We start from the raw sequence: 57671 nt of genomic DNA, 5'->3' as shown, positions 1-57671 counted from the left end.
ATCTCGCCCTTGGTCGGCCGGTGCACGCCCGACAGAACCTTGATCAGCGTCGACTTGCCGGCGCCGTTGTCGCCCAGCAAACAGTGCACCTCGCCGGGATAGACCTTGATGTCGATATCTTGGAGCGCGCGTACCGAGCCGAAATTGACCGACACACCACGCAATTCCATGGCTGGCTGGATGGCCGGGGACGGGTTTGGGTAGGTCATTTGCCGCCTCCGCGTCCGAGCGCCTTGAGGCGGATGTAGTTGTTGACCAGCACGGCCATCAAAATGACGATGCCGAGGAAGACCTTGAACCAGTCGGTGTCGATGCCGGTGTAGAAGATGCCCATCTGCACCAGGCCGAAGATCAGCGCGCCGAACAGCACGCCATAGACGGTGCCGTAGCCGCCGGTGAGCAGCACGCCGCCGATGACCGCGGCGATGATCGCCTCGAATTCCTTGAGCAGGCCGCGCGTGGTGTCGGCGGAGCCGGCCTCCATCACCTGGATGGTGGCAAGCAAGGTCGCGGCACAGGCGGTGTAGATGAACAGCGCGATCTTAACCCGGTCGACCGGCACGCCGACATTGCGGGCGGCATTGAGGTCGCCGCCGGTGGCGAAGATCCAGTTGCCGTATTTGGTCTGGGTCAAGACATAGCCGGCAAGCGCTGTCAGTCCGAGCCACCAGACGATCGACATCGGAATGCCGACGACGAAGGGAATGCCGTCGGTGCGGGTGGCGATCCAACCTTGCGTGCCCATCCATTGGAAGAAGCCGGTCAGGAGATGGCCGTTGAACAGGCCCGCGGTTGCCGGGTCCGGCGCGCCGTCGAGGATGTAGGGGATCTGCGTGCGGCCGGTGACGGCGCGGGTGATGCCGATCGACAGGCCGCGCAGGATGTAGAGCGACGCCAGCGTCACGATGAAGGAGGGCAGGCGGGTCTTCACCACGATCAGGCCGTTGACGTAGCCGGTGAGGATGGCGACAGCGAAGGCGCAGGCGATGCCGCCCCACAGCGGCAGGCCCCAATATTTCACCGTCAGTCCGATGACGACGCCGGCGAAGCCGACCATCGAGCCGACCGAGAGATCGAACTCGCCGGCGATGATGAGAAGGGCTGCGGCCGTGGCGATGATGCCGAGTTCGGCCGCCAGCGTCAGGAAGGTCATCGACCCCTGCAGCGAATAGAGGTTCGACGCACCCGGCAGCAGGGCGAAGATGATGATGGTGGCGATGAGGCCGCCGGCGGCACCGGCTTCGGGCCGGCGCAGCCATTGCGTCAGCCGGCCGGTGCTGGCCAGCCGCTCGTCAGCACCGGCCGCCCGTTTCGACATCATGCCGAAACGGTCCTTGCCCAGTACCCCGGGGGCCGGCGCTTCTGGAGGTATCGCCTTGTGTTCCACAACAGCCATTAGGCTCCCCAATCGCTCACTTCGCAATCTCGACCAGAGACGGGGAGCGCATGGCGGCTCCCCGATCCGTTTTGGTCTTGCCTTAGCGGATGCCGTCCTTGGCGAGCGCCAGGATCGCCTTGGCCTTGTCGGGCGAGTCGATGAACAGCGGCCCGGTGTAGGCGTTGTTCTGCGGCCAGAAGCCATGTGTGGCATGCTCGACCAGATAGATCACCGGCAGGTATCCCATCAGATATTGCTGGGCGTCCATGCCGAAGCCCATTTCGCCGGCGACGACGGAATCCAGGACTTCGGGGCTGATGTCGAAGGTGTAGAGCTTGATCTTGCCGAACAGTTCCTTCTGCCGGAAGAACGGGATCAGCGGATTGGCGGCGGTGGCGCCGAGCGCAAACACCGCCTGGGTGTCGGGATGCGCCGACAGATAGGCTTCGGTGCGGCGCTGGATGTCGGCCGGATCGGGCGACACGGTAAGCACCTCGGTGCCGCCGCCTGACGGCTTCAGCCCGTCATTCAACCCCTGGCAGCGCTGGTCGAGACTGACATTGCCGACCTCGTGGTTGATGCAGACGACCTTGAGCGTGCCTTCCTTGGCCAGCCGCTCGCCGGCCTTCTTGCCGGAATCATATTCGGAGACGGTGCCGACATAGAGAGAGGTACCGAGTTCGGCGCCTTCCTTCTCGCCGGAATCCAGGACGACCATCGGAATGTTGGCGGCAAGTCCGGCCTTGACCGATTTACCAAGTGCATTGGCGTCGGCAATGGAGACGGCGATGCCGTCTGGATTGGTGGCGATGGCCGCGTCGAGCAGGCGGGCCTGTTCGACCACGTCGAACACTTGCGGCGCATAATATTCGACCTTGGCGCCGGTGAGCGCCGCCGCATCGTCGACGCCGCGCTTGACCACCGACCAGTAGGGATCGGAGGCCGAGCCATGCACCACGAAGGTGATGCGGACATCCTTGGGATCCTTCAGGCCGGCCGCTTGCACGACGCCCGCCAGCATACTCATCGAGACAAGCGCGCCGAGCGCCAGTTTCAGAACAGTCTTCATGTCATTCTCCCATTGTCGTTGCAGTTCCAATTCCCTCTTTGCGCCTCGGCCGACGGATCGGCTTACGGCGCTGACCGGGTGGCCGCTTTGCGGGCCTTTGCCGGTGTCGATGCCCCGAGCCGTGCACGAAGCTCCTCGCGCAGCGGCTTCATGCCGATGATGTCGATGTCCTGCGCGCCGAGCCAGTCGCGGAAAGCCTGGTGGCGGAAGAGTTCGTATTCCTCGGTGCGGATATAGGCGGAGCGCGGCTCGATGAGTTCCAACTCGCCCGGCGCGTTGAAGTGCAGGCAAAAGAAGGTCAGGCCTTCGCGCACCCCTTCGACCAATGCCCTGTAGGCGGGCTCTATCGGCTTGGAGCGTGGACGGCCCCAGGTCGTCTGAATGGCGGCGTCGAAGATGACAAAGCCTTTGGCGCGGGCTTCAGTGACGCCGCGCTGGAAGGCCGCTTCGGTGACGCCGACCAGATTGTCGTTGGGCGAATAGGCCGACAGCGTTTTGGTCAACAGCACCGGCAAGCGATATTCCAGGCCGAGCCTGATGTAGACGTCGCAAAACTCGGGCGACAGCGCTGCCCCCATATGTGCGTCAAGATGAGTGACGTCGATGCCGGCGCGGTAGGCGGTGTCGATCTGCGCGCGAAGCTCGGTTTCCACCGCTTGCGGTGCTGCCTTGCGGCGGGTGGTCGCTACATCGGGCCAGAAATAGCCGAACTCGTCCGTCAGGCCGGCCGCGCGCGACGGCGACGTCAGCGGCCGCCATTTGTAGTGCTGCTTTTCGCTGTTCAGCGTCAGGTGGACGCCGAGATCGAGCCGGGGATCGGCGGCTGCCGCTTCGGCCATCTCGAGGAACCATGGGCACGGCACCATCACGGCGCCGGAGCTGCAGGCGCCCAGTGCGGTCAGTTCGAGGAAGGCGCTGTTGGCGCCATGGCACATGCCGACATCGTCTTCATGCAGGACGAGCTGTCGCGTCATGGACGGCCACCGTTTTGCCGGCCACCATCTTGCCGGCCACCATCTTGCCGGCCACCATCTTGCCGGCATGCCGGTTTCGAGGGTCTTCCAAAGTGTGTCCCGTGCTGCATGGAACCGACCGTTTGCCCAACTGGACGCGATGGAACGCCCAATGCCGGCTTTCCGACAGGGCCACTTCGACGAATTCGGATGGGTACGATTTTTCCGCGGGCCTGCATTCTGGAATGTCGATTTCATTCGATATGCCCACATTCGGCGTCAAACCCGGCCATCAAGCAACCGGGATGGCTTGGTCAGATCGCAGCGGAGTGGTTCTTTCAAACAGCGGCCGCAGGCGTACTGCTTTCATACCATCAGCGATGTGGAGACTTGCCATGTACACTGCCGGCGAAGAAGAGATCGAAGCCATTGCCAGGGTGATCCGCTCGGGTGCGCTGTTTCGCTATGGCGAGAACAGCGAGTGCAACCGCTTCGAGGCCCGCTATGCCAGGCATCTCGGCGTCGAGCATTTTGCGCTGGCCGCCAGCGGCACCTATGGGCTCGCCGCCGGCCTGATCGGCCTCGGCATCGGCCCGGGCGATGAGGTGCTGGTGCCGGCGCACACCTATATGGCGACCGCAACGGCAGTGCTGTCGGTCGGCGCCATTCCGGTCATTGTCGACATCGACGAGAGCCTGACCATTGACCCGGCCGCTCTGCGCGACGCCGTCGGCCCGCGCACCAAGGCGGTCATCCCGGTACATATGTGGGGTGCGGCCTGCAACATGAACGCCATCATGAACATCGCTAAAAAACGCGGTCTGCTCGTGCTGGAAGATGTCTGCCAGGGCATTGGCGGCGGCTATGAGGGCAAGAAGCTCGGCTCCATCGGCCATGCCGGCGCCTACTCCTTCAACTACTTCAAGAACATGACGTCGGGCGAGGGCGGCGGCATCGCCACCAGCGATCCGAAAGTGGCCGAGCGCGCACGCTGCGCCATCGACCCCTGCCATTTCTACTGGCAGGGCCGCAGCGACAGCATCAAGCCGTTCGCCGGCATCGGCGCGCGCGCCTCGGAACTGATGGGTGCAATGCTCAATGTCCAGCTCGACCGTCTCGACGGCATCATCGAGGCGATGCGGGCGGAGAAGAAGAAGGTGCTGGCCGGCACGCGCCATCTCGGCAATCTCGGCCTGACGCCGTCGCCGATGAACAGCCCCGACGACGATTGCGCGGCGCAGGTGATGTATCTGCTGCCCAGCGAACAGGCGGCGCAGACTTTTTCGAAGACCATTCCGAGTGTCATCGCCGGCAAGACCGGCCGCCACAATTTCACCCAGTGGGACCAGGTGCTGATGCATGAGGGCGCGCATCATCCGGCGCTCAATCCGTACACGCTGTCGGAAAACAAGGGCTTGCGGCTGACCTATGCCGACGATCTGGGCAGGGGTTCTCTCGACATCCTCAACCGCACGGTGATGATCGCGATGAATCCGGCGCATGGCGACGACGACATCGACGACATGATCCATAACATCGATGCGGCGGCCCGTGTGGCGCTGGAGAATGCCTCGCTGGACGATGTCGAGGTGCGCAAGGCAGCGCCCGTCGATCTGCAGAAATTCGATAGTGTGAATTGAAGCGCTCAGCGCTGGATCGGCCTATTGCCAGTCCAGCCGCATGAAGGCAGCGCGCAACGCCAGCACCGCGCGCAGGACCTGGCGTTCGTCCATCGCGGCATAGCCGAGCAGCAGGCCGTGTTCCGGCTCGCTCGAATGGTAGTTGATCGAGATGCCCTGCACGTCGAGGCCCTCCTTGACGGCGGCGGCGACGACGTCACTGTCCTTGTAGGGTCGGACAAAACTGGCCAGCAGCTGCATGCCGGAATCGTTCTCGGTCACCGTCAGCCATTCGGCCAGATGCTCCTGGCACAGCTTGACGAAATTGGCTTGCCGGCGCGCATAGAGGCGGCGCATGCGTTTCAGATGCGTGGCGAAATAGCCTTGCGTGATGAAGTCGTTGACCGTCGCCTGCAGGATCAGCGGCGCGAACTGGCCGGTGATCGAGACGGCACGGTCGAAGGGCACGGACAGTTCGCGCGGTACGATGAGATAGCCTATGCGCAGCGCCGGGATCAGCGTCTTGCCGAAGGAACCGATATAGACGACGCGGTCGGCATGATCGAGGCCGCGCAGCGCCGGCACCGGCCGGCCGCGATAACGGTATTCGCCGTCATAATCGTCCTCGACGATCCAGGCGCCGTGGCGTTCCGCGATGTCAAGCAGTTGCAGCCGTTCTTCGATGCGCATGATGGTGCCGAACGGCCATTGGCAGGATGGCGTCACATAGATCAGGCGTGGCGGAGGCAGGTTGGGGTCGGACAGGTGCCAGCCGTGGCGATCGACCTTCAAGGGCGCGAGCTTTGCGCCGCTGGCGAGGAAGGCGCTCTTGGCGCCGAGATAGCCGGGCTCCTCCATCCAGACATGGTCGCCTTCGTCCATCAGCACGCGCGAGGCGAGGTCGAGTGCCGCCTGCGCGCCGGTGACGATGATGACCTGGTCGGCGGTGCAGTTGATGCCGCGCGACAGGCTGATGGTCGAGGCGATGGCCTGGCGCAGGCCGGGATGGCCGGCAAAGGAGATATAGCCGAGCAAGTTCTCGTCGCGGCTGCGGGCATTGCGCACCAGAAGGCTCGACCAGATGGTGAAGGGGAAGGACGCGGTTTCCGGCACGCCGGGATGGAAGTTGATGACGCCGGCATTGCGCGGCGGCTGCGGGCCGTTGACGATGGTCTGACCGCGCCGCGACAGCTTTTGCGGGGCGGCGAGGCCGGCGCGCAGCGCGGCCGGCGGGCGTTTCTGCTGGATCGGCGCCACCCAGGTGCCGGACCCGGCGCGCGCCTCGATAAAACCTTCGGCGAGCAGCTGGTCGTAGGCGGCGATCACCGTGTTTCGGCCGACCTTGAGATCCTCGGCCAGCGAGCGGGTCGATGGCAGCAGCGTGTTCTGCTGGATCTGGCCGTCGAGGATGAAGCGCCGCAGGGCGCCATAGATCTGTCGGTGCATCGGTTCGTCCGAGCCGCGGTCGACCGACATGATGTCGAGGGAAAGGCGCATGTGGTCGGCCAAGCTAGTCTCCGACGAGCCTGGCTGCGCGCGCGATCTTTTCTTCGTTAAGCAGGCAAACGGTCTCGAGCACCAGCCGTCTGGTTGCGGGACGGACCTCACGGCTGTTCTTCAGCGCGCGGTGAACGGTTGCCGCGCCGAGTTCCGCCTTCTCGGCGATCTCACGGATGGTGCAAAGCCGTTCCATGCCGAGTGCCGCCTCGAATGCCATGTCGCTCCTCCATCCGCATCAAGGCATGCCTCGTCGCCAGCCTCAAGGCGGAAACGCCGGAGCTCGAAATCCTTTGCCGAGAACTGTGCGATCCGCGCCGCCAAGGAGGGCGGCGGCGCGGATCGCCGGGCGCATTCGCGTCGCTACCCCTACCGAGGCGCGCGCCCAACCGGCCAACCACCAGCCCCCCGGCGGTGGTCAGGCCATGTCTCGTGTAGCCACCTCGAACCCGGCCTTGCGGGCCGTGGCGAGAAGCGAGGCGTAGCCCTTCGTGGCATAGGTCAAGGGATGTGCCTTGGCCGGGTCCTGCTCGGCCTCGACGACGATCCAGCCTTCGAAGCCGCGCTTGGCCAGCGGCTTCAACAGCGACAGGAAATCGACGGAGCCATCGCCGGGCACAGTGAAGATTCCTTCCATCACTGCCGCCATGAAACTCATGTCCTCGCGCCGTGCCTTCTCCAGCACGGCCGCGCGGACGTCCTTGCAATGGAAATGCACGATGCGGTCGAGATGCCGGTTCAGGAGGGAGGCCGGGTCGCCGCCTGAGAACAGACAATGGCCGGTATCGAACAGCAGGCCGACGCTCTTGCCGGTTGCGGCCATCAGCCTGTCGACCTCGTCATCGCTCTCGACGATGGTGCCCATATGGTGATGGAAAGCCATGCCGACGCCGAAGGCAGCCATGCGGTCGGCGAGTTCGGTCAGCTTCTCGCCATAGGCGGTCCATTCGCCGTCAGCGAGGCGCGGACGCTGTGAGATCGGCGCGAAAATGCCGTCATGACGGCCGCGCGAGGTGTCGGCATATACGACGACCTTGGCGCCGAGGTCGCGTAGCAGGGTCAGATGCGAGGTGATGGCGGCGAATTCCTCGTCGACCGTCCGGTCCAGAATGCGGCCGTCATACCAGCCGGAGACGAGCTCCAGTCCGTAAGAAGACAGGATCGGTCCAAGCTCGTCGCTTTGCCTGGGGAATTTGCCGCCGAGTTCGGTGCCGCGATAGCCGGCCTGCCTGGTTTCCGACAGACATGTCGCGAGCGGCGTATCGCCGCCGAGTGCGGGAACATCGTCATTGCTCCAGGTGATGGGATTGATGCCGATCTTGACCGTCATGCCGCTACTTCAAAGGCTCGGGGAACCACAAAGCCGAGGCCGGCAAACTGAGGGGAAAGAGGACCTGTCACTAGGTCCAGTTGAGGTGAATTTGGCAGAACCAATCGGGAGCGCTAAAAGCGCTTCCCGTTTGAACGGACTAAGTCGACGCGCTTTATGTCTTCGTTTTATGCATGTCGTTGTCTCAAAACCGGCGCCACTTTTGAGCGACATGCATTAATCCTGCTGCGGCCTTCCGAAGGCCGCGCGCAGTTCGTCCTTGGCGTCCTCGAGCACTTTCCGGCGCGCCTGCGGCAGGTTCTTGCCGGCGCGGTTGATGTAGAAATTCAGCATCGACATGGCCGACTGAAACGGCTCGGCCTTGCGGCGGTCGCTGTGCTCGGCCGAGCGCTTGAGCGAGGCCGCGATCTTCCTGGCGTCGTCGGCTTCGAAGATGTGGTCCTCAAGGTCCATCGCATCGCTGTGCTCGGTCACCTCGGCCGACCATTTCTTTTTCGCGGTCATGACAAACTCCTTCCTGTCGCAAAACTCGGGCAGGCCGCCGCGGTTCCCGAGAAATCGCCGGGCCGCTGGAGCCAAGGATCATGGCCCTGTGGCGCTGCCCGTCGCGGTGAATGCGCCGATAGTGGTGACACAACGGTCGACTTCCCAGGACCGTAGACAGGAAACGCCTTGACCCCGATCGTCGCCAATCAGGCGGATAGCCCCGGCATCGACAGCAGCTACGCTTGGATGCGGCTTGCCATCTCCATGCTGCTGGCGACGATCGGTGCGGTCGGCATGTGGGCCGTCGTCGTCGTGCTGCCGGCCGTGCAGGCCGAGTTCGGCGTTGACCGCGCCGCGGCATCGATGCCCTACACCGCAACCATGGTCGGCTTCGCCGCCGGCAATGTGCTGGTTGGCCGCGCGGTCGATCGCATGGGGTATTGGATCCCGGCACTGCTATCCTCGGTGGCTCTCGCCGCCGGTCTGCTGCTCGCCGCGCTGTCGACCTCTATCCTGCAATTCACCCTTGCCCAGGGCGTGCTGATTGGTGTCGGCACATCGGTGATCTTCGGGCCGCTGATCGCCGACATCTCGCACTGGTTCAACCGTCGGCGCGGCGTCGCCGTCACGGCGGCGGCTGCTGGCAACTATCTCGCCGGAGCGCTCTGGCCAACCATCATGCCGACGCTGATCAAGGCGGAGGGCTGGCGCTTCACCTATGCCGGCATCGGTGTCTTCTGCCTGGTCACCATGGTGCCACTGGTGCTGTTGCTGCGGCGCGCTGCTCCGGCGGCGGCTGCCGCCGGTTCACCCGGAAGCCGGACAGTGCAGTCGATTTCGCTGTCTCCGGCGGCGTTGCAGGTGCTGCTGATCGTTGCCGGTCTCGGCTGCTGCGTGGCGATGTCGATGCCGCAGGTGCACATCGTCGCCTATTGCATGGATCTTGGCTACGGCATTGCGCATGGCGCCGACATGCTGTCGATCATGATGGCGGCGGGCGTCGTCAGCCGGCTCGCCTCCGGCTTTGTCGCCGACCGCATCGGCGGCGTGAAAACCCTGCTTATCGGTTCCGTGCTGCAATGCCTGTCGCTTTTGTTTTACATCCCGTTCGACGGGCTTGCCTCGCTCTATGTCGTGTCGCTGGTGTTCGGCCTGTCGCAAGGCGGCATCGTGCCTTGCTATGCCATCATCGTGCGCGAATACCTGCCCGCCAGGGAGGCCGGCCAGCGTATCGGCATCGTCATGATGGCGACCATCTTCGGCATGGCGATCGGTGGCTGGATGTCGGGCTGGATCTACGACCTGACCGGCTCCTACGCCGCCGCGTTCCTCAACGGGATCGCGTGGAACTTGCTGAACATAGTGGCCATCGGGCTGCTGCTGTGGAAAGCAAAACGCAGTGCTGCCCTGATGGCTTAGGAAGGCAGGATTGCCCTGTTGCTTGACAAGGGCGATTGGCTGCGCGACGCCAGCAGGCGAGTGGGTGCGGCAGCAGCCGGTTGGCATGGTGGCGGTGGAAAAGCTGAACATGGTTTCGCAAGGGCGCAGCGGCCGGGGCCCGGCACGTGGAGGATGTCCATGACCAAGCCGCGCTCGCGTCGTGGGGGCGGCCGCCCGACCCTATCAGATGTGGCGCGCAAGGCCGGCGTCGGCGCCATCACCGTGTCGCGGGCGCTGCGCGAACCGGAACGCGTCAGCCAAGATCTGCGGCGCCAGATCCAGGCCGCCGTCGACGAACTCGGTTATGTCCCGGATCCCAATGCACGGGCGCTGGCCTCGGCGCGCGCCGATGTGTTCGGCGTGCTGGTGCCGTCGCTGACCAACAACGTCTTCGCAGAAGTGGTGCGCGGCATCTATGACAGCCTGTCGGACGGCCCGTTCCGCGTCCAGCTCGGCAACACCCATTATTCCGGCCTCGAGGAGGAGCGCCTGCTGCAGGTGTTCGCACCGCAGCGCCCGGCGGCGCTGATCGTGGCCGGCATCGACCAGACGCCGACCTCGCGAAAGCTGCTGGAGAGCGCGGGCTGCCCGGTGGTGCAGGTGATGGAGACCGGGCCCGATCCGGTCGACATGCTGGTCGGCTTCTCGCATTTCGACGGCGGCCGCACCGCGACCGAGCATCTGATCGAGGCGGGCTACCGGCGGATCGGCTTCATCGGCGCACGCATGGACCCGCGCTCGCAGCGGCGGCTTGCCGGCTATCGCGCGGCAATGGAGAAGGCCGGCCTGTTCGACCCGCGGCTGGTCACCACCACGCCGCTACTGTCCAGCGTGACGCTCGGCCGCGAGCTGCTTCGCGATGCGCTGGCCAAGATGCCGGCGCTCGACGGCGTCTTCTGCAACAATGACGACATCGCGCTCGGCGTTTTGTTCGAATGCCATAGCGCCGCGCTCAACGTGCCGAAAACAATCGGCATTGTCGGCTTCAACGACCTCGAAATGATGCAGGCGGCGTTCCCGCCGCTCACCAGTATCCGCACCCCTCGCTATGAAATCGGCCGTCGGTCTGTCGCCATGGCGCTGGCGGCGATCGCAGGACGAAGGCCTGAGCAGCGGGTCGTCGATCTTGGTTTCGAACTCAAGCCCCGCGAGAGCACCGCACGCTGAACACGCTTTGGCCGGCCTCAGCAAATGGTGCTTTACACAACGTCATGGTAGCGCTACCATTTTCGTCGGGCAGACGTTTTGATGAGAGGCCGTGCCTGTTTATTATACATAAGCAACAGCTCATGCTTGTTTATTATGTATAATATGCTAGTTTCGTTTCTCGCCTGTGAAGCGGCGAGGGGGAGGGGATCGGGCCGGCTTCGGGCCCTTGAGACGTGGCGCCGGCCAGGCTGGAGGGCCTTCGGCAGGCGTGGAAACCACACCACGACAAACAGCATCAAATAAACAAGCAGCAGCAAACAAAACTACAACTGGGAGGAATATCGATGATCAAGTCACTTGTTGGTGGCATCGTTGCCGCCACTGCATTCGTCATGCTGAGTTCGTCGGCCATGGCCGACCCGGAAGTCGTCAAGGGCCCGTCGGCTGAGCCGGATTGCTTTGCGCCCTGGGCGGCCGATACGCAGTTCTTCAAGTTCCCCAAGAAAGACGGCCCATACCGCATCGCGCTCGCCAATGGCTATATCGCCAACACCTGGCGCATCCAGATGGTGCAGACCGCCAAGGCCTATGCGGCCCAGCCGGAGGTCGCCGCGAAACTGAAGGAATTCAAGGTCGTCTCGACCGGCGAGGACGTGCCGGCCCAGATTTCGGCGATCAACAACTTCATCGATTCCGGCTATGACGCGATCGTCGTCAACGCCCAGAACCCGACCGCTTTCGGGCCGGTCATCAAGCGCGCCAAGGAAGCTGGCGTCATCCTCGTCGCCTTCGACAATATTCTCGACACCAAGGACGCCATCAACGTCAATGTCGACCAGAAGGGCCTTGGCGAATTGTGGGGCAAATGGCTGGTCGGCCATGTGCCGAATGGCGGCAAGGTGCTCGAAGTGCGCGGCGTTGCCGGAACTTCCGTCGACACCGACCGTCACAACGGCATCCATGAAGCGCTCGATGCCTCGGGCAAGAAATGGGACGTCACCGAGGTGGTCGGCAAATGGGACGACGGCGTGGCGCAGAAAGCCACGGCCGACGCCATTGCCACCAACGGTCCGTTCGACGGTATCACCGGGCAAGGCGGCGACACCGGCATCGTGCAGGCGATGATCGATGCCAAGCATGCTTTCGTGCCGTTCGGCGGGGAGACCGAGAACGGTTTCCGCAAGTTCTGCGCGGCACATGCCGGCGACGGGCTGAAATGCTCATCGGCCGGCACCGGTCCGGCGCAGGTCGCGGTTGCCATCAAGACGGCGATTGCCGCGCTCGAAGGCAATGTCGTTCCGCAAGCAGTGAAACTGCCACTGGCGATCGTCGAGGATCCGAACTTCAAGGCCGGTCAGGATTTCTTCCCCGACCAGTCCGACAATTTCTTCGTCGGCAATTCCTTCCCGACCTGCGGCATCAATTTCACCGCGCAGGAAATTATGGGTCAGACCAAAGCTGACCAATAGGGGCTGACCAATAGGCGGCATATCCGGCGCCGCGGGATCTCCGCGGCGCCGGCCACTCGATATCCCTTGAAGTCAAACTGCCTCGGGAGGGCCGATGGACGGTGCGGTTCCGCTCTTCCGGATGGAAGGCATATCCAAGCGCTATGGTGGTGTGCGGGCGCTGGAAAAGGCCGAGCTTTCGGTCTCGTCCGGTAGCATCCACGCCATTCTCGGCGAAAACGGCGCCGGCAAATCGACGCTGATCAAGGTCATGGCGGGCGTCGTCGCGCCCGACGAAGGCCGCATGATGCTGAACGGCAGCGAGGTGACGTTCGCTTCGCCTGCTGCTGCAAACAAGTCCGGCATCGTCTGCATCTTCCAGGAGCTGTCGCTGGTTCCCGAACTCAGCGTTGCCGACAACATCGTCATCTCCGATCCGCCGAAGCGTTTCGGCATGATCGACCGCAAGGCGCAGCGCCGCATTGCCGAGGATGCGCTGGCACGCGCAGGTGCGGCCGACATCCATCCATTGGCGCTGGTCAAGGATCTTCCGCTTTCAAGAAGACAGATGGTCGAGATCGCCAAGGCATTGGCCAGGAAGCCGCGCATCCTGATCCTCGACGAGGCGACCTCGGCCCTGACCGCGACGGACGTCGCCAGGATATTCAGCGTGCTCAAGCGATTGCGCTCGGAAGGGCTGGCGCTGCTTTACATTTCGCACCGCATGAACGAGATCGCCGAGCTTGCCGACCACTGCACGGTGTTTCGCAACGGCCGCAATGTCGCCAGCTACAAGGCAGGCACAAAGAGCGACAACGAAGTCGTCGAACTGATGATCGGGCGCGAATACAGCCATATTTTCCCGCCGAAACCCGCGCGCACCGCAGCCGCCGCCGTTCCCGTGCTGGAGGCGCGCAAGCTGTCCTGGACGGACCGGCTGGACAATGTCTCGCTGACGGTCGGGGCAGGCGAGGTCGTCGGCCTTGGCGGCCTGGACGGCCAGGGCCAGCGCGAATTGCTGCTTGCCTTTTTCGGTGTGCTGCGCGGCCTCGGCGGCCAGATCCTTATCGACGGCAAGCCTGTTTCGATCGCCAGCCCCCAAGCGGCGCGCGACGACCGCATCGGCATGGCGCTGATCCCGGAGGACCGCAAGACCGAAGGCCTGATGCTGCCGATGACGGTGCGCGAGAACCTGTCCTTTGCCGCCCTAGACCGGCTGTCCAAGGCCGGCATCATCGACCGCGCCGCCGAACAGCGGCTGATCGACGACATGGTCGGGCTGCTGGCGATCAAGACGGCCGGCCTCGACATTCCGGTCGGTGCGCTGTCGGGGGGCAACCAGCAGAAGGTGGTCATCGCCAAATGGCTGATGCGCCAGCCGCGTATCATCCTGCTCAACGATCCGACGCGCGGCATCGACGTCGGCACCAAGCAGGAACTCTATCAACTGATGCGCAAGCTGGCGGATGCGGGGGCGGCGATCCTGTTCTATTCGACCGACTATGACGAACTGATCGGCTGCTGCGACCGCGTGCTGGTGCTCTATGACGGCGCGGTCAAGCGCGAGCTGGTCGGGGCCGAGATCACCGAGCGGGCGCTCATTGCAAGCGCGCTCAACATTCGCGGCGATGACGGCGGCGCGAGAGACGATGCCGGCGCAAGACAGGGAGCGGACGCGTGAAAGAGTGGCGCTACTGGCTGGCCGAGCAGCGCGGAACACTGATGGCACTCGGCATATTCATTGTCATGTTCGTCATCTACACCTCGAACCATCCAGCGGGCTTCACCGCCAATGTCGTGCAGACGGCGTCCAACAAGGGCGTGCTGCTCGCCTTCGTCGCCATGGCGCAGACACTGGTCGTGATCACCGCCGGCATCGACCTCTCCGTCGGCATGATCTTCACGCTGACCAATTGCCTCGCCTCCTGGCTGGTCATCGGCACCGGCCTCGAGACCGCTTTCGGCGTCATCGCCGTGCTCGGCACCGGGTTCCTGTGCGGAGCGATCAACGGCGCCATCGTCATCTACGGCCGCCTGCAGCCGATCGTCGCCACGATCGCCACGGGTGCGGTCTATTTCGGCATCGCGCTGCTGCTGAGGCCGTTTCCCGGCGGTTCGGTCAACGAAGGTCTCGCCGACGCGCTGACCGGACGCCTGTTCGGCGTGGTGCCGGCGAGCCTGGTCGTGCTGCTCGCCGTCGTGCTCGTGGTCTGGGTACCGTTCAGCCGCTCGGTGCTCGGGCGCGCGGCCTATGCGGCCGGGTCCTCGGAGACGGCGGCCTACATGTCCGGTGTGCCGATAAGGCGCGGCAAGTTCGCTGCCTACGCGCTCGCAGGCCTGTTGGCCGCGATCGGCGGACTGTTCCTGACCTTCTTCACCTATACGGGCGATGCAGCCTATGCCAGCGGCAACGCCTATACGCTGTTTTCGATCGCCGCGGTGGTGCTGGGCGGCGTCTCGCTGTTCGGCGGCAAGGGCAGCGCCATCGGCGCCATCTTCGGCGCGCTGGCCTTCCGCACCATCGGCGACCTGTTGTTCGTTTTCGATTTCGATCCGCTATGGCAGCCGCTGTTCCAGGGCGTTATCCTGCTGGTCGCGGTCAGCCTTGGCGCCTTTGCACTGTTTCGGGTCCGCAACCGGCTGGAGTGGTTCCTGTGAGCGAAACGACATTGGGCGGTATCGCCGGCCGCATGCCGAAATTCATCCGCCGCGCCGATCCGGCGGTGCTGACGGCCTTCGCCTGCATCGTGCTGTTGCTGTTCCTAGGCAGCCTCTATTCCAGGAGCTTTCTGTCGCCTGAATATCTCCTGCAGCAGCTCAAGGTGGCCTCGTTCCTCGGCGTCATCGCCACAGGCATGATGCTGGTCATCCTGCTAGGCCAGATCGACCTGTCGGTGCCGTGGGCGGTGGCGGCGGGCGCGATGATGGCGTGTGCGGCTGCGGCCTATGGCCCGATCGGTGTGGCGCTGGCCATCCCGTTCGGCATCTTCTGCGGGGTGCTGATCGGCATCGTCAACGGCTTTGGCGTCGCCTATCTGCGCATACCCTCCATGATCATCACGCTCGCAACCAACGCTGTCGCTCAGGGGCTCATGGTCGTTTACACCGGCGGCTACTCGCCACAGGATTCGGCCACCGGCGCCATGCGCTATCTTGCGACAGGTTTTACCATTCCTGGCGCGCCTAACGCCGTCATCATCTGGGCCCTGATTGGTGCCGCGATGGTGTTCGTGCTGTCCCGCACCAGCTTCGGCCGCACCGTCTACGGCATCGGCAACCGCGAGCGTGCCGCCTATCTCTCCGGCATCGATACAAGGCGCGTGGTGATGATCGCCTTCGCTATCTCAGGCGGGCTGTCCGCCTTTGGCGGGGTGCTTCTCGCCGGCTATGCCTCCAAGGCGGCGCAATCGATGGGCGATGCCTATCTCCTGCCGTCGATCGCCGCCGTGGTTCTGGGCGGCACCTCGATCCTGGGTGGCCGCGGCTCCTATCTCGGCACCGTCGCCGGTGTCATCCTGATCACGCTCCTGCAGTCCATCCTTTCGGTCATGCAGATGCCGGAGGCGGGGCGGCAGATCGTCTATGGCCTGGTCATCGTTGCCATGCTCCTGCTCTACGGCCGCGCGCCGGCAAGCCGCTGACCGTGGACGAAAAGACCGCAAAGGCGCCAATGGGCGCTACCGGCTCAGTGCCTCGGGCCATTGTGGTGATGGGCGTCGCCGGCTGCGGAAAATCGGCTGTCGGCAAAGCATTGGCAGCAGAGGAAGGGGCCGTCTTTGTCGAAGGCGACAGGCTGCACCCACCCGAAAACGTCGCCCGCATGGCGAGCGGCGAGCCGCTCACAGATCAACTGCGTGAGGGCTGGCTCGATGCCATTGGCGAGCGGATCGCCGACCTGACCGGCAGCGGCCAAAGCGTGGTTGCCGCCTGCTCGGCGCTGAAGCGCAGCTACCGCGATCGTCTGCGTGGCTTCCGCCGGGATATCGATTTCATCTATCTGAAGATCGATCCCGCAACCGCCAAGCAGCGTGTCGCCAACCGCAAGGGCCATTTCATGCCGGCAAGCCTGGTCGAAAGCCAGTTCGCCATCCTTGAGCCGCCTGGCGCCGACGAGCGGGCGCTGACGGCCGACGCCACACTTCCAGTGGCTGAGATCGTCACCGCCGTTGCCAGCCTGCTGGCCGGCGCAAAATCATGAACCACCCTCGTCGGGCAAGGCGGTTTCCGGCCGTTCGGTGAACCGGTCGGCGCCGGACCAGACCATCATTTGCTCGGGATAGAGTTTCAGCGCCTCCAGCAAGCGGTCGCGCTTGAGCAATATGTACTCGGCCTGCAGCGCCATGTTCTTGGCGCCGGCTCTGGCCGCGCGCTCGCCGGCCTCTGCCGGGGCCGGCACCAGTTCGGGACTTAGGACGGCGCGGTATTGGCGGAACGGATCGGTCTCGAAGGTCGACATGGAAAACAGCGCCGCCTTGCCTCTGGCAGCGAAATTCGTCGGCGCCGAAGCCAGGTGGGTCCAGCCGCTCTCGCCAAGGCCGACTTCGGTGAATGTCGAGCCGGCATGCACCGTGTTGGTCACCAACACCACGCCGTTGCTGCCAAGGATCTTCTGGATCCGGCCGGTGACCTGGTAGGCGTCGTTGCGGTCGAACACGATCCGGCTTTTCAGGAAACGGTTCTCGACCCGAACCATCGGCGGGTTCAGGAAGCGCAAGCCGAAGGTCGAATCGGATATGCCGTGAGCCCTGACGCTGAGCTGGTGTGTCTCGATGCCGGCTTCATGGAGAGCGCGTTTGCCGATGATGGTCTGGGTCGTGAACTGATCGCACCAGATGATAGCGCCGTGGCCGCGCTTCAGCGCCGCTTGCAGGCCTTCCCGGCCCTCCAGCCGGATATTAGGTGACCAGCGGCGGCCGATGAGATGCGCGGCAAGCAGCAGACGCCGGCGGTGGTTGGCGCAGAGCAAGGCCCTGAACTGCCTTTGCGCATCGATGCCATTGCCGAGCACGGCGCGCGTCGCGGCGGCGTAGCGCACGAAATCCTTGCGGATATGGCGCTTGAGGCGCAGCCCCGATACGCGGCTGCAGATCGCGGCCCACCAATTGACCGGCAGCAATGCCGCGACCCCGAGATAGAAGGCGGCCAGCAGCAGCTCGCGGAAATCCCTGTTGTTGAAGGTGCGCAACTTGCCGGCGCGGACCTGCTTGCGGCTGAAGAAGCGGACATGCTCGGCGCGTTCGGGCACCAGGATGTCGGCGATGATTTCCGTATGATAAATGACGGCGGAAGATGGTGTCCGGTCGGCTTTCCGGGATTTTCCCAACCACGGCAGCCTCATCCGATCGGTGTCCACCTGTTCTTGCGTGCGTCCGGAAATCGCTTTACTGCGTCTGCCACGGGCGCGCAATCGGCGCCGGCAAGGCCATGGTGAACGCCATTCAGGGTTCGAACTTGAAACAGGCCCTATCGGTAGCACTTCCCCAACTGGCGCCCTGGCGGCCGGCTGCGGTGGCGCTGATGGCGCCGGACCGGCCGTCCCTGAGCTTTGCCGGCCTCGCCAATCTTGTCGACAAGCTCTGCGGCGATCTCGCCAGGCGTGGCGTTGCCCGCGGCACGGCCGTCGGCATCGTCTTGCCCAACGGCCCGGAAATGGCGGCCTGTTTCCTGGCGGTCTCGGCGTTGGCGACGGCGGCGCCGCTCAATCCGGCTTACGGCGAAGACGAATTCCGCTTCTATCTCGGCGATCTCGATGTGAAGCTGCTGCTGTGCGGACAAGGCATGGGCGATGCCGCGCGCAACGCCGCAAAGGGGCTCGGCATTGCGGTGCTCGACGTCGTTGTGACTGACGGCGCCAAGGCCGGCGAGTTTCTGCTGGCGGGCGACGCCGAGGTGGAGGCTGCCAGCGAGGCTCGCCTCGACGATATGCAGTTCAACGGACCCGACGATTTCGCGCTTGTCCTGCACACATCGGGAACCACGGCGCGACCGAAGATCGTCGGCTTGCGGCAGCGCAATCTGCAGGCATCGATGGCCAACATCGCCAGCACCCTGGCGCTGTCGGCAAACGATATGTGTCTCAACGTGATGCCGCTGTTCCACATTCACGGGCTGATGGCGGCGCTCAGCGCACAGCTGGCAGTCGGCGGCGCTGTTGTCTGCACGCCGGGCTTCAACCCGCTCAAATTCTACGGCTGGCTGGGCGATTTCCGGCCGAGCTGGTACAGCGCGGTGCCGACCATGCATCAGGCGATCCTGGCGCGCGCCGCCCGCAATGGCGAAACCATCGCGGCTGCGCGGCTGCGCTTCATCCGCTCGTCTTCGGCAGCGCTTCCCGACACCGTGTTCCGCGACCTCGAGCGCGTCTTCGGCTGTCCGGTGGTCGAGGCCTATGGCATGACCGAGGCGGCGCACCAGATGACATCCAACGGCCTGCCGCCGGCACGCCGCAAGCCAGGCTCGGTCGGCCTGCCTGCGGGTCCGCAGGTGACGATCCTGGACGACAAGGGGACGATCCTGCCGGCGGGTGAAAAGGGCGAGATCGCGGTGCGCGGCGCCAACATCCATGATGGCTATCTCGACAATCCGGTGGCCAATGAAGCTGCCTTCAGCGATGGCTGGTTCCGCACCGGCGACCAGGGCCTCATCGACGAGGATGGCGATCTGAGGATCACCGGGCGGCTGAAGGAGATCATCAACCGCGGCGGCGAAAAGATCTCGCCGCTCGAGGTCGACAATGTGCTGCTCGATCATCCGCTGGTGGCGCAGGCGGTGACCTTCGCCGTGCCGCATGCCATGCTCGGCGAGGAGGTGGGTGCGGCTATCGTGCTGGCCGAGGGCGCCATCGCCGACGCCGATGAGATACGCGATTTCGCGCGCAGCCGCATTGTCGAGTTCAAGGTGCCGCGCCACATCTTGTTTCTTCAGGAGATACCCAAGGGTCCCACAGGCAAGATCCAGCGCGTCGGCCTGGCCGGCAAGCTCGGCCTGGTCTGAGGACTCTCATTTGAGCATGATCTTGTCCGAAAACCGGTTCCCACTTTTCGGGACCATGCTCTAATTTAGATCTGCGATGTCAGCTCGACCGGAAAATCATCATTGTCGGCGTCGCGCATGGCGGCGAGGCTGCGATTGTCCAGCACTTCGGCGATCGCCTGGCGCACTTCCAGCATCATGTGCCGGACTTGGCAGGTCGCCTCGTCGCAATCCTCGCAGCGCTGGTATTGCGTGCGGCTGGCGCAGGGTATGGGAGCGAGCGGGCCGTCCAGCACGCGCACGACGTGGCCGATCTTGATTTCGGAAGCCGGCCGGGCGAGGCGATAACCGCCTTCCTTGCCCTTGCGACTGAGGACGAAACCGGCATTGCGCAGCTCGCCCAGAATGGCATCCAGGAATTTCTTCGGGATGTTGTTGGCGATCGCGATGTCGTTGACGAATGCAAGCTGGCCGACCGGCAGGCCGGAAAGATGCACGAGGGCCTTGAGGCCGTATTTGCCTTTTTTGGTAAGCATGCCCGCTTCAGTTCATGAAAACCCCAACCACCCGCATCTGGCGGTTGTTTGTGTGCAAATCATGACGTTTCGCCTGAACAACCCGGTTTCGCGTAGAACAAGCCGCCCGGTTGAGACGTTAGGCACAAAGGCGTTCATTCTTTGTAACGTTTTTCGCCGATCGCGACAGACTCCGCATGAAAGCCGTTTGTCGGCGCGCGAAAACGAAAAAGCCGGCAAAGCGCCGGCTTTCTTGTGAGGTGAGGTCGAACGCTGCTGATATCAGCGGCTGCCATAGGTCTGGTCGAGCAGACCGCCGGCGGCGAAGTGCTCCTTCTGTACCTTGTCCCAGCCGCCAAAGACGTCTTCCACCGTCAGCAGGCGGACATCGGGGAAGTCGGCCTTGTATTTTGCCGAGACTTCAGCGTTGCGGGCGCGCAGGCCATTTTCAGCCGCGATGGTCTGGCCCTCGGGCGTGTAGAGGAAGTCGAGATAGGTCTTGGCGAGGTCACGGCTGCCGTGCTCGTCGGCGACCTTGTCGACGATCGCCACCGGGAATTCGGCGAGCAGGCTGACCGTTGGCGTGACCTGTTCGAACTTGTCGTTGCCATACTCCTTGCGGATGCCGCGCGTTTCCGACTCGAAGGTGATCAGCACGTCGCCGATCTCGCGCTGCACGAAGGTGGTGGTGGCGGCGCGCCCGCCGGTGTCGAAGATCGGCACGTTGTTGAACAGCTTGGTGACGAACTCCTTCACCTTGGCGTCGTCGCCCTTGAAGGCTTCCTTGGCGTAGGCGGTTGCGGCCAGATAGGTGTAGCGCGCATTGCCCGAGGTCTTGGGGTTGGGGAAGATCACCTGCACGTCGTCGCGCACGAGGTCGTTCCAGTCCTTGATGCGCTTGGGGTTGCCCGCGCGGACGAGAAAGGATGGGAGCGAATAGAAGGGCGAGGCGTTGTCGGGGAAATCCTTCTGCCAGTCGGCGGAGACGAGGCCTTTCTTGACCAGAAAGTCGATGTCGGTGACCGGGTTGAAGGTGACGACATCGGCGCCGAGGCCTTCGGCAATGGCGCGCGCCTGCGCCGAGGTGCCGGCATGCGACTGGTCGACGGTGACGCCCGGATGGCCGGCGACGAAAGCCTTGTTCACCTGGGCGAACAATTCGCGGCCGACATCATAGGAAGCGTTGAGCAATTTGTCGGCCGACCAGGCCGGCGAAGAGGCGAGGACCAGGCCGGTGGCGACGCTTAGCAAAAAACGCTTCATGAAAACAGGCTCCGATGTGCAATGCGTTGCCAGAACATAGCCGGGCCGGAGGGTGTACTGCGAGGCACACGGGGCAGACGTATGGCGTTGCAGCGAAAAAGAAATCGCTGAAGCAGGTTATCGGCGAAAATTCATTCCAGGCGAAATGCCGGTGCGTTGGGGTTTTCTGTGGTTTGCAATTCGAAGCCGAATGGCATATACAAATGGCATATACAAGTGGAACAGACAGGGGAGGCTGCCATGCCGCAGCACCGTCACTCGATACCACCGCCCAGGGAGGCGAAGTTGTTTCGCAACAACCGCAGTCAGGCGGTTCGCATCCCTGTCGAATTCGAGCTGCCTGGCGAGAAGGTCCTGATCAGCCGCGATGGCGACCGGCTGATCATCGAGCCGGTCCGCAAACCCGGCCTCGTCGCGCTCCTTGCCCAATGGGCGAAAGAGCCGCCGCTTGGTCCTGAAGACGACTTTCCCGAGATTCATGATGCGCCCGTGGGGCCCGAGGACATCTTCTGATGCGGTTCATGCTGGACACGAACATCATCAGCGACATGATCCGAAATCCGGCCGGCAAAGCCGCCAGTACGGCGGTTCGCGCGGGAGACGGTGCCCTGTGCACCAGCATCGTTGTCGCCTCGGAGCTGCGTTATGGCTGCGCCCGCAAGGGATCGGCCAAGCTGCTCGCCAAGGTCGAGCAATTGCTCGCCGAGTTACCTGTGCTGCCGCTCGATGTGCCGATGGATAACGAATACGGAGCACTTCGTGCCGAGCTGGAGGCCAGAGGCCAGCCAATCGGCCACAATGATCTTTTCATTGCTGCCCATGCCTGTGTGTTGGGGACGACACTGGTGACGGCCAACACCGCTGAGTTCCGTCGGATCAAGGGCCTGACGCTCGAGAACTGGCTGGAGTAGCGCCGGATCGATGTCTATGCCGCCGGGAAAAGCTTCCAGCGCCTTGGCCTGAACGCCACCCGGCTCTTCTGCGTCGCAGGATGGTCCACAGGCAGTTCGATCTCGACGCGCTGGCGCTCGCCGCCGATTTCCAGTTCGACGCGTCTTGTGCCGGCGACGCGGCGGCTGGCGGCGACCGTGCCGGCGATGCAGCCGCTGCAGCCGTCGAGCAGTTCGATATCGTGCGGGCGGAAATACAGCGTCGCATCGCCCTCGGGTGCGTGCGGCGCCGACACGCCGATCGGACGGTCGGCGAGCCAGATTTCGCCATTCTCAACCTTGACCGGCAGCATGCTCGATTCGCCGATGAAGGAGTAGACGAAGGGCGAGTTCGGCGTGTCGTAGATCTCGTCGGCGGAGCCGACCTGCTCGATGCGGCCCTGGCTCATCACCACGACGCGGTCGGCAAGCTCGAGCGCCTCTTCCTGGTCGTGGGTGACGAAGACGGTGGTGTGGCCGGTACGGTCATGGATCTCGCGCAGCCAGCGGCGGAGTTCCCGGCGCACCTGCGCATCGAGCGCGCCGAACGGCTCGTCGAGCAACAGCACCTTGGGCTCGATGGCCATGGCCCGGGCGAGCGCCACGCGCTGGCGCTGGCCACCGGAAAGTTGCGCCGGATAGCGCTTTTCCAGGCCGGAAAGCTGAACGAGATCGAGCAGTTCGGAGGCGCGTCGGCGGATTTCGGCCGCCGGTGGTCGCGACGGTCCATGCCGCACCTTGAGGCCGAAGCCGATATTGTCGGCGACCGTCATGTGCCGGAAGAGCGCATAGTGCTGGAAGACGAAGCCGACATTGCGCTCCTGGATCGAGCGGTGCGAGGCGTCCTCGTCGCCGAAGAAGATCTTTCCGCGCGTCGGCCGCTCCAGGCCGGCGATAAGCCTCAGCAGCGTCGTCTTGCCGGAGCCGGATGGCCCAAGCAGCGCGATCAGCTCACCCGACTTGATGTCAAGCGATACGTCATGGAGGGCCGGAAACCGGTCAAACTCCTTGCGTACGTTGGCAACGCGAACTTCCATGTAGATCCCTCAGTAATTTGGTGCATGTCGTTGTCCCAAAACCGGTTCCCAGTCTTGGGCGATATGCATTTAGTCAGTGCCCGCGCGTCGCGGCGATCTCGGCGCCGTAGCGCATCTCGAGAAGTGTTTTCAAGACCAGCGTGACCAGCGCCAGGCCGGCAAGCAGCGAAGCGACGGCAAAAGCGCCGACGGCGTTGTACTCGTTGTAGAGGATTTCGACATGCAACGGCATGGTGTTGGTCAGCCCGCGTATGTGGCCCGACACGACCGAGACCGCGCCGAATTCGCCCATCGAGCGGGCGTTGCACAGAAGCACGCCGTAGAGCAATCCCCATTTGACGTTGGGCAGCGTCACGTACCAGAAGGTCTGCCAGCCATTGGCGCCCAGAGAGAGCGCGGCTTCCTCGTCGCCGTTGCCCTGTTCCTGCATCAGCGGGATCAGTTCGCGGGCAACGAAGGGGAAGGTGACGAAGATGGTCGCGAGCACGATGCCGGGCACGGCGAACAAGATCTGGATGCCGTGCGCCTTCAGCCATTCACCGAACAGTCCCTGAGCGCCAAACAAAAGCACATAGACCAGGCCGGAAATGACCGGCGAGACCGAGAAGGGCAGGTCGATCAGCGTGGTTAGAAAAGCCTTGCCCTTGAACTCGAACTTGGCGATCGCCCAGGCAGCCGAAATGCCGAAGACGACGTTGAGCGGAACGGCGATCACCGCCACCAGCAGCGTCAGCCGGATCGCCGAGCGCGTATCGGGATTGGAGAGCGATTCCGTGTAGGCGCCAATGCCTTTCGCCAGCGCCTCGTGGAAGACGATGATCAGCGGCAGCAGCAGGAAGATGGCGAGGAAGGCGAAGGCCACCGCCATCAGCAGCAGCCGCACCGGCCGGCTTTCGGTCACCGCCGCCGACCGGCTCTCGTGATGCGGTTCGTAGGATTTGATCTCGGGGTCAGCCATAGCGCTTGCGACTCCATGACTGCGCCAGGTTGATGACCAGCAGCATCACGAACGACAGCAAAAGCATGATCGCCGCGATCGCGGTGGCCGCCGGATAATTATACTCCTCGAGCCGGATGACGATCAGAAGCGGTGCGATCTCCGACTTGTAGGGAAGGTTGCCGGCGATGAAGATGACCGAGCCGTATTCGCCGACGCCGCGCGCGAAAGCGAGTGAGAAGCCGGTGATGATGGCCGGCGCCAGGCCGGGAAACAGGATGCGGGTGATGATCTGGAAGCGGTTGGCGCCGAGCGTCGCAGCGGCCTCCTCCACTTCCTTGTCGATCTCCTCCATGATCGGCTGCACCGTGCGCACGACAAACGGCAGGCCGATGAAGACAAGCGCCACGACAATGCCGAGCGGCGTGTACGCGACCTTGATGCCGAGCGGCGCCAGGAGATGGCCGATCCAGCCATTGGGCGCATAAAGAGTGGTCAGCGCAATGCCCGCGACCGCGGTCGGCAGCGCGAAGGGCAGGTCGACCATGGCGTCGACGACGCGGCGGCCGGGGAAGCGGTAGCGCACCAGCACCCAGGCGACGAGCGTGCCGAAGACGACGTTGACGGCGGCTGCGATGAAGGCTGTGCCGAAGCTGATTTCGAGTGCGTTGATGGTCCGGCGGTCGGTGGCGATCGCCCAGAAATCGGTCCAGCCGAGGGCTGCCGAGCGCCAGATCAGGCCCGACAGGGGATGAGGATGATGAGCGTGAGGTAGGCAAGCGAGAAGCCGAGCGTCAATCCGAAACCCGGAATGACACTCGGCTGTCTGAATCGCCACCCCGCCTTGGCGGGTGCTATGGTCATGTCGTCCTGATCTAAATCCTACTGGGCCGGCTTGTAGATCTGGTCGAATATACCACCATCGCCGAAATGATAAGGCTGTGCCTTCTTCCAGCCGCCAAAAAGCGGATCGTCGATGGAGATCAGCTTGATTTCGGGCGTCTTCGGAATGTCAGCCGCATCCACCAGCTCGGGCTTGGCCGGACGATAGTGGTTCTTGGCGATGATCGTCTGGGCTTCCTTGGAATAGAGCCAGCCGAGATAGGCTTCGGCGACCTTGCGGGTGCCCTTGGCATCGACATTGGCGTCGACGATCGCCACCGGCGGCTCGGCCAGGATCGAGGTCGGGGGATAGACGATCTCGAAATTGTCGGCTCCGAATTCATTGAGCGCCAGATAGGCGTCGTTTTCCCAGCCGATCAGCACGTCGCCGATGCCCTTTTGCGCGAAGGTGACCGTCGAGCCGCGCGCACCGGTGTCGAGCACCGGAGCATTGGCGTAGAGCTTGCCGACGAATTCCTTGTTCTTGGCCTCGTCGCCGCCATCATTGGCGTTGGCATAGGCCCAGGCGGCAAGGTAGTTCCAGCGGGCGCCACCCGACGTCTTCGGGTTCGGCGTGATCACCTGGACACCGTCCTTGACCAGATCGCTCCAGTCGTGGATGCCCTTCGGGTTGCCCTTGCGGACCAGGAAGATGATGGTCGAGGTGTAAGGCGCCGAATTGTTCTCGAACTTCTTGCGCCAGTCCGGGTTGATCTTCTTCGACTTGGTGACGATGGCGTTGATGTCGCCTTCGAGCGCCAGCGTCACCACATCGGCATCGAGGCCGTCGATCACGGCGCGGGCCTGGGCGCCGGAGCCGCCATGCGATTGCTGGATGGTGACCGTCTCGCCGGTCTCGGCCTTCCAGTGTGCGACGAAGGCTTCGTCATAGGCCTTGTAGAGTTCGCGTGTCGGGTCGTAGGACACGTTCAGAATGGTCGTATCGGCAAACGCGAAACCGAGCGTGCCGAACTGGATCGATGTGGCGACCAGTGCGCCGAGCAGTTTCTTGAAATGAGGTTTGGTCATTTCCGCCTCCGTTGATGACGGCTGAACTCTATCGAATTGATAGAAATTAGATGCATTCAACGTTGCATTTTTTGTCCCCCCGAAGGAAATTTTCGCCGATATTGGGTTTCGGAAGGAAATATTTTCCTCATATTGGTCTAACCCGAATCCGGCCGGTTTGACGCTATCTAGGAGCTGACAGCGCAGAAGCAAGGCCGAGCGAGGGAAGGCTCGGTGTAGCACCGGGCGGTTCAGCCCGCAGTGATGGGAAAATCGAAGCGCAGCTTTGGATACGGCTCATCCCGAAGCGTGTAGTGCCACCACTCGCGCGCATAATTCTTGAAGCCGCCGGCGCGCATGGCGTCGAGCAGCCTTTTGCGGTTTGCCGCCGCTTCTGCCGCCAATGGGCGATGGGCGGTTTCGCTTGCCGGGTCGAAACAGTCGAAGCTGGTGCCGAAACCGAGCGTGCCGGCGCCGGCCGCGCCGCAAGCGGCGGATGACTTGTTCTTGCCGTCGCTGCGGGCGATGGCGACATCGACGGTCGAGCCGCGCGAATGGGTGGACAATTCGCCGATATAGCCCTTGGCGATGAGGTCGCCGCGCGGCACCAGAGGGTACCATTGCGGATCGGGCGGGCCGCCCTCTCTGGTCCATTTGCCCATGTCGGCAACGGCGCGGGCCGGGCGGTAGCAGTCGAAGACGACCAGCGTCAGGCCGTCGGCGGCGAGCGCTTTCTGCACGCCGGACAGCGCTTGCGCAGCTTGCTTCGTGAGTATGCAGACCGGCGCGTCATAGCCGTCGGCCTTGCGATGCAGGAAGTTTTCCAGGCCGGCATAGCGGATGTCCTGGCGGATGGAGGGATCGACATCGGCCAGGCGGACGAAGCCGGCGGGCAGGGGATCGGCGGCGGCGGGGGAGCAAGTCGAAACGAACATGGATACGGCTAAGGCCAATCCTCGATGCAAGCGCTTCGGCACACCCCCCTCTGGCCTGCCGGCCATCTCCCCCGCAAGGGGGAGATCAGATGTTGCTGCGGCTTTCGCCAATTTTCAACGTTGCTGAATGAGCGCGGCGCCGAAGCTGCCAATCTCCCTTGCGGGGGAGATGGCCGGCAGGCCAGAGGGGGGTGCCTCGCGCCGGGTTTCAGGCGAAGAAGCCCAATCCCCTGAATCGCTTGGCGCCATCTATTCAACGAACACCTTCACGCTTGCCGCGCGTCCCACGGCGTCGATGACGGTGAGCGTTGAATAGCCGGCGCCGTCGGGCAGCCAGGTCGCGGTGCGGCGGCGGTCGATGCCGACGAGCGGCTTGCCATTGGCCAGCCAGCGGAACGGCGCGCGGCCGCCTTGCAGTTTCAGCACCAGCGGCGAGGCCTCGGCGGAATTGGTGGCGAGATCGACGCGGGCGCCGTTGGGCGGGAAAATGATCGTTGGCGCCGGTTCCGTCGGGCCTGCCTGCACCAGTCCGTCGGCGCCGGCGCCGAAGCGCGCCAATGTCACCGGCAGGTCTTCGCGCCTGGCCTTGACGACGCCGGCCGGCTGGCTGGGCAACGGGACGGCGGTGAGGCCTGAACGGACGAAGCCCTCGAACAGGATGGGTGCGGCCGAGACATAGCCGGACAGGCCGGGCACCGCACCGGCATCGGCGCGGCCGACCCACACACCCAGCACGTAGCGGCCGTCGAAGCCGACCGACCAGGCGTCGCGATAGCCGTAGGACGTGCCGGTCTTGTAGGCGATGCCGCGCTGCAAGGCGCCCTGGGGCGGCTTCACGCCCGACAATATGTCGGTGATCTGCCAGTTCGCCTGGGCGTCGAGGATGGTGGCGGTGGTGCGCTCGTCGTTGGCCGGCTCGGTGCCGTCATGCAGCGTGTTTGCCTTCCCGCCATTGGCGAGGCCGGTATAGAGCTGGACGAGATCGCGCAGCGTCACGCCGACGCCTCCGAGGCCGATGGCGAGGCCCGGCGCCTCGTTGACCGGCAGCACCGGGCTGACGCCGGCCTGGCGGAAGCGCGCCATCAGCCGTGCCGGGCCGACAGAGTCGAGCACGCGGATTGCCGGCACGTTGAGCGACAGCTGCAGCGCCTGGCGGATCGAGACATCCCCCTGATAGCCCATGTCGAAATTCTTCGGCCGGTAGCCGCCGAAATCGACCGGGCTGTCCTCGATCAGCATTTCCTGGGCCACCAGCCCCTGCTCGAAGGCGAGGCCATAGATGAACGGCTTCAGCGTCGAACCGGGCGAACGCACGATCTTGGTCATGTCGATCCAGCCGGAGCGGCTGGCGTCGAAGAAATCGGCCGAACCGACTTCGCCGAGGATGTCCCCGGTGCGGGCATCGGCCATCACCATCGCGACGGAGAGGCGCGGCCCAAGTTTGATCGCGGCATCGCGCGCCACCTGCTCCAGTCCTTGCTGGACGCTTTTGCGGATCGTCAGCTGCAGCGGCTTGCCGGGGACGGCCTTGGGCAGCATGGCGTAGGCGGCGTGTGGCGCCAGCGCCGGCAATTTGCGGCGCAGGCCCGAGACATCGTCCAGTGCGGCGCGCGCGGCTTCGCGCTCGCCGAGCAGGCCAGCTGATACCATGCGGGTCAGCACGCGGTCGCGGGCGGCATGAGCGATGGTGAGATTGCGGTCGGGACGGCGCTTTTCCGGCAATTGCGGCAAGGCGACGAGCAGGGCTGCTTCCGAGACGGTCAGCCGCTTCGGCTCTTTGCCGAAATAGGCGAGCGAGGCGGCACGCACGCCTTCGAGATTGCCGCCATAGGGCGCCAAGGTCAGGTAGCGTTCGAGGATCTCCTGCTTGGACAGGCGCCGCTCGATCTGGATGGAGCGCAGCATCTGCTTGATCTTCGAGCCGAGGCTGCGGTTTTCGCGTGGCTCGATCAGCCGGGCAAGCTGCATCGACAGGGTCGAGCCGCCGGAGACGATATGGCCGCTGGTGGCGAACTGGCCGGCGGCGCGCGCCAGCGCCAGCACATCGACGCCATCATGGTCCCAGAAGCGCTTGTCTTCATAGGTGACCAGCATGTCGACGAACTGCTTGTCGACCTGGTCGAGATGAGTGTCGAGCCGCCAGTAACCGTCCGGCGTGGCGAAGGCGCGCAACAGCTGGCCGTCGCGGTCCTGGACCTCGGTGGAGACGGTGAGCCTTCCGGGCAGCGGCGGCGGAAAAGCGCGGTCGAGTTCCCAGAGAGAAGCGGCAGCGATCGCCGCAAAGCCGACGAGGGAGGCGGCGGCGATGCCTGTTCGACGGAGAAATTTTCTGGAGAGCATGGTGGTGCCCTTCATCCGCCTGCCGGCTCCTTCTCTCCGCATAGCGGGAAGAAGGAGATGGTCGCGGACATCGGCGTGTTCATCTTCGTCAAGGCGCCTTACGGCGCCTTGATCTCCATCATACCGGTGGCGGTGCGGGCCGAATATTGCGGCCGGTACATGTCCTCCACCGTGGCCGCCGGATGGCGTAGGTGCCCGGCGTCACCGCACGCACGACATAGGCCAGCATGATGTTGCGGTCGCCATCGCCGTCATTGGGATTGAATGCCGCGACGAAACGGTCGTCGCGGAATTCGAGATGGGCGGCGTCGGTTTGCGCCAGCCAGGTGAAGTTCGACAGCTGGGCGCTGGAAACAAGGCCCGGATTGTCGATCTCGAAGCCGGCCGGCAACAGGTCGGTGATCAGCAGGCGCGAAGGCCAGCGGTTCTGCTCGTAAACCTTGAGCACGACCACGTAGCGTTCGTTCTGCGTCGCCTCGGTGACGTTGGCTTCGGTGCCATCGAGCTTGTAGTAGGTGCGGTCGATGGTGAAGCCGTCGCCGCCGGCCGGCAAGGGCTCTACCGGCGAGGCGACCGTGGTGACGACCGCCTGCAGCGGCGTGGCGCCGGTGTTGGCGATGGTCAGCGGGCTGTCGGCAATGTCGGTGCCGCTGAGGTGGTTGGAATATCCACCTGCATGCGGCGCGCCGTTGACCGACAGCGTGATCGAGTCGTTGCCCGACTTCAGCGCGCGGGCCGCCAGAAGCATCCAGGACTCGTCCTGCGTGCTGGTCCAGCGGGCATCGGCGCGTTCCCTTGCCACCAGCCGGATCAGCTCCGGCACGATGGTCGGCACCGGCTTCGATTCGGCGGCGAGCGCCAGGATCGCGGCGCCATCACGCAGCCGCGAGCCATAGTCGGACCGGTAGTAGTCGTATTCGGTGGTCGACTTGGCCAGCTGCAGCGCCGTCTGGAAGGTTGCTTCCGAACGCTGCGCGTCGCCGTAGAGCGCCAGGCTCGCCGCCAACTGGGCGACGGCCATCGGGCTCGAGAAGGCTTCGAGCTTGGTGTCGGCGTAGTAGCGCAGATCGCCGACCGAGGCCTTCTTGTTGCGGGCCAGAACATAGAGCGCGTAGGCGATTTCGCTGCCGCGATCCTGGACGTCCTGGTCGTAACCGACCGAGTTTTGCAGATTGCTCAGCGCCTGGCTCATCGCCAGCGCCGGCACGTCGTAGTTCTGCTCGCGCGCCCGGGTCAGGAAGTCGGTGACGTAAGAGTCAAGCCACAGATCGCCGGAGCCCGGACCCCACAGGCCGAAGCTGCCGGCCGAAGCCTGGTAGCTCAGCACCTTGTAGATGGCCGCCTGGACGCGGTCGTGCAGTTCGGGATCGCTTTGCATGCCGACGCCGGACGCCAGATCGTTGACGTAGAGAAGCGGCATGGCGCGGCTGGTGGTCTGCTCGGCGCAACCATAGGGGTAGCGGTCGAGCGTCATCAGCAGCGACGGCACGTCGAAGGCGGCAGCCTGCGAAACGCCGACGCTGATCGAGGCGCCGTCGAGCAGGCTTGCCGCGAGCAGCTCCTTGTCGACGCGCAGCGAGCCGCCATTGCCCTTGAGGTCGACGACCAGACGGGTGGTGACCGGCAATTGCGCCGGACGCACCGGAACATACAGCGTCTGCTCGACGGCGGTGCCGTCGCCATGGGCGAGCTTGATGGTGATCGAGGCATTGCCCGCCGTCTGTGCAATCAGCGGCACGGTCAGCGTCTGGCGCTTGCCCTTGGCCAGCGTCAGCTTTTCGGGCAAGGGCTTGTCGCCGGTCGAGAGGTCGCCGGTCGTGGCGATCGACAGGGCATAGTCGCCCTCCGGACCGTCGGTGTCGGCGACGTCGAGCCGCATGATAGCTGCATCTCCAGGCGCCAGGAAGCGGGGCAGGCCGGCGGTGATCACCACCGGATCGCGCACGATGACATCGGTCGTGGCATGGCCGACGGCCTCCTTGGTCCAGGCGACGGCCATGACGCGTACGGTGCCGTTGAACTGCGGGATGTCGAAGTCGATCCTCGCCTTGCCGTCGGCGTCGAGCTGGACCGGGCCGGAGAAGAAGGCGACCAGCTTTTCGGTCGGCGGACTGCCTTGCGGCTGCATTGAGGCGCCGTCGCCGCCGGTCCTGAGCTTGCCGGTGGTGCCGAGGGAGCCGTCGATGAGACGGCCATAGATGTCGCGGACTTCGAGCCCGAGCATGCGCTGGCCGAAATACCAGCCCTCCGGATCCGGCGCCTTGTAGTTGGTGAGGTTCAAAATGCCGACATCGACGGCAGCGACCGTGACATAGGCATTGCTGCCCGGCGCTACGCCGGCGACCGAAACCGGGATCGACAGCTGCTGGCGCGGCATCGTCTTGTCCGGCGGCGTCAGGGTGACGGCGAGCTTTTTCGAGCCTGGGTCGACCGTCAGCCATTTTACGCCGATGGCGCGCGCCGGCATGCGGGTTTCCTGCGCATCGCCGGGCCGGAACAGGGTTGCGGTGATGTAGGCGCCGGCGCCCCAGTCGTCACCGACCGGGATGTCGACCGTGCTGCCGCCGGCCGGCATGGTTGCCGTGACGGTCTTGAGCAGCTTGTCGGCGCCAATGGTGACCAGCAGTTCGCCGGCAAAATGCGGCGACACTTTCAGCTTGGCCACGTCGCCGACGGCATAGCTGTCCTTGTCGAGAGCGATCTCGAGCCCATCAGGCGTTTCGGTGGAGGTCGAGGAGACATACCAGCCGGCGTCGAACTCATAGCTGGTCGCCGGGCCCTCGGGATCGGCAGTCTCGATCTCGAGCCGGTACTGGCCCCAGTCGACCGGCATCGTCACGGTCGCCTCGGCATCGGCGCTGAGATCGACCTGGCCGTTGGCGATCGACTTGGTGAAGGTGACCGGTTCGTAGTTCCACGAGTTGTTGTTGCGGTACCACTGGTAATTGCGTTCGACCTTGACCAGCGACCACTGCGCGCCCTTCAGCGTCTCGCGCTTGCCGTCGGGGTCGACCGCGATGAGGCTGAACTTGGCGGTGCCGCCCTGCGGCACCTCATTGTCGGCGAAATCCGGACGAATGCCGATCATGTGGCCTTGCGGGCGGATGCCGATGTTGAGCGAGCGTTCGATGGCGCGGCCGCCGGTTTCACGCATGCGAACCGTGACCTTGGCGTCGACCAGCTTGGTGGTCGCGGGCAACTGGTCGACCGTGACCGGGAAGGTCGCCTTGCCGTCGTCGCCGACCACCGGCAGACCGGTGAACGGGGTGACCGAAGGCTCGGCCGACTGCTCGTCGGCAAGGCCGAACGAATAGCCGGCGAAACGGTCCCAGTCGCGCGCCGTCGACAGCGTCAGCTCGCCTTCGAGCGCGAGGCCGGCGGCCGGCGCGCCATAGAGGAAGCGGCCGTCAATGTCGATGTTGGCGGTTTCGCCCTGGGCGATCTCCTGCTTGTCGGACTTCATGTCGAACTCGATGCGATCCGGCACGAAGTCTTCGACCAGGAACATCTGGCTGGAAACGGCCGCCTGCTTGGGATCGGTATAGATCGACACCGTCCAGGTGCCGCGCATGGCGTTGGCTTCCAGCGGCAGGTCGACGGCATAGCCGCCGGCCGAGACGCCATCGGCAACGATGCGGCGGTTCTCGACGCCGTCGGGACGGGTGAAGATGAAGGTCAGCGGCAGGTTTTCCACCGCTTTGGAGGCGCCGTCGCGGGCAAGGGCTGCGACATGCACATCCTCGCCGGCGCGGTAGATGCCGCGTTCGGTCCAGGCATAGACATCGAGCGCGCCCGGTGCGGCGCGTCCGGCGACGCCGCGATCGGACAGATCGAAGCCGGCGCGGCCCATGTCGAGGAAGACGAAATCGTTGTCGCCCTGCTTGGCCATCAGAACGGCCGGCACCATGCCGCCGTCGCCGCGCGTCAGGCCGGGGTTGAAGACAGCATGGCCTTCGGCGTCCGACGTGGCTGTGCCGAGGATTTCATTGTTCCTGGCCAGCAGCGTCAGTTCGGCGTCGGCGATCGGCTTGGCGGTTCCGAGCGAGCGGGCAAAGACATTGAGGCCATCCTGGCCGGTATAGGTCGACAGGCCGATGTCCGAGACGACGAACCACTGCGTGGCAAGCGAATTGTAATTGTCCTCGTCATTTTCATTTACCGCTTGCGCGGTCAGCACGTAGACGCCGGGCTTGCGCTGCGGCAAGGCTTCGTCGACCGGGAACGAAGTCGTGACGTCCTTGTTGAGGTCGTTGGCGATATCGAGCTGCCCCTGCCAGACCGGCTCACCCATCTGGTCGGAAATGCTGGAGATATCATAGCCGTCGAGCTGCTTCAGGAACTGATAGCCGGACAGAAGCTGCGCGAGCGAACGATCGCCGATGCGGTAGAGCTTCATCTGCGCGGCGTTCATGTTGACGGTGACGACCGGGATGCCGCGGCGGGCGCCGGCGGGCAGCACGAAGCTGTCGCCGGTGAAACGGGCGGACGGCGCGCGGTCCTGCACATAGATCGACAGCACGACCGGAGCGGCGGTGACCTCGCCAATTGCGGCCGGCAGGCCGGCGCGGAAGGTCACTTCGTAATGCTGGCCGTGTTCCAGGCCTTCGACGCAGATCTGCTTGTCCTTGGCCTCGACGCCCTTGGGCGGCTGGTTGTCGACGGTGACGAACTGGGCGTAGTCGACGCCGGTCTTCACCAGCTCCTCGGAAAACTGCGCGCAAATGCGCGGCGCGCTGGTGTCGGCGTCGATCGAGTGATCGATGACGCGGAAGCCCTTGCGGGCCTTGAGATCCTCATATTCGGCCTTGACCGCCGGCGAACTGACCAGCGCGAGGCTGGCTTCATAAGCCTGCAGGGCTGGACGGTAGAGATCGCGGCGGTCGAGGCCGTTGCCGAGCAGCGCCAGCACTTCGGCGCGGGTCTTGGTGGTGCGCAGCAATTTGTAGGCGTTGATGGCGGCGGAGGTGCCTTTGACCGGCAGATTGTAGGATTCGGAGGTGCCGCTGGCCGGCTGTATGGCAAGCGTTTCACGCGCCAGACCGAGCCAAAGCTGGCCGTCGTCAGGCAGGACCGAGACCGCGGCCTCGTATTTGTTCATGGCCTGGCCATGGTCGCCGGTCAGTGCAGCCTGTTCGGCGGCGGCGCGGAGTGATTCCAGCCCGTCGGTCGGCTTGTCATAGGCCGGATCGGTCAGCTTGTTGCGGTATTGCTGGGCCTGGTCGGCCATCCAGTTGGGGAAGAAGGCGAGTTCCGGCGGGGCGCCGATATCGGGGTCGCCATCGACATTGACGACCTTGCCCGCGACCGCGCCGCTGAAGGGTTTCAACTGGTTATAGTCGGACTTTAGGAAGCACCATTTGGCCTTGTTGTTGTAAGTAAAGGCGCGGCAGGCGGGGTCGCCGAGGCATGTCGTCTTGCACTGATCGAGGCTGACATTCTGGTCCGATCTGAGATCGAAGCCGAAATAGTCGGAATTATTTGAGGTCACCACCCGGCGGGCTTCGGCCGCTTGCGCTACAGACCCCCAGGCGAAAATGAGAAGAATCAAGATCGACAGACCACGAGCCGCCGCGCGCATCGCCATAACACCCTCCAGACACTGCTACGTCCGCGGCATGTTCAAGCTTCAGTCAAGCTTGTCAACACGAGGACGGGCAGGTTTCCGCCCGCCAACGGTTCCCAAACCGGCCAATGACCGGTATGCCGATAGTTCATCCACGGGAAAGGGATCACGCTTTCTTGCGAAAACGCAGAAGGTGTGAATTCCAAGCCCTGCCTATTTCAGACAATTGGATTGTGGCCCCTTTACGAGCGCTTCAAAACTTCATTCCAATTTTAGTTTTGTAACCTAGGTTGTCCTGATGCCGGCGTATGAAGCGCAGATGTCGAAGGTAAGTGCGCCACGGCGCACGCTTTCGCGTGCGCTGATTGTGGCGTTGGCGTGCTCGACCGTGCTCGTTGCCGAATCGGGGTCGGCGGCCGCCTTCGAGCTCTTCGGCATCAAATTGTGGGGCTCTTCGAATGACGAGGACGCCGATATCGTCGACCCGCTGCGCTATGCGGTGACCATCGAAGCGCCCGATGCCGACAAGGACCTGGTCAAGAAGCTCGAAAACGCCTCGTCGCTGAAATCCGACGAAGACCGCCCGGTTTCCGGCTCGCTCGGCCTTTTGGCGAAGGCGCGTAGCGACCGCGAACAGCTGGTCGCCGCGCTTTATGCCGACGCCCGTTATGAAGGCGTCGTCACTATCACCATCCAGGGCAAGGCGCTCGACGATTTGCCGCCCGATGCCGAATTTACGGGTCCGCAGCCGATCCCGGTGGTGATCAGCATCTCGAGCGGGCCCAAATTCACGCTCGGCAATATTCGGCTGGAGGGCGATGCCGCCGGGCTGGCGAGCGCCGATTTCGGCCTGATAGCCGGCGGCGATGCCGGCTCGGGCGCCGTGCTCAAGGCCGAGGCGCTGATCGTGCGGGCGCTGAAGCAGGAGGGCCGGCCGCTGGCCCGGATCACCGACAGGCAGGTCGTGGCCGAGCACACCACCTCGACGCTCGACGTGACGCTGACGGTGGCCGCCGGGCCGGTTGCCGGTTATGGCGACACCACCGTCGATGGCACCGAGAAGGTCAATCGCGAGTTCACCGAATATATGACCGGGCTGAAACGCGGCCGGCAATATTCGCCCGACGAGATCGACGATGCCCGCGACCGGCTGCTGAGGCTCGAAGTGTTCAACAGCGTGACGCTGAAGGAAGCCGACAGTCTCGACGCCGACGGCAACATTCCGATCGGCGTTCAGGTCAGCGAGCGCAAACCACGCTATTTCGGCGTTGGCGGCACTTTCTCCAACACCGAAGGGCTAGGCCTGGAAGGCTATTGGGGCCACCGAAATCTGTTCGGCCGGGCCGAAAAGCTGCGCATCGAGGGCAAGATCAGCGGCATCGGCAGCAACGATCTCAGCGAGCTCAACTACAATGCCGGCATCATGTTCGAGAAGCCGGGCGTGGTCGGGCCGGCCTCGAAATTCATCGCCAGCGTCAAGACCGTCCTCGAACATCCCGATGCCTACGACCATTTCTCGGTCAAGGGCAGCACCGGCCTGTCCTATGAGATCGACAAGAAGCAGACGGTTTCGGCTGAAATCGCGCTGGACTATTCCAGGATCACCGACGCCTTCGGCAAGCACAAATACCTGATCGCCAGCATTCCGCTGCAATATGTCTATGACAACAGGGACAACCGGCTCAATCCGACCAGCGGCTTCAGGGTTCTGGCCTATGCCGAACCGAGCTACGACATTCTGAGCGGCGCCGCCTTCCTCAAGCTCAGGGGCGAGGGGTCGGCCTATCAGTCGCTCGACACGGCCTCGAAATTCGTGCTTGCCGAACGCGTCGCGCTGGGTTCGATCGTCGGCACCGGCCTTCAGAACGTTCCAGCCGACAGGCGCTTCTATTCCGGCGGTGGCGGCTCGGTGCGGGGCTATGCCTATCAGGGCATCGGACCGAAGGACATCGACAATCAGCCGATCGGCGGGCTTTCCTTCTTCGAAACATCGGTCGAAATGCGCATTGCGCTGACCGACACGATCGGCATCGTGCCGTTCGTCGACGCCGGCACTGTCTCGACCACAGCGACGCCGGACTTTTCCGACGTGAAGGTCGGCGCGGGCGTTGGCCTGCGCTACATCACGCCGTTCGGGCCGCTGCGCATCGACGCCGCCGTGCCGCTCAACCGCGACCGTGGCGACCCGCGTTTCGGCATCTATGCCGGGATCGGACAGGCGTTCTGACGATGAAGATTTTGAAACGCATCCTTCGCCTGTTTTTCTACACGCTGCTGATCGTGGCGGCGGCGGGCATCGGCGCGCTGGTCGTGCTGACCAAGACCGAGCGCGGCCGCGAAAATCTCGCCGGCATCATCTCTGACATGGCCTCGTCAAGGGACAGCAAAGTCACGGTCAGCGGCATTAACGGTATCTGGTCCGGCGCGCTGACGGTCGACCATGTCGTGCTGGAAGACCGTGAGGGCGCCTGGCTGGTGGCCCGCAAGGTGGCCATCGACTGGTCGCCGCTGGCGCTGCTGTCGAAGAATTTCAGCGCCGACCGCATAGCGGCCGAACGGATAGAATTGGCACGGCTGCCTGTGGCGAGCACCGAGCCGAGCAAGAGCGGGTCGGGCGGCCTGCCGGTTTCGCTTGATATCAGAGCGATCGATTTGCCGGAGATCGCGCTCGGCCAGCAACTTGCCGGCAGCGGCATTGCCGAACTTGCGGCCAAGGGATCGGCCAAGGTCGATGCGTCGCCACTGGCGATCCAGACGGTGCTCAACGTTACCCGCCATGACGGCAAGCAAGGCAATGTCGACGCCAACATCCACTTCGCGCCGGATGAAAACAAGCTCGACCTCGATCTCAAGGCTTCCGAGCCGGCCGGCGGCATCATCGCCAACCTGCTCAAGCTACCCGGCGCGCCGCCGGTCAACATCGTCGTCTCGGGCACCGGGCCGCTGGCCAACTGGAGCGGCATCGGCACCTTCATGGTCGACGGTCAGATCGTTACCCAGCTCACCGGCCGGCACCAGCTCACCGACAAGGGCAACCGGATCGAGGCCAAGGGCGACGGTTCGTTCGAAGGCTTCCTGCCGGAACGGTTCAAGTCGCTGTTTGCCGGCAAGACCAGCTTCGACCTAGCCGGCACCGCGACCGCGGCCGGCGGCGTCGACATCGAGCGCGCTGCGATCGAGAGCGACGCAGTTCATGGTACCGCTGCCGGCATGGTCGACCCCAACGGCGCCAGCGACCTTTCGGTCGAACTCGTGGTCAAAGCCAAGCCGGTCACGGTCAATGCCGGTACCCAGGCGCAGCCGATCATGGTGGCCATCAACAATGTGACCGCGCGCGCCTTCGGTGACGGCAAGGCGCCGATGATTGACGCCAGCGCTTCGCTCGTCTCGGTGGTTGCGGGCGGTTCTCAGGTGAACAATCTCGATGCGCGGATCCATTCCGACGGTTTCGACATCGAGAACCGCAGCGGCCCGGTCAGCGTGTCGCTGGCGGCGGCCGGGCTGAAGACCGACGTCGCGACGCTGGCCCCGCTGGTCACCGGCAAGCTGACGGCCTCTCTTTCCGGCTCGATCAGCAAGGATGAGATCTCGCTCGATGAGGGTACGCTGCGCAGCGATGCGCTCAATGCCGGGCTGACGGCCAAGGTGGCGCTGGCCGACCTCGCCATGACGCTCAAGATGAATGCCGATGCGGTGTCGACGGCGCTGCCGCCGCAGATCAGTTCACTGCTTGGCGAACGGGTCAAATTCTCGGCGACCGCGACGCGCGATCCGCAGGGCTCTTTCGCCGCCAACTCGATCGAACTCACTTCCGGTTCGCTGAGCGCCAGCGGCACCGCCAGCGCGCAAGGCAGCGATATCCAGGCCGACATCAAGGGCAAGCTCGGCGACGTCTCGGTGCTGTCTTCGCTGGTCGGCGTGCCGATCGCCGGCGGGGTCGATTTCGCGCTGACGGCAAGCGGCGCGCGCAACGCACCGGATTTCTCGGTTTCGGCCGACAGTGCCAGCCTGACGGCCTCCGGCCGCACCGTCAAGGACATCAAGCTGACCGCATCGGGCAAGGCCGACATTGTGAGCCCGGCCGCAGATGTCTCGCTGACCGGCGCGGTCGACGAACAGCCGCTCGCCATCAAGGCGGCGCTGGTGACGAGCGATGGCAAGCGCTCCATCAAGGGGCTCAGCGTAGCGCTGGGCGACAACAAGGTGTCGGGCGACCTCACGCTCGATGAAAAATTCCTGCCGCTGGGGACGCTGACGATCTCCGCCCCCGATATCGCGCCGCTGGCGTCGCTGGCCGGGCAGACGGCGGCCGGCGATATCGGCGGCACCGTGGTGTTCGCCAAAGACGGCGAGGCTCCCACTGTCACCATCAATGCAGCCAGCGTGTCGATCGCGCGCGGTGATGTGGCAGCCAAGGCAGTCACCGTCAGCGCACTGATCGCCAACTATCTCAACAGCCCTGCGATCTCCGGCACGATCAAGGCCGAGAGCGTGACCTCGGGAACGACCGTCGTCAGTGGCATCGGCGTCGACCTCAAGCGTGACGGCGACTGGACGAATTTCACCGGCGGCGCAACCATATCAGGCATTCCGGCGACAGCTGCCGGGCGGGCGAAGATTGCCGGGGCGCGACCAGCGTCGAGATCGCGTCCGGCGAGGCGACGGTGCGCGGCATCAAGGTGGCGATCGCCGAGCCGTCGAGCCTGACCATTGCCGATGGCATAACCAACATTCAAAGGCTGGTAGTCGATCTCGGCGGCGGCTCGGTGACGCTGTCGGGCACGGTGGGCCAGACGCTCGATCTGGCGGCGACCTTCTCGGCGCTGCCGGCTGCGCTTGCCAATGGCTTTTCGCCCGGCCTCGATGCCGCGGGCACGCTCGACGGCACGGCGCAAATCACCGGGCCGTCAGCAAATCCCGACATTCGCTTTAATGCAAAGCTGGCCGGCGCCGAGACCAGCCAGACCCGTCAGGCCGGGCTCGGACCGCTCGATGTCGATGCGGCCGGCAGCTATTCGACGGCCGGCGGCGTCGTGCTGGATCAGGCGACGCTGTCGGGCCAAAAAATCTCCGGCAAGGCCGCCGGCACCGTCAACCCGAACGGCGCCAGCGATTTCGCGCTCGATCTGACATCGTCCGGTCCGAGCCTGCCGTTGACGCTGGGCAGCGCGGAAAGCCCGATCAAGCTCGAATTGCAGGCGCTGTCGGTGAAGGCGGCCGGGCAGGCTGCGCAAGCCAAGCTCGACATCTCGGCGGTACTGCCTTCGGTGGCGACGGATGACGCCAAGGTCGAGGGCATTGCGCTTGCGCTGCATTCCGATGCATTTGATCTGAGAAGCCGCACCGGTCCGATCTCGGGCACGGTGACGGCGGACAAGATCGGTCTGGACAATCCGACCATCGCACCGCTGATCGCCGGCAAAGTCACCGCCAAGGTCGCGGGCAGCCTGGCGGCCGATGCGATCACCATCGACAGCGGCTCGGTGCAGGGCGATGCGCTGGGCAGCGCCTTCAATGGCCGTGTCGGCTTTGCCGATGGAGCAATCGACCTCAACCTCAACGCCGACGTGCTGTCGGCGGCGTTGCCGGCGGCGGCGCGCAGCGTGCTGGCAGAGCGCACGCAGCTCAGCGCCACGCTGAAGCGGGATGCCAATGGCAATGTCAGCGCCAATCCGGTCACGCTGGCGTCGGGCGCACTGACCGCGGACGGTCAGGCCAGCCTCGCCGACAACAAGCTTAGCGCAAATATCAAGGGTGCACTGGCCGACATCTCGCTGTTGTCGAAAGATGCCAAAGGCGCGATCAGCTTTGCACTCAACGCGCAGGGGCCCAGCCTGGCCCCGGATCTGTCGCTGACGGTCAGCAGCGACCGGCTTCTCGTGGCGGAACGCGAAATCACCGGGTTGAAGCTGACCGCCACCGGCAAGGCCGATGCCGCCAATCCGGCGGCCAATGTGCAACTGACCGGCAATGTTGCTGGGCAGGCGCTGCAAGGCAGCGCGGTGCTGGCGACGGCGGACGGCAAGAGCGCCATCAACGGCCTGCTGCTGTCGCTCGGCAAGAACAAGATTTCCGGCGACCTTGCGCTCGACGAGGCTTTCGTGCCGGTCGGCACCATCGCGCTCGACCTGCCGGATATCGGGCCCCTGGCGGCGCTGGTGCTGGAAAAGGCCGAAGGCGACGTGCGCGGCACCATCGCCTTCTCAAAGACCGCGGATGGCCCGAACGTCGCCGTCAAGGCTGCGACCGCTTCGATCACGCGCGGCGACCTGCAGGCGAAGACGGTGTCGATCGATGCGCTGGTCGCCAACTATCTCGCCGCGCCGGTCATCTCGGGCAAAATTCGCGCCGACAGCGTCATTTCCGGCGGCACCGCCATCAGCGGCATCGATGTCGATTTGAAGCGCGACGGCGACTGGACCGGGTTTTCCGGCGGCGCCACCGTCAAGGGCATTCCGGCGAAGGCTGCGGGCAGGATAAAGGTGGCTGGCGGCACCACCACCATCGAACTCGCTTCCGGCCAGGCCACGGTGCAGGGCATCAAGGCGGCCATCGCCCAGGCCTCGACCGTCAGCATCGCCAACGGCACAACGACGCTGGACAAGCTGGTGCTCAATCTCGGTGGCGGCACGGCGACGGTGACCGGCAAGGTCGGGCAGGCACTCGACATCAGTGCCGCGCTGTCGAAGGTGCCGGCTTCGCTGGCCAACAGTTTTTCGCCGGGCCTCCAGGCCGCCGGTTCGATTTCAGGGACTGTGAAGGTGACGGGCGCGTTGGGCAATCCGGCTGTCGCCTTCGATATCGATGCCGGCGGGGTGCAGACCTCGCAGACGCGCAGCGCCGGTCTTGGCGGCATGAATATCTCTTCGTCGGGAACATTTGCCGGCAAGAAGCTCACCTTCAACGCCGACATCAGCGACGGCGCCGGGCTTGGCCTCAAGGGCGGCGGTACGGTGACGACGGCCGGCACACCAGCGCTGGTGCTCGACTTCAACGGCAAGGTGCCATTTTCCTTCCTGGCCGCCAAGCTTGCGGCGCAAGGCCTGTCGCTCAGCGGCACCGCCAACGTCAATATCCAGATGCGCGGCCCGGCGGCGTCGCCGGTGATCGGCGGCACGGTCAGCACGTCGGGCGCCCGCCTGGTCGACGCGCGCTCCGGCCTTGCCGTCAACGACATTGCCGCCGACATTTCGATCGGCAACGGCGTTGCCCGGATCAACCGGCTGACCGGCACGCTGTCGACACGCGGCAGCCTGTCGGCCTCCGGCACCCTCGGCATCAATCCGGCGCAAGGTTTCCCAGCCGATTTGTCTATCAAGCTGGTTGACGGCCGCTATACCGACGGCAGGGTGGTGACAGCCAATCTCGGCGGCGACCTGACCATCAAGGGGCCGCTCACCTCGGCGCCGGTGATTTCGGGCACCGTCAATCTGGCCAAGACCGTCATCACCGTTCCCGATAAGCTGCCGGGCTCGCTGGCAGCGCTCGGTGTCAAGCACAAGAACGCGCCCGCCTCCGTGCGGGCGCAGGACAAGGCCTTGCGACCGGCGGCGGCCAGCGGTGGTGGCGGCAGTGGGCTTGTCCTCGACGTCACGGTCAATGCGCCGAACCAGATCTTCATCCAGGGCAGGGGCGTCGATGCCGAGTTCGGCGGTTCGCTGAGGCTGACCGGCCCGGCGGCTTCGCCGCAGGCGGTCGGCACCTTCACCTTGCAGCGTGGGCGGCTGTCGATCCTCGGCAAGCGGCTGACCTTTACCGAAGGCACGGTCGGCTTTTCGGGCTCGCTGGTGCCCTACCTCAACTTGACCGCGACATCGACCACGACCAGCGCCACCGTCACCATCGTCGTCTCGGGCGAAGCGACCAATCCGAAATTCGACTTCTCATCGGTGCCGGCACTGCCCGAGGACGAGGTGCTGGCGCAGCTGATTTTCGGCCGCTCTATGTCGAACCTGTCGCCGCTGCAGATCGCGCAGCTGGCCGAGGCCGCCGGCCAACTGGCCGGCGTCGGCGGCTCGACCTCGCTGCTCGAAAACCTGCGCAGTGCAATCGGCGTCGACGACCTGGATGTGACCACCGATGACCAGGGCGGCACCGCCGTGTCGGCGGGCAAGTACCTCAATGACCGCACCTATGTGACGATCCAGAAAGGCGACAGGCCAGGGTCGGGCAAGGCGACGATCGACCTCAATGTCGGACGCGGCGTCAAGCTGCGCGGCGAGGCCAATGATGGCGGCGAGGCCAAGGGCGGCATATTCTACGAAAAGGAATATTGAGTTCCTGGCCCTTACCGCCGCCGGAACTGGCGCTGTCTCAACCCGCCCAAATGTATCAATACTCGCCTAAGCAGATTCCGGCGGAATCTGGGCGCGCTAGCACTTTTGCGCCAAGTCTGTCGTTATCACGCGAACCGCTCCCTTTTCAAAGTTGCACATTCCCTAACAGGTTCCGTAGCCATGCCGTCTTTGACATCACGGCAGGGATGCGGAATGTTAAAAGGCGGAAAGCCAACAATGGGAGTTAAGGTATGACAAATTACAAGAGTAATGGCGATCGCGTTCCCGATCACATCCTGGCCATGGCCGAAGAAGCCAAGGCAGGCAAAGTCGATCGCCGCGAGTTCCTCGCCATGGCGAGCGTGTTCGGCGCGTCGACTGCGATGGCCTACGGCATGCTCGGCGTAGCCGTGCCGACCCAAGCCAGGGCCGAAGAGGTGCAGGGCAAGAAGGGTGGCATCCTTAAAGTCGCGCAATGGGTCAAGGATCCCAAGGATCCGCGCAAGGCCGACTGGTCGGAAATCGCCAATGCCGAGCGCCAGGCGCTTGAGCCGCTGGTCAAGTACACCAGCGAATACACGTTCCGGCCGTACCTTCTGGAGAGCTGGGAGGTCAACGACGACGCCACCGAGTACACGCTGCATGTGCGCAAGGGTGTGACCTGGTCGAATGGCGATGCCTTCACCGCCGATGACGTCATCTTCAATCTCAAGCGCTGGGCCGACAAGAAGGCCGAGGGCAATTCGATGCCTGGCCGTCTCGGCACGCTGGTCAAGGACGACAAACTCGACGAAAGCGCCGTGACCAAGGTTGACGACCACACCGTCAAGCTGAAGCTCGGCAAGGCCGACATCGCGCTCATTCCGAACATGTGCGATTATCCCGGTCTCATCGTCCACAAGAGCTTCGACGAGAAGGGCGGCGACTTCAAAGCCTGCCCGATCGGTACCGGTCCGTTCGAGCTCGTCTCCTACGATGTCGGCCAGAAGGTGGTCTACAAGCGCCGCGAGGATAACAAGTGGTGGGACGGCGAGGTGTTCCTCGACGGCATCGAATTCGTCGACTACGGCACCGATCCGGCAGCCATGGTCAGTGCCTTCGAGGCCGGCGAAGTCCATACCAATTTCGAGACCTCGGCCGACTATGTGTCGATCCTCGACGGACTGGACCTGGTCAAGTCCGAAATCGTCACCGCGTCGACCATCGTGTGCCGCACCAACATCAACAACAAGCCTTACGGCGATCAGAAGGTGCGTAACGCGCTGCAACTGGCGGTCGACAACAATGTCGTTCTGCAGCTTGGCTACGGAAATGCCGGCACGGTGGCTGAAAACCACCATGTCTGCCAAATCCACCCGGAATATTACGAGCTGCCCAAAGTCGCTCGCGATCCGGCCAAGGCCAAGGCGCTGATGGCGGAAGCCGGCCAGGCCGACTTCGAGCATGAGCTGATAACGGTCGACGAAGACTGGCACAAGAATACCGGCGACGCCATCGCCGCGCAGATGCGCGACGCCGGCCTCAAGGTAAAGCGCACGGTGCTGCCGGGCTCGACGTTCTGGAACGACTGGACCAAGTATCCGCTGTCGATGACCAACTGGAACATGCGCCCGCTCGGCGTCCAGGTTCTGGCGATCGGCTACCGCACCGGCGAGGCGTGGAACGAGTCGGCCTATTCCAACCCCGAATGGGATGCCAAGCTCAATGCAGCATTGGCCGTTGCCGATGCGGCCAAGCGCAAGGAGATGATGAAGGACATCGAGCAGATCCTGCAGGATTCCGGCATCATGATCCAGCCATACTGGCGCAAGCTCTACAGCCACTCGGTCAAGGCGGTGCAGAATTACAAGATGCATCCGACCTTCGAGCGCGACTACGGCAAGGTCTGGCTCGACCAGGCGTGATCGGAACGTCAGGGAAGGGGCACTTCGCTCCTTCCCGTCACGCCTCGCATGGCCCAGAACCGGAAGCCGCCGCAGCAAAAGTTGCGGACTCTCCTGAAAGACCGTTCAATAAAACTGGGTTGATTGCATCCGAGTGCCGATTTGACGGCCAACTCTGCCGGCAACGGCAAAGCTGGTTTTTCGAACTGGCTCCAACCCCAACCAGACCGGCAGGGGACCGCCATGCTTTCTTTCGTAATCCGGCGTCTCGGCACCATGGCATTGACGATGCTGTGCCTGACGATGATCGTCTTCTTCCTGATCAACCTCGAGCCGAATTTGAAGAAGCTGGCGATCAGCCAGACCGAAATGCACACATCGGCCGAACAGCTCGAAAGCTGGCTGGTCAACCATGGCTACCGGCAGAACTTCTTCGTGCGCTACGGCCAATGGCTGGGCGTCGTCCCGAAGCAACCGGTGACCGATCCGGCGACCGGCAAGCCGACGCAGCGTTTCTCCTTCTGCAACGAACCGCTGGAGCCGAAATTCTCCGGCATCCTGGAAGGTGATTTCGGCTGCTCGACCAAGTTCAAAACCACCGTTGCGTCAAAGCTATTCCCCGCACTCGCCGCCACCGGTATCCTGATGCTCTGCGTGCTGTTGGTGATGGTGCCGATTTCGCTGCTGATCGGCATCCTGGCCGGCATGCGCGAGGGCTCGCGAACGGACCGAACACTGTCCGTCGCATCGATCGCGTCGACGGCGACGCCCGAATATGTGTCGGGCGTCATCTTCACCGTCATCTTCGCCTCCTGGCTCGGCTGGCTGAACGGTTCGGCCGCCTCGGCAAGCCAGGGCATCACCTTCTACAATTTCACCCTGCCGGTGATGACGCTGGCGATCTACGGTATCGGCTACATCGCCCGCATGACGCGCGCCTCGATGGTCGAGGTGATGACGCAGCAATATATCCGCACCGCCCGGCTGAAGGGGCTTTCCTTCGGCAGCGTCGTCGTCAAGCACGCGCTGCGCAATGCGCTGATCGCGCCCTTCACCGTCATCATGCTGCAATTTCCCTGGCTGCTTACCGGCGTCGTCATCGTCGAGGTGATGTTCCGCTACCAGGGCTTTGGCTACACGCTGGTCGAGGCCGCCGGCAACAACGACATCGATCTGCTGCTTGGCTGTTCACTGGTGTCGGTGTTCATCGTGCTGATCACGCAGCTCATCTCGGATGTCGGCTACGCGTTCCTCAATCCGCGTATCAGAGTTCAATAGGGGGCTGGGGCAGATGCAGGTCGAATATATCGGTGCCTTCAATGTCGTGCTCGGCGTGATTGGGCGTTTCTGGCCGGTCTGGTTAGGGCTTGCCCTGGTGATGGGGGTGAGCTTCACCTACAAGAAAAGGCTCGGCCTCTACGGCCAGTTGTTCGATAGCGGCGTCGGCATAGTCGGTGTCGGCATCTGCCTGTTCTGGCTGTTCACGGCAATCTTCGCGTCGACCGTCGCGCCCTTCGATCCGCTCGCCCAGGTCCCGATCATGAAGGATGCGCTGCCGGGCGCGCTCGAGCCGGTATCGAAACTCATCTACTATTTCGGCGGCGACAAGCTCGCCCGCGACGTCTTTTCGCGCATGGTCTATGGCAGCCAGATCGTGCTGATCATCGCGCCGGCGGCGACCGGTTTCGCGCTGATGGTCGGCATTACGCTCGGTCTGCCCGCCGGTTACTATGGCGGCCGGATCGACACCGTGCTGTCGTTCCTAGCCAATCTGGTGCTGGCCTTCCCGGTGATCCTGCTGTTTTACCTGCTGGTGACGCCGGGCATCATGGATACGCCGATCCCCTACGCCATGGCCGGGCTGTTCTTCCTGTTCCCGATCATCTTCTTTTCGGTGCTGTTCTGGACCCGCTACAAGAACCGGCCGGACCGCCTCTATATATTGCTCGGGCTGACGCTGATCATCGGCGGCTGGGTCTATGCCGGCCTGGTGTTCGACGCCGATCCGTTCAAGATCATCCACATCGATCCCAACCAGCTCAACATCTTCGTGGCGGTGGTGTTCGCCTCCAGCCCCGGCGTGTTCCGCATCGTGCGCGGCCTGGTGATGGACATCAAGACGCGCGACTATGTGGCGGCGGCGCAGACGCGCGGTGAATCGCCTTGGTACATCATGCTGTGGGAGATCCTGCCCAATGCGCGCGGACCGCTGATCGTCGATGCCTGCCTGCGCATCGGCTACACCACGATCCTGCTCGGCACGCTCGGCTATTTCGGGCTGGGCCTGGCGCCGGAGAGCCCGGATTGGGGCACCGCGATCAAGGACGCCAGCCGCCTGCTGCGCTCGTTCATCCACCCGGCGCTGCCGCCGACAATCGCGCTGATGTCGTTCGTGCTGGGCTTGAACCTGCTTGCCGACTCGCTGCGCGAACAATCGATGAAAGACTGATCTGCGGGTCCCGCGAGCATGAAAATAGGATTGGAGCGACCCATGAATGAGGCAGTTCGAAATCCCGGCAAGCCGACCCTTGGGCCAAGCGCTGCGCCGATCATCGAGATCGAGAACCTGTCGATCTCCTTCTTCACCCGCAAGGGCGAGATCCCCGCCGTCATGGACTTTTCCTGCACGGTGATGCCGGGCGAAGCCATGGGCATCGTCGGCGAGTCCGGCTGCGGCAAGTCGACCGTGTCGCTCGGCATCATGCGCGACCTCTCCAACATCGGAAAGATTGTCGGCGGCAAGATCAAGTTCCAGGGCAAGGACATGGGCGAGCTGTCCGACGAGGAGTTGCGCTCCATCCGCGGCAACAAGATCGCCATGATCTACCAGGAGCCGATGGCGAGCCTCAATCCGGCGATGAAGGTCGGCCAGCAATTGATGGAAGTGCCGCTGATCCACGACAAGGTGTCGAAGGAAGAGGCTTACAAAAGGGCGCTCGAAATGGTGCGCTCGGTGAGATTGCCCGATCCCGAACGCATGATGCGTTCCTATCCGCACCAGCTGTCCGGCGGCCAGCAGCAGCGCATCGTCATTGCCATGGCGCTGCTGTCGAAGCCGGCGCTGCTTCTGCTCGACGAACCGACGACGGCGCTCGACGTGACGGTGGAGGCCGGCATCGTCGAACTGGTCAAGGGGCTGGGCGAGAAGTTCGGCACGTCGATGATCTTCGTGTCGCACAATCTGGGCCTCATCCTCGAGACCTGCGACCGCATCACGGTGATGTATTCGGGCGAAGCGGTCGAGACCGGCAAGATCAAGGACGTGTTCGACCGGATGCGTCACCCCTATACGCAAGGGCTGTTCCGCTCGATTCCGCTGCCGGGCGCCGACAAGAATTCGCGGCCGCTGATCTCTATCCCCGGCCAGTTGCCGCTGCCGCATGAGCGGCCCAAGGGCTGCAATTTCGGGCCGCGCTGCCACCATTTCGTCGAGGGCGTCTGCAACGCCGCCGAAATCCCGATGATCGAGGTCGCCGGTCACGAAGGGCATTTCTCGCGCTGCGTGCGCTTCAACGAGATCGACTGGGAAGCGCTGCCTCCCGGCGCCAAGAAGGTCAATGAGAAGGTCGTGCCCGGCGCCCCGGTGCTCAAGATCGAGGATTTGAGAAAATACTACAAGGTCGGCGGCAGCGAAGTGTTCGGCTCCAGCGAAGGCCGCGTCGTCAAGGCCAATGAGACGATCTCGTTCATGGCGCGCGAATCCGAGACCGTCGCCATCGTCGGCGAGTCCGGCTGTGGAAAGTCGACACTGGCCAAGGTCCTGCTGGGGCTGGAGACGGCAAGTGCCGGCACAGTGACGCTGGGCAACAAGGAGATCCAGTCGACCGGCATCGAGAAGCGCAGCGTCGAAACGGTGTCGTCGATCCAGATGGTGTTCCAGAACCCGTTCGATACGCTCAATCCCAGCCACTCCGTCGGCTCGCAGATCATCCGCACGCTGGAAAAATTCAAAGTCGGCAACAATGTCGCCGAGCGGCGCAAGCGCATGCTGGAGCTGCTCGACCTGGTGAAGCTGCCGCGGGCCTTCGAGACGCGCAAGCCGCGTCAGCTCTCAGGCGGCCAGAAGCAGCGCATCGGCGTGGCGCGCGCCTTTGCCGGCGATGCCAAGGTGGTGGTGGCCGACGAGCCGGTGTCGGCACTCGACGTCTCGGTGCAGGCGGCGGTGACCGAGCTCCTGATGGACATCCAGCGCAAGAACAAGACGACGATGCTGTTCATCAGTCACGATCTGTCCGTCGTGCGCTACATCGCCGACCGGGTCGTCGTCATGTATCTCGGCTACATCGTCGAGCAGGGTACGACCGACCAGATCTTCGCGCCGCCCTACCACCCCTACACCGAGGCGCTTCTGTCGGCGATCCCGATCGCCGACACCAGCGTGGTCAAACGGCACATCGTGCTCGAAGGCGATATCCCGTCGGCGATGAACCCGCCGAGCGGCTGCCCGTTCCAGACGCGCTGCGGCTACAAGAGGCTGGTGCCGGACAATCTGTGCGAGACCAAGGTGCCGCCGGTGAAGCATCTCGGCGATGGCCATATGAGCCTGTGCTGGCTGTCGGACGATGTGCTGGCGACGATGGAGCCGGTGATCAAGTTCGACAGGGAACACGCAGCGCATGAGGGCGTGCCGGAAGACGCACCGGATGGGATCGGCCCCGGTTTCGCCGGCGAACCGCCGAAGCGCCCGCATGGCAAGAAGCCGAGCTGACCAGCCATAGAGGCAATGCCGCTCGTTGGCGCATTGCCGCAGCGTCGCCATAGCTCAAGGAACGACAGGCTACGTTCGCTTGAATATTGCTGTCCATTGCTTTATGTGATGCGTGATGTTTGATGCGCGATAGGGAGCATATTGTGAGAACCACACTTGCAATCGATGACGATGTCCTACTTGCGGCCAAGGCCATGGCGCGACAGCAGGATCGCAGCGTTGGCGATGTCATTTCCGATCTGGCTCGCCGCTCACTGCGCAGGCCACCGACCGGCGGTGAACGCAACGGCATCCCCTTGCTTGCATCGCGGCCCGACGGCCCGATGGTCGATCTCGAAATGGTCAATGCGCTTCGCGACGAATTGCCGTGACCTTCCTGCTCGACGTCAATGTCTTGATTGCGTTGATCGATCCGGCTCACGTCGCGCATGAAGATGCCCATCGGTGGTTTCAATCCACCGGGCATTTATCATGGGCAACATGTCCCATTACCGAGAATGGCGTCATCAGGATTGTAAGCAACCCGAAATACCCCAATTCTCCGGGTTCGCCCGCCGTGGTGGCGCAGATTGTCGGCAAGCTGCATGCCCTTTCAGGACATCAGTTCTGGCCTGACGAGATCAGCCTTGTCGGTTCCAACGACATCGATGCAGCCAGGATCCTCACCCCGGCACAGGTAACGGATAGCTATTTGTTGGGACTCGCCAAGGCGCGTGACGGCCAATTGGCGACGTTTGACCGAAAGCTGTCGACGGCAGCGGTAAAGGGAGGGAGGTCGATCCTCCACCTGATCCCAAGCGAATGAATGGCTGAGTTCTGCTTCGATCGCAAACTGCGTGGCTGCAAGACCGCTTGGCAACGTCAGTTGCCGCATTGCTGCAGCTGTTCGGCATAGTCGCGGGCCATCTTTTCGGTCGCCCTGGCATAGCCCTGCACGCCGGCATCGCCACGGTTGCCGCGGCCGTAGGCGGTCCAGCCGAGATAGTAGGCGAGATAGAGATTGTAGGTGTCGTTGCGGGCGACGCCGAACGTGTCTGATGTCTTGGAATGATACCAGCCGACGAAATCGACGGCATCGGCAAACTTGGTCCGCCGCGCCGCCCAGCTGCCGGTTTCGCTCTGATATTGCGACCAGGTGCCGTCGAGCGCCTGCGAGAAACCGGTGGCCGACGAGACATGTTTCCACGGAATGAAGCCGAGCAGTTTGGTACGCGGCGGCCTGGCATTGCTCTTGAAACCGGATTCCTTGCGCACCGTCGCCATCAGCACGGGGACAGGGACGCCGTATTTCTGCGAGGCGCGCTCGGCGGCCGACTGCCAGTTGTCGAACCAGCCGTCGTTCTGGTCGAAGACGGCGCAGACATTGTTGATATGGTTGGGCGGCGTCGCGCAGGCCGGCAAAGCCAGCAGCACGCCAACCGCTACAATTTTACTCAAATTCGAACTACGCATGGAAGACGGATAGGCTGAAATCATAAAGGGAATCTTGCGGCGTTTCTTAACGGCTTGCCGGCCCGGCTCCGCTGAGTGGGACCTGTATCATTATTCCGACCTTTTGCGTCGCCTCTGTCTCCATACGAATTCAAAAATGCCGCCTTAGCTAAAATCACGCCCGCGAAGGGCGGATTTCTGACAGCGATATCCGGATGCCGGCGCTCTGATGCCAGGCATGAATGAACCAAGACGAAAGCGCGGCGCGGAGCGAACCAGCAACCGGGGGCCCGCCGCCATCCCGCAACTTCCACTGCGGCGGGTGACCAATCCCTATCCGCCGATGGCGATGCTCTCAGTCGACCAGGTCGAAACGATCCACCAGGCGTCGATGCATATTCTGGAAAATTTCGGCATCGAGGTGATGTCTCAGCGGGCGCTGGCGCTGTTCGAGAAGGCGGGCGCAAAAGTCGACCATGCGACCGCGAATGTCCGCATCGACCGGGGCCTTGTCGCCGAGGCGCTGAAGACCACGCAGTCCAGCTATCGGCTGACGCCGCGCAACCCCGCCAACACCATTCATCTCGGCGGCAACACGATCAATTTCACCCTCGTCGCCGGGCCGCCCAATGTGCACGACATGGAGCGCGGCCGGCGCGCTGGAAACTTGCACGACTATGCCGATCTGACCCGGCTGGCTCAGCATTTCAACTGCATCCACATGCTCGGCAACCAGGTCTGCGCGCCGGTGGAACTGCCGGCGAACACCAGGCACATGGATACCTATTTCAACAATCTGACGCTGACCGACAAATCTTTCCATGTCTCGGCGATCGGACGAGGCCGGGCGCTGGACGGCATCGAGATGATGGCAATCGCGCGCGGGCTGACGCTGGACGAGATGCGCGATGATCCCGGCATTGCCACCATCATCTCGGTCAACTCGCCGCGGCGTTTCGACGAGATGATGGCCGAAGGGCTGATGACCATGGCTGAGTTCGGCCAGTCGGTGGCGGTGACGCCGTTCACGCTGATGGGCGCGATGAGCCCGGTGACGCTCGCCGGCGCCCTGGCGCAACAGAATGCCGAAGCACTGTTCGGCGTGGTGCTGACGCAACTGGTGCGCCCCGGCGCGCCGGTGATGTACGGCGCCTTCACCTCCAACGTCGACATGAAGTCGGGCGCGCCGGCCTTCGGAACGCCGGAGAACACCAAGGCCAACATCGCCTCGGGGCAATTGGCGCGGCGCTACAATCTGCCCTACCGCACGACACCGGGGTCGGCATCGAATGCGGCGGACGCGCAAGGCGCCTACGAGACGCTGATGGCGCTGTGGGGCGCTGTGCTTGGCCACGGCAACCTCGTCTATCATGCCGCCGGCTGGCAGGAAGGCGGGCTGACGGCATCGTTCGAAAAGCTCATCATCGATGTCGAGATGATCCAGCACATGATGGAATTCCTGCGCCCGATCGTCGTCGACGAGGCGGAGCTTGCTGTCGAGGCGCTGGGCGCGGTGCCGACCGGCGGCCATTTCTTCGGCGAACCGCACACGCTGGAACGCTATGCCACCGCCTTCTACCAGCCGATGCTGTCCAACTGGCAGAATTACGAGGCCTGGCAGGAAGCCGGCGGCCTCGACACCACGGCGCGCGCGACCCGGCTGTGGAAGAAGGCGCTGGAAGACTATGTCGAGCCGGTGATGGACATCGCCGTGCGCGAGGCGCTGGAGGCATACATGGCCAGGCGCAAGGAAGCGATCGGGCAGGGCGAGCCGTGACTTTTTCAGCGTCGGCGCGCGGCGCTGCCTTTCTGATTCACCTTATCTCCTCAACTCATTGATAACAGAGAAAAACTCATGAAATCGCATGCAAAGGTCGTGGTCATTGGCGGTGGCGTCGTCGGGTGTTCGGTGCTGTTCCATCTGGCCCGCCATGGCTGGACCGATGTCGTGCTGCTGGAGCGCGACGAGCTGACCTCGGGCTCGACCTGGCATGCGGCCGGCGGCATGCACACGATCAATGGCGACCCCAACGTCGCCAAGCTGCAGAAATACACGATCTCGCTCTACAAGGAGATCGAGGAGCTGTCGGGGCAGGCGACCGGCGTGCATCTGACCGGCGGCGTGCTGCTGGCGGCGACCGAGGCGCGGCTCGACTGGCTGCGCGGCGTCGTTGCCAAAGGGCGTTACCTCGGCATCGATCTCGAGGAAATATCGGCCAACGAAGCGGCTGAACTGATGCCGCTGATTGATCCCAAGCAGTTCGTCGGCGCCGTTCGCAACAAGGAAGACGGCCATCTCGATCCCTCCGGTGTGACGCATGCCTACGCCAAGGCCGCGCGCAAGCTTGGCGCCGAGGTCGAGCGCTTCACCAAGGTGGAAGACATTGTGCGCCGGCCCGACGGGATGTGGCGGGTCATCACCAACAAGGGCGAGGTCGTGGCCGAGCATGTCGTCAATGCCGGCGGCCTGTGGGCGCGCGAGGTCGGCCGCATGGTCGGGCTGGAACTGCCGGTGCTGGCCATGGAGCACATGTACCTGATCACCGAGGATATGCCGGAAGTCGCGGCGTGGAACGCCAAGACCGGCACCGAGATCATCCACGCCGTCGATTTCGACGGTGAGCTCTATCTGCGCCAGGAGCGCGGCGGCATGCTGATGGGCACCTATGAGAAGGCCAACAAGGTGTGGTCCGAGTTCCAGACGCCTTGGGATTTCGGCCATGAACTGCTGGAGCCGGACATCGACCGCATCGCGCCGTCGCTCGAGGTCGGCTTCCGGCATTTCCCGGCCTTCGAGAGGACCGGCATCAAGCAGATCATCAACGGGCCCTTCACCTTTGCACCGGACGGCAATCCGCTGGTTGGGCCGGTGCGCGGGCTACCGGGTTTCTGGGTCGCCTGCGGCGTCATGGCGGGCTTTTCACAAGGCGGCGGCGTCGGCCTGGCGCTGTCCAACTGGATGATCGAGGGCGATCCCGGCGCCGACATCTGGGCGATGGATGTCGCGCGCTACGGCGACTGGGCGACGATGGCCTACACCAATGCCAAGGTGCGCGAGAACTATTCGCGCCGCTTCTCGATCCGCTTCCCCAATGAGGAACTGCCCGCGGGGCGGCAGCTGAAGACGACTCCGATCTACGATCTGCTATCGGCCAAGGGCGCGCAATGGGGCGTGTCCTATGGGCTGGAAGTGCCGCTATGGTTTGCGCCCGAGGGTGTCAGGGACGAGTTCTCGTGGCGGCGGTCCAGCGATTTTTCCCATGTCGCCAATGAGGTCGCGACGGTTCGTGAGAGCGTCGGCCTGGCGGAGATTTCGAACTTCGCCAAATACAAGGTGACGGGAGAAGGGGCGGCCGCTTGGCTCGACCTGATCTTTGCCTGCAAGTTGCCCAAGCCAGGCCGCATGACGCTGGCGCCGATGCTGAAGGATGACGGCAAGCTCATCGGCGATTTCACGCTGGCCAATATCGGTGCCCCCAATTCCAACGGGACCGAGTGGTTCATCGCCGGCTCCGGCATTGCCGAGCAATATCATATGCGCTGGTTCGAGGCGCATTTACCTGCGGATAGCTCAGTGCGCATAGAGGCGCTGGGCCAGAGGCTGACCGGCCTCGCCATTGCGGGGCCCAAGGCGAGGGAGGTGCTGGCAAAGGTCAGCCGCGCGGATGTCGCCAACACCGCATTCCCCTTCATGGCGGTCGCGAAAATGGACATCGGCACGGCGCCGTGCCTGGTCGGCCGCGTCAGCTACACCGGCGATCTCGGCTACGAGATCTGGGTGGCGCCGGAATATCAGCGCGCTGCCTTCCAGGCGTTGATGGCGGCAGGCGAGGAATTCGGCCTCGGCCTGTTCGGCTCGCGCGCGCTCAATGGGCTGCGGCTGGAGAAAAACTACGGCTCATGGGCGCGCGAATACCGGCCGATCTACGGGCCGCTGGAGGCCGGGCTCGACCGTTTCGTCGCCTATGGCAAGGATGCCGATTTCATCGGTAAAACCGGCGCTCTTGCCGAGCGCAAGCAGGGCGGCAAGCTCAGGCTGCGCACATTTATCCTCGATGCCGACGATGCCGATGTCATCGGCGACGAGCCGATCTGGTACGATGGCGCGGTGCGCGGCTGGGTAACGTCGGGCGGCTATGCGCATCACTCGAAGAAATCCGTCGCCATCGGCTATGTGCCGAAGGAGATCGCAGACAAGAGCGACGGCTTCGAAATCGAACTTTTGGGCAAGCGCCACGCGGCGCGCGTTCAGGCAGCGCCGCTCTTTGACGCGAACTTCGAGCGAATGCGCGCCTGAAGCGCTTCGGCTTCGCCGAGGCGCTTCAGATTCTTGGTGCAAGTCGTTATCCCAAAACCGCTGCGCACTTTTGGGCGACATGCATTAGGCGCGTCAGGTGCTGCGGCGGTTGTCGAGCGCGAAAGCGCCGGCGCCGGCAAACACCAGATAGAGGAAGATGAAGCAGAAGGAGATCGCCGCATCGCCGCCGTTGTTGACCGGGAAGAAGTCGCGCGGATAGTGCGCCATGAAATAGGCGATGGCCATCTCGCCGGCCAGAAGGAACGCGACCGGGCGGGTGAACAGACCGAGCGCCAGCAGGATGCCACCGGCGAACTCCAGGATGCCTGCCGTCGCCGTCAGGCCGCTAAGAGCGTGAGGCTCGGCGCTGACCGGAAAATTGAACAGTTTCTGCGAGCCATGCTCGAGGAACTGCAGGGCCGTCATGATGCGCAGGACGCCGAGTGCCTGCGGCTGAAATCTGGCGAGACCGTCAAAAAGTTTCATCTAAACTCCATTTTTCCAACCATGTGGCCCGGCCATAAATCATCACCCGGCGCTGGACCATTCACTTCCCATGGCCTGTCATCAACAATCGGTGATTGCAATTATTTCCAGTCTGACTTCGAAATTTGCTCTCGTTATGGTTGCATAGATCTCGTTAAGGTTGTATATCTGCGAGTAGACACTCCAAACCAGACGGGTTCCTTCGCAATGAAAAAAGCCGCCATCAGCCTGTTCGCAATCCTCGCAAGCACCAGTTTCGCCATGGCCGCTGATGCTGGCTGCGATGCCTTCAAATGGCCGGTGACACGCGAGCAGGAACTGTTTCCGGCAGCGCCCGCCGCGCAGTCCGGTGCCTCTCTTGCTTTCGGCGAAGCCGCGGATATGGCGCTGGAGCCCGTCGATGCGGTCAGCTTCACGGTCTCACCGCAACGCGCGCCGGCAGCCGGCACGTTCGGCGCGACGGCAAACGTGGCCGTGCCAGCGGAAGGAGAGCTCCAGATCAGCCTGTCCGAGGAGGCCTGGGTCGACGTCATTCAGGATGGCCAAGCCGTGAAATCAGCGGGTTTCAGCGGCGTGAAGACCTGCCCCGGCATCCGCAAGAGCGTGCGCTTCAAGCTGACGCCTGGCGCAGCCACGATCCAGCTCAGCGGCGCCAGGAAAGAGAACCTCAAAGTCGCGGTGCTGGCGCCGGAGTGACCGCGCCCGGACGCGCCTCTCATCGCACCGGCAGTGCGATGAGAGCAGTTTCCGTGCAGGCGAGTACCGGAGGGGGTCAGCGGCCCGGCGCGATCAGCGCGAAATAGGCGCCTTGCGGATCGGTGAACTGGGCAATCCATTGGCCGGTCTGTACCGGCATCGGACCCATGACGATCTTGCCGCCATTGTCGGTGACGCGTTTGGCGGCTGCGTCGATGGCGCCGACATTGAAGTAGAACAGCCAGACCGGCACCGGCAGCGGTTGCGGCTTGTTCATGATGCCGCCGCCGGATTCAGGGCCGGCCGAGAAGGTCTGATAGATGCCCATCTCGCCGACGTCCATGCTACCGGCATCGGTCCAGCCGAACTGGCTTGAGTAGAAATCGAAGGCCTTCTGGCGGTCGGCCGCATAAAGCTCGTGCCAGCCGACATGGCCCGGCGTCGTTGCCGGAAGGACGGGCTGGTCGGGCCCACTGGGCTGCAGGAACATGAAGGCGGCGCCTTGCGGGTCGGCGACGACGGAGAAGCGGCCGACGCCGGGAATGTCGTCGGGTTCGCGGTGAACAGCCCCGCCGGCGGCTTTCAGTGCCTCGGTCGAGGCATCGGTATCGCTGGTGTGGATATAGCCGAACCAGGCCGGCTTCAGACCCGTCCTGGCTGCTTCCTCGGGCAGGGTCATCAGCCCGCCGACGCCACGCTCGGCGGAGTTCACCACGATATAGCGCGGCATGCCGGGCGCCTTGTCGAAGGGCTCGGCCCGCCAGCCGACCACGCTGGTGTAGAACGCTTGCGCCGCATCGAGGTCGCTGGTCATCAACTCGTACCAGAAGAAGGGCATTGGGGATCTCGGCATTCTCGGTCTCCTCACCTATGCATAGATCGTCGTCCGATCCATCAAAGGACGTTTTCAGCGACGCGAATCCGACAGCGAACCGGAGAAAATTCAACGGCTGCGTTGACACATCGTTCCGCACTTCGCCCCACCGACGCCTTGCACGTGCGGCGGTTTTCGACTTTCCTTGGGCAAACGAGGGGTAGTCGTTTCATGCGCCTTATGTCGCTCACGCCTGAGCTTGTGTCACTGTGTCATCGCGAAGAGGTCGATCCCGGACCCGACTGCAGTTGGACGCAGCTGAACGATGAG

The 57671-nt window shown here is 63.8% G+C and carries 44 protein-coding genes and 2 pseudogenes (2 of these 46 running past the window's edge); 24 read left to right on the top strand and 22 right to left on the bottom strand.

Annotated features, from left to right (window positions below):
• The 5 genes from NLY44_RS12715 to NLY44_RS12695 form a co-directional block, all read right to left on the bottom strand.
• Positions 1 to 209, bottom strand: the beginning of a protein-coding gene (locus NLY44_RS12715; RefSeq protein ID WP_050588879.1) for an ATP-binding cassette domain-containing protein. 628 nt of this gene lie to the left of the window's left edge; only the first 209 of its 837 coding nucleotides appear in the window; it begins with the start codon at positions 207 to 209; the stop codon falls past the left edge of the window.
• Positions 206 to 1321: an ABC transporter permease gene (locus NLY44_RS12710; protein ID WP_031197030.1), complete on the bottom strand. Its 1116-nt coding sequence runs from the start codon at positions 1319 to 1321 to the stop codon at positions 206 to 208. Before NLY44_RS12710 ends, NLY44_RS12715 begins: the two co-directional genes overlap by 4 nt.
• Positions 1322 to 1478: 157 nt before the next feature.
• Entirely contained in the window at positions 1479 to 2447 is a 969-nt protein-coding gene (locus NLY44_RS12705; RefSeq protein WP_023687959.1) for a rhizopine catabolism ABC transporter substrate-binding protein, read from the bottom strand.
• Between the two features lie 62 nt (positions 2448 to 2509).
• Positions 2510 to 3421, bottom strand: a complete 912-nt coding sequence (locus NLY44_RS12700; protein ID WP_023804926.1) for a polysaccharide deacetylase family protein — start codon at positions 3419 to 3421, stop codon at positions 2510 to 2512.
• Positions 3396 to 3683 (bottom strand): hypothetical protein, encoded by a 288-nt coding sequence (locus NLY44_RS12695; protein ID WP_023804927.1) that lies wholly within the window; start codon positions 3681 to 3683, stop codon positions 3396 to 3398. The genes NLY44_RS12700 and NLY44_RS12695 overlap by 26 nt, the downstream gene beginning before the upstream one ends.
• Positions 3684 to 3795: 112 nt before the next feature.
• On the opposite strand from NLY44_RS12695, the gene NLY44_RS12690 reads away from it, so the two are divergent.
• The gene (locus tag NLY44_RS12690) at positions 3796 to 5040 is read left to right on the top strand and encodes a DegT/DnrJ/EryC1/StrS family aminotransferase (protein WP_023804928.1); all 1245 of its coding nucleotides are present in this window, start codon (positions 3796 to 3798) and stop codon (positions 5038 to 5040) included.
• Between the two features lie 21 nt (positions 5041 to 5061).
• Here NLY44_RS12690 and mocR read toward each other — a convergent pair whose 3' ends face one another.
• The 4 genes from mocR to NLY44_RS12670 all read right to left on the bottom strand — a co-directional run bounded on the left by mocR (position 5062) and on the right by NLY44_RS12670 (position 8350).
• On the bottom strand, positions 5062 to 6528 hold the full coding sequence (gene mocR, locus NLY44_RS12685) for a rhizopine catabolism transcriptional regulator MocR (protein WP_023804929.1): 1467 nt from the start codon (positions 6526 to 6528) through the stop codon (positions 5062 to 5064).
• Position 6529: 1 nt separating this feature from the next.
• Complete coding sequence (locus NLY44_RS12680) at positions 6530 to 6736, bottom strand: LacI family DNA-binding transcriptional regulator (RefSeq protein ID WP_023705614.1); 207 nt, start codon at positions 6734 to 6736, stop codon at positions 6530 to 6532.
• A 198-nt stretch (positions 6737 to 6934) separates the two neighbouring features.
• The gene (iolE, locus tag NLY44_RS12675) at positions 6935 to 7846 is read right to left on the bottom strand and encodes a myo-inosose-2 dehydratase (protein ID WP_023804930.1); all 912 of its coding nucleotides are present in this window, start codon (positions 7844 to 7846) and stop codon (positions 6935 to 6937) included.
• A gap of 216 nt (positions 7847 to 8062) precedes the next feature.
• Positions 8063 to 8350, bottom strand: a complete 288-nt coding sequence (locus NLY44_RS12670) for a DUF3175 domain-containing protein (protein WP_023673065.1) — start codon at positions 8348 to 8350, stop codon at positions 8063 to 8065.
• A 228-nt stretch (positions 8351 to 8578) separates the two neighbouring features.
• On the opposite strand from NLY44_RS12670, the gene NLY44_RS12665 reads away from it, so the two are divergent.
• The 7 genes from NLY44_RS12665 (at position 8579) to NLY44_RS12635 (ending at position 16567) form a co-directional block, all read left to right on the top strand.
• Entirely contained in the window at positions 8579 to 9751 is a 1173-nt protein-coding gene (locus tag NLY44_RS12665) for an MFS transporter (RefSeq protein WP_050588883.1), read from the top strand.
• Between the two features lie 159 nt (positions 9752 to 9910).
• Positions 9911 to 10939 carry an HTH-type transcriptional regulator GntR gene (gene gntR / locus NLY44_RS12660; RefSeq protein WP_023682222.1) on the top strand — a complete coding sequence of 343 codons (1029 nt, stop codon included), beginning with the start codon at positions 9911 to 9913 and terminating at the stop codon, positions 10937 to 10939.
• Positions 10940 to 11265: 326 nt separating this feature from the next.
• A complete protein-coding gene (locus NLY44_RS12655; RefSeq protein ID WP_023682221.1) occupies positions 11266 to 12390 on the top strand; it encodes a sugar ABC transporter substrate-binding protein in 1125 nt (374 codons plus the stop codon).
• A gap of 94 nt (positions 12391 to 12484) precedes the next feature.
• Entirely contained in the window at positions 12485 to 14050 is a 1566-nt protein-coding gene (locus tag NLY44_RS12650) for a sugar ABC transporter ATP-binding protein (RefSeq protein ID WP_023682220.1), read from the top strand.
• On the top strand, positions 14047 to 15027 hold the full coding sequence (locus NLY44_RS12645) for an ABC transporter permease (RefSeq protein WP_023682219.1): 981 nt from the start codon (positions 14047 to 14049) through the stop codon (positions 15025 to 15027). Before NLY44_RS12650 ends, NLY44_RS12645 begins: the two co-directional genes overlap by 4 nt.
• Positions 15024 to 16010 carry an ABC transporter permease gene (locus NLY44_RS12640; RefSeq protein WP_023682218.1) on the top strand — a complete coding sequence of 329 codons (987 nt, stop codon included), beginning with the start codon at positions 15024 to 15026 and terminating at the stop codon, positions 16008 to 16010. Before NLY44_RS12645 ends, NLY44_RS12640 begins: the two co-directional genes overlap by 4 nt.
• 2 nt (positions 16011 to 16012) lie before the next feature.
• Entirely contained in the window at positions 16013 to 16567 is a 555-nt protein-coding gene (locus NLY44_RS12635; protein WP_023673072.1) for a gluconokinase, read from the top strand.
• Here NLY44_RS12635 and NLY44_RS12630 read toward each other — a convergent pair.
• Positions 16562 to 17707 carry a hypothetical protein gene (locus NLY44_RS12630; RefSeq protein ID WP_023804933.1) on the bottom strand — a complete coding sequence of 382 codons (1146 nt, stop codon included), beginning with the start codon at positions 17705 to 17707 and terminating at the stop codon, positions 16562 to 16564. The genes NLY44_RS12635 and NLY44_RS12630 overlap by 6 nt on opposite strands.
• A gap of 113 nt (positions 17708 to 17820) precedes the next feature.
• On the opposite strand from NLY44_RS12630, the gene NLY44_RS12625 reads away from it, so the two are divergent.
• Positions 17821 to 19362, top strand: a complete 1542-nt coding sequence (locus tag NLY44_RS12625; RefSeq protein ID WP_460221758.1) for an acyl--CoA ligase — start codon at positions 17821 to 17823, stop codon at positions 19360 to 19362.
• A 65-nt stretch (positions 19363 to 19427) separates the two neighbouring features.
• Here the strand turns inward: NLY44_RS12625 and NLY44_RS12620 are convergent, their stop codons facing one another.
• Together NLY44_RS12620 and NLY44_RS12615 are read right to left on the bottom strand one after the other, a co-directional pair.
• Positions 19428 to 19877: an RrF2 family transcriptional regulator gene (locus NLY44_RS12620; RefSeq protein ID WP_023673075.1), complete on the bottom strand. Its 450-nt coding sequence runs from the start codon at positions 19875 to 19877 to the stop codon at positions 19428 to 19430.
• Between the two features lie 261 nt (positions 19878 to 20138).
• A complete protein-coding gene (locus NLY44_RS12615; RefSeq protein WP_023804935.1) occupies positions 20139 to 21119 on the bottom strand; it encodes a sulfate ABC transporter substrate-binding protein in 981 nt (326 codons plus the stop codon).
• A 240-nt stretch (positions 21120 to 21359) separates the two neighbouring features.
• On the opposite strand from NLY44_RS12615, the gene NLY44_RS12610 reads away from it, so the two are divergent.
• Both NLY44_RS12610 and NLY44_RS12605 read left to right on the top strand, forming a co-directional pair.
• Entirely contained in the window at positions 21360 to 21632 is a 273-nt protein-coding gene (locus tag NLY44_RS12610) for an AbrB/MazE/SpoVT family DNA-binding domain-containing protein (protein ID WP_023687970.1), read from the top strand.
• Positions 21632 to 22030 (top strand): type II toxin-antitoxin system VapC family toxin, encoded by a 399-nt coding sequence (locus tag NLY44_RS12605; protein ID WP_023725412.1) that lies wholly within the window; start codon positions 21632 to 21634, stop codon positions 22028 to 22030. Before NLY44_RS12610 ends, NLY44_RS12605 begins: the two co-directional genes overlap by 1 nt.
• Positions 22031 to 22044: 14 nt before the next feature.
• On the opposite strand, the gene NLY44_RS12600 is transcribed toward NLY44_RS12605, so the two are convergent.
• The 7 genes and pseudogenes from NLY44_RS12600 to NLY44_RS12570 form a co-directional block, all read right to left on the bottom strand.
• Positions 22045 to 23085: a sulfate/molybdate ABC transporter ATP-binding protein gene (locus NLY44_RS12600; RefSeq protein ID WP_023804936.1), complete on the bottom strand. Its 1041-nt coding sequence runs from the start codon at positions 23083 to 23085 to the stop codon at positions 22045 to 22047.
• A 73-nt stretch (positions 23086 to 23158) separates the two neighbouring features.
• The gene (gene cysW, locus NLY44_RS12595; protein ID WP_023690809.1) at positions 23159 to 24043 is read right to left on the bottom strand and encodes a sulfate ABC transporter permease subunit CysW; all 885 of its coding nucleotides are present in this window, start codon (positions 24041 to 24043) and stop codon (positions 23159 to 23161) included.
• Positions 24036 to 24886: pseudogene (gene cysT, locus NLY44_RS12590) on the bottom strand (sulfate ABC transporter permease subunit CysT). The gene cysW and the pseudogene cysT overlap by 8 nt, the downstream one beginning before the upstream one ends.
• Before the next feature lie 18 nt (positions 24887 to 24904).
• Positions 24905 to 25933 carry a sulfate ABC transporter substrate-binding protein gene (locus NLY44_RS12585; RefSeq protein ID WP_023673082.1) on the bottom strand — a complete coding sequence of 343 codons (1029 nt, stop codon included), beginning with the start codon at positions 25931 to 25933 and terminating at the stop codon, positions 24905 to 24907.
• Positions 25934 to 26163: 230 nt separating this feature from the next.
• Positions 26164 to 26847, bottom strand: a complete 684-nt coding sequence (locus tag NLY44_RS12580) for a M15 family metallopeptidase (RefSeq protein ID WP_023804937.1) — start codon at positions 26845 to 26847, stop codon at positions 26164 to 26166.
• Positions 26848 to 27096: 249 nt separating this feature from the next.
• A complete protein-coding gene (gene pbpC / locus NLY44_RS12575; protein WP_286457324.1) occupies positions 27097 to 29202 on the bottom strand; it encodes a penicillin-binding protein 1C in 2106 nt (701 codons plus the stop codon).
• Between the two features lie 83 nt (positions 29203 to 29285).
• Positions 29286 to 34771 (bottom strand): annotated as a pseudogene (locus tag NLY44_RS12570) (alpha-2-macroglobulin family protein).
• 277 nt (positions 34772 to 35048) lie between these two features.
• Between NLY44_RS12570 and NLY44_RS12565 the strand changes: the two are divergent.
• The 9 genes from NLY44_RS12565 (at position 35049) to NLY44_RS12525 (ending at position 50422) form a co-directional block, all read left to right on the top strand.
• Positions 35049 to 36977: an autotransporter assembly complex protein TamA gene (locus NLY44_RS12565; protein WP_023804940.1), complete on the top strand. Its 1929-nt coding sequence runs from the start codon at positions 35049 to 35051 to the stop codon at positions 36975 to 36977.
• 2 nt (positions 36978 to 36979) lie between these two features.
• On the top strand, positions 36980 to 39457 hold the full coding sequence (locus NLY44_RS12560) for a translocation/assembly module TamB domain-containing protein (RefSeq protein WP_286457320.1): 2478 nt from the start codon (positions 36980 to 36982) through the stop codon (positions 39455 to 39457).
• Positions 39415 to 43026 (top strand): translocation/assembly module TamB domain-containing protein, encoded by a 3612-nt coding sequence (locus tag NLY44_RS12555; RefSeq protein WP_286457318.1) that lies wholly within the window; start codon positions 39415 to 39417, stop codon positions 43024 to 43026. Before NLY44_RS12560 ends, NLY44_RS12555 begins: the two co-directional genes overlap by 43 nt.
• Before the next feature lie 251 nt (positions 43027 to 43277).
• Complete coding sequence (locus NLY44_RS12550) at positions 43278 to 44930, top strand: ABC transporter substrate-binding protein (RefSeq protein WP_023668187.1); 1653 nt, start codon at positions 43278 to 43280, stop codon at positions 44928 to 44930.
• Between the two features lie 222 nt (positions 44931 to 45152).
• On the top strand, positions 45153 to 46187 hold the full coding sequence (locus NLY44_RS12545) for an ABC transporter permease (protein ID WP_023687977.1): 1035 nt from the start codon (positions 45153 to 45155) through the stop codon (positions 46185 to 46187).
• Positions 46188 to 46200: 13 nt separating this feature from the next.
• Positions 46201 to 47358 (top strand): ABC transporter permease, encoded by a 1158-nt coding sequence (locus NLY44_RS12540; RefSeq protein ID WP_023690814.1) that lies wholly within the window; start codon positions 46201 to 46203, stop codon positions 47356 to 47358.
• 42 nt (positions 47359 to 47400) lie between these two features.
• A complete protein-coding gene (locus NLY44_RS12535) occupies positions 47401 to 49617 on the top strand; it encodes a dipeptide ABC transporter ATP-binding protein (protein WP_023804942.1) in 2217 nt (738 codons plus the stop codon).
• A gap of 143 nt (positions 49618 to 49760) precedes the next feature.
• Positions 49761 to 49988 (top strand): hypothetical protein, encoded by a 228-nt coding sequence (locus tag NLY44_RS12530; RefSeq protein WP_023668191.1) that lies wholly within the window; start codon positions 49761 to 49763, stop codon positions 49986 to 49988.
• Positions 49985 to 50422, top strand: a complete 438-nt coding sequence (locus NLY44_RS12525) for a TA system VapC family ribonuclease toxin (protein ID WP_023682204.1) — start codon at positions 49985 to 49987, stop codon at positions 50420 to 50422. The genes NLY44_RS12530 and NLY44_RS12525 overlap by 4 nt, the downstream gene beginning before the upstream one ends.
• Positions 50423 to 50478: 56 nt before the next feature.
• Here NLY44_RS12525 and NLY44_RS12520 read toward each other — a convergent pair whose 3' ends face one another.
• Positions 50479 to 51069, bottom strand: a complete 591-nt coding sequence (locus NLY44_RS12520; protein ID WP_031201523.1) for a transglycosylase SLT domain-containing protein — start codon at positions 51067 to 51069, stop codon at positions 50479 to 50481.
• A gap of 217 nt (positions 51070 to 51286) precedes the next feature.
• Between NLY44_RS12520 and NLY44_RS12515 the strand changes: the two genes are divergently transcribed.
• Both NLY44_RS12515 and NLY44_RS12510 read left to right on the top strand, forming a co-directional pair.
• Positions 51287 to 52825 carry a trimethylamine methyltransferase family protein gene (locus NLY44_RS12515; RefSeq protein WP_023815599.1) on the top strand — a complete coding sequence of 513 codons (1539 nt, stop codon included), beginning with the start codon at positions 51287 to 51289 and terminating at the stop codon, positions 52823 to 52825.
• Positions 52826 to 52903: 78 nt separating this feature from the next.
• Positions 52904 to 55345, top strand: coding sequence for a GcvT family protein (locus NLY44_RS12510; RefSeq protein WP_023804946.1), 2442 nt, complete (start codon positions 52904 to 52906; stop codon positions 55343 to 55345).
• A 93-nt stretch (positions 55346 to 55438) separates the two neighbouring features.
• Here the strand turns inward: NLY44_RS12510 and NLY44_RS12505 are convergent, their stop codons facing one another.
• Entirely contained in the window at positions 55439 to 55831 is a 393-nt protein-coding gene (locus NLY44_RS12505) for a DoxX family protein (protein WP_023735991.1), read from the bottom strand.
• 207 nt (positions 55832 to 56038) lie between these two features.
• On the opposite strand from NLY44_RS12505, the gene NLY44_RS12500 reads away from it, so the two are divergent.
• Positions 56039 to 56527 carry a hypothetical protein gene (locus NLY44_RS12500; RefSeq protein WP_023668197.1) on the top strand — a complete coding sequence of 163 codons (489 nt, stop codon included), beginning with the start codon at positions 56039 to 56041 and terminating at the stop codon, positions 56525 to 56527.
• A 76-nt stretch (positions 56528 to 56603) separates the two neighbouring features.
• On the opposite strand, the gene NLY44_RS12495 is transcribed toward NLY44_RS12500, so the two are convergent.
• Entirely contained in the window at positions 56604 to 57380 is a 777-nt protein-coding gene (locus NLY44_RS12495) for a VOC family protein (protein WP_023668198.1), read from the bottom strand.
• 192 nt (positions 57381 to 57572) lie between these two features.
• Here NLY44_RS12495 and NLY44_RS12490 point away from each other — a divergent pair, with 192 nt between their 5' ends.
• On the top strand, positions 57573 to 57671 hold the start of the coding sequence (locus NLY44_RS12490) for a gamma-glutamylcyclotransferase (protein ID WP_023668199.1). Its footprint extends 621 nt past the window's final position; 99 of the gene's 720 nt are visible here — the first part of the coding sequence; the start codon lies at positions 57573 to 57575; its stop codon lies beyond the right edge, outside the window.

This window comes from Mesorhizobium sp. C089B (genome assembly GCF_030323125.1).
GTDB lineage: Bacteria > Pseudomonadota > Alphaproteobacteria > Rhizobiales > Rhizobiaceae > Mesorhizobium.
Note: the sequence above shows the minus strand (reverse complement) of the source record. Positions and strands in the feature narration are given on the sequence as shown.

Coding starts and splice junctions, on each gene's coding strand:
- NLY44_RS12710 (WP_031197030.1), bottom strand. CDS start 1,321: ATGATGTCGAAACGGGCGGCCGGTGCTGACGAGCGGCTGGCCAGCACC.
- NLY44_RS12705 (WP_023687959.1), bottom strand. CDS start 2,447: ATGAAGACTGTTCTGAAACTGGCGCTCGGCGCGCTTGTCTCGATGAGT.
- NLY44_RS12700 (WP_023804926.1), bottom strand. CDS start 3,421: ATGACGCGACAGCTCGTCCTGCATGAAGACGATGTCGGCATGTGCCAT.
- NLY44_RS12690 (WP_023804928.1), top strand. CDS start 3,796: ATGTACACTGCCGGCGAAGAAGAGATCGAAGCCATTGCCAGGGTGATC.
- NLY44_RS12680 (WP_023705614.1), bottom strand. CDS start 6,736: ATGGCATTCGAGGCGGCACTCGGCATGGAACGGCTTTGCACCATCCGT.
- iolE (WP_023804930.1), bottom strand. CDS start 7,846: ATGACGGTCAAGATCGGCATCAATCCCATCACCTGGAGCAATGACGAT.
- NLY44_RS12670 (WP_023673065.1), bottom strand. CDS start 8,350: ATGACCGCGAAAAAGAAATGGTCGGCCGAGGTGACCGAGCACAGCGAT.
- NLY44_RS12665 (WP_050588883.1), top strand. CDS start 8,579: ATGCGGCTTGCCATCTCCATGCTGCTGGCGACGATCGGTGCGGTCGGC.
- gntR (WP_023682222.1), top strand. CDS start 9,911: ATGACCAAGCCGCGCTCGCGTCGTGGGGGCGGCCGCCCGACCCTATCA.
- NLY44_RS12655 (WP_023682221.1), top strand. CDS start 11,266: ATGATCAAGTCACTTGTTGGTGGCATCGTTGCCGCCACTGCATTCGTC.
- NLY44_RS12650 (WP_023682220.1), top strand. CDS start 12,485: ATGGACGGTGCGGTTCCGCTCTTCCGGATGGAAGGCATATCCAAGCGC.
- NLY44_RS12630 (WP_023804933.1), bottom strand. CDS start 17,707: ATGAGGCTGCCGTGGTTGGGAAAATCCCGGAAAGCCGACCGGACACCA.
- NLY44_RS12620 (WP_023673075.1), bottom strand. CDS start 19,877: ATGCTTACCAAAAAAGGCAAATACGGCCTCAAGGCCCTCGTGCATCTT.
- NLY44_RS12615 (WP_023804935.1), bottom strand. CDS start 21,119: ATGAAGCGTTTTTTGCTAAGCGTCGCCACCGGCCTGGTCCTCGCCTCT.
- NLY44_RS12610 (WP_023687970.1), top strand. CDS start 21,360: ATGCCGCAGCACCGTCACTCGATACCACCGCCCAGGGAGGCGAAGTTG.
- NLY44_RS12605 (WP_023725412.1), top strand. CDS start 21,632: ATGCGGTTCATGCTGGACACGAACATCATCAGCGACATGATCCGAAAT.
- NLY44_RS12600 (WP_023804936.1), bottom strand. CDS start 23,085: ATGGAAGTTCGCGTTGCCAACGTACGCAAGGAGTTTGACCGGTTTCCG.
- cysW (WP_023690809.1), bottom strand. CDS start 24,043: ATGGCTGACCCCGAGATCAAATCCTACGAACCGCATCACGAGAGCCGG.
- NLY44_RS12585 (WP_023673082.1), bottom strand. CDS start 25,933: ATGACCAAACCTCATTTCAAGAAACTGCTCGGCGCACTGGTCGCCACA.
- NLY44_RS12580 (WP_023804937.1), bottom strand. CDS start 26,847: ATGTTCGTTTCGACTTGCTCCCCCGCCGCCGCCGATCCCCTGCCCGCC.
- pbpC (WP_286457324.1), bottom strand. CDS start 29,202: ATGAAGGGCACCACCATGCTCTCCAGAAAATTTCTCCGTCGAACAGGC.
- NLY44_RS12565 (WP_023804940.1), top strand. CDS start 35,049: ATGCCGGCGTATGAAGCGCAGATGTCGAAGGTAAGTGCGCCACGGCGC.
- NLY44_RS12560 (WP_286457320.1), top strand. CDS start 36,980: ATGAAGATTTTGAAACGCATCCTTCGCCTGTTTTTCTACACGCTGCTG.
- NLY44_RS12550 (WP_023668187.1), top strand. CDS start 43,278: ATGACAAATTACAAGAGTAATGGCGATCGCGTTCCCGATCACATCCTG.
- NLY44_RS12545 (WP_023687977.1), top strand. CDS start 45,153: ATGCTTTCTTTCGTAATCCGGCGTCTCGGCACCATGGCATTGACGATG.
- NLY44_RS12540 (WP_023690814.1), top strand. CDS start 46,201: ATGCAGGTCGAATATATCGGTGCCTTCAATGTCGTGCTCGGCGTGATT.
- NLY44_RS12535 (WP_023804942.1), top strand. CDS start 47,401: ATGAATGAGGCAGTTCGAAATCCCGGCAAGCCGACCCTTGGGCCAAGC.
- NLY44_RS12520 (WP_031201523.1), bottom strand. CDS start 51,069: ATGCGTAGTTCGAATTTGAGTAAAATTGTAGCGGTTGGCGTGCTGCTG.
- NLY44_RS12515 (WP_023815599.1), top strand. CDS start 51,287: ATGAATGAACCAAGACGAAAGCGCGGCGCGGAGCGAACCAGCAACCGG.
- NLY44_RS12510 (WP_023804946.1), top strand. CDS start 52,904: ATGAAATCGCATGCAAAGGTCGTGGTCATTGGCGGTGGCGTCGTCGGG.
- NLY44_RS12505 (WP_023735991.1), bottom strand. CDS start 55,831: ATGAAACTTTTTGACGGTCTCGCCAGATTTCAGCCGCAGGCACTCGGC.
- NLY44_RS12500 (WP_023668197.1), top strand. CDS start 56,039: ATGAAAAAAGCCGCCATCAGCCTGTTCGCAATCCTCGCAAGCACCAGT.
- NLY44_RS12495 (WP_023668198.1), bottom strand. CDS start 57,380: ATGCCGAGATCCCCAATGCCCTTCTTCTGGTACGAGTTGATGACCAGC.